The following is a 57,671-nucleotide window of genomic DNA, read 5'->3' on the forward strand; positions in this document are numbered from 1 at the left end:
CATCCCACCACGGACGAGGGCGGGACCAGCGGCGACACACAGCGTCGGGTCGGGGCTGACCCACGCCAACCACCTGCACAGCTGAGGGCGCCTCACGTTCGCTGGGTGCTCCCGATTAGTATGACGTCCTACCAATGAAGGAGGCGGCATGGACGCGATCGAACGGCTCGGGGTCATCGGCGGCGGACTGATGGGATCAGGCATCGCCGAGGTGGGGGCCCGCGCAGGCCTCGACGTCGTCACGGTCGAGGTGAGCGAGGAGGCCGCGCAGGCGGCCGCCGCGCGCGTGGAGGGCTCGCTGCGGCGCGCCGAGAAGCGCGGCAAGATCACGACGGCCGACGTCGACGTCGCCCTCGAGCGCACGACCTTCACCGCCGACCTGGAGCTGCTGGCCGACTGCGACCTCGTCGTGGAGGCGGCCAGCGAGGTCGAGCAGACCAAGCTCGACCTTTTCCGACGCGTCGGGGCGATCCTGCAGAAGGACGACGCGATCCTGACCTCCAACACGTCGTCGATCCCGATCGTCAAGCTCGGCGCGGCCTCGGGTCGGGCCGACCGCGTCATGGGGGTGCACTTCTTCAACCCCGCGCCCGTGATGAAGCTCGTGGAGCTGATCCCCTCATTGACCACCAGCCCGCAGACGCTGGACCGCATGCGCGGGTTCGCCGCGCAGACCCTGGGCAAGGAGCCGATCGAGGCCACCGACCGCGCCGGCTTCGTGGTCAACAGCCTGCTCGTGCCCTACCTGCTCTCGGCCATCCGGATGTACGAGGCCGGCTACGCCTCCGCAGCCGACATAGACCAGGGCATGGTGCTCGGCTGCGGTCACCCCATGGGACCGCTCGCCCTGAGCGACCTCATCGGCCTGGACACCATCCGCGCCATCGGCCAGTCGCTCTACCAGGAGTTCAAGGAGCCGCTGTACTCCCCGCCGCCAATCCTGGACCGCATGGTCGACGCCGGCCTCATGGGCAAGAAGAGCGGGCACGGCTTCTACCCGTACGACGCCTGACCCACGCGGGGCCTCAGGGCGTCTCGGTCACCTCGGCGGGCTTGCGCACCCACACGGCCGTGGCGATCAGCAGCAGCGAGAGCACACCGGCGATCGTGAAGGCCGTCCGCACGCCCTCGGCGACGCCCTGGGCCTCGGTCGCACCGCCGTCGACGGTTCGCGCGGCCACCACCGTCATGACGGTGACCAGCAGGGCGGTGCCGGCGGCGCCGGCAACCTGCTGGAAGGTGCCCACGACGGCGCTGCCGTGCGAGTACAGCCGCTCGGGCACCGATCCCAGGCCCGACGTCATGAGCGGGGTGAAGGTCGCCGCCAGGCCCAGGAAGATCGCCATGTTGGCGAGCACGAGCTGGGTCATCGTCGTGTCGGCGTCGATGAGGGTGAGCGACCAGATGCCCGCGCTGACCAGCAGCGTGCCGGGCAGGACCAGGACGCGAGCGCCCTTGGCGTCGTAGATCCGCCCGACGACCGGGCCGGCCAGGCCCATGAGCAGACCACCGGGCAGCGAGAGCAGGCCGGTCTTGAGCGGGCTGTAGTCCAGGACCTGCTGGGCGAAGTACGGGATCAAGATGAACGTGCCGAACAGCGTCATCATGCCCAGCACGAGCGAGACCATCGCGAGGGTGAACTGACCCGAGCCGAAGACCCGCAGGTCCAGCAGGGCACGGTCACGCTTCTGCAGGGCGACCTGCCGCAGCACGAAGGAGACCATCGCGACGCCGCCCACGATCACCGGGAGCCAGAGGGGGACGTGCGCCTCGGCGCCCGCCTGGGCGGACTCGCCCACGCTCACCAGGGCATAGACGAGTCCGCCGAAGCCGAGCAGCGCGAGGGGTACCGAGAGCAGGTCGATGCGGGCGTCGGTGGCGGCCGCGACGGAGACGACGTGCCGGGCCCCGACAAGGAGCGCGATGAGCGCGATGGGCGCCACGAGACCGAAGATCCAGCGCCAGCCGAACTGATCGAGGATGAAGCCGGACAACGTGGGCCCGAGGGCGGGGGCCACGGCGATGACGATGCTGACGTTGCCCATCATCACTCCACGACGCGACGCGGGGACGACGGTCATGATCGTGGTCATCAGCAGCGGCAGCATGATGGCCGTGCCGGAGGCCTGGACGACGCGGGCCACGAGCAGGGTCCCGAACCCGGGGGCCATGAAGGCCAGCACGGTGCCGGCCGTGAACAGCGACATCGCCATGACGTAGAGCAGCCGCGTCGGGATGCGCTGGATGAGGAATCCGGTGAGCGGGATGACGACGCCCATGGTCAGGAGGAACGCCGTCGTGAGCCACTGGCCGGTGCTCGGCGGGACGCCCAGCTCGTCCTGCAGCACGGGGATCGCGACGCTCATGACCGTCTCGTTGAGGATGACGACGAAGCTCGAGACCAGCAGCACGCCGATCACCAGCGCGTGCTCGCGGGACAGCCGGGCGGCCGGCGCCGGCGGCCGGCCGGGGGTGGGGTTCTGGTCCTGCAGAGTGACGTCGCTCACGATGTTCCTTTGTGGAAGATTGATCGCTGCAACAGTACCCGGTGACCCCCACACTTTCGGTCCGAGCGACGGGCCGGGATGCGCCAGCCCGGCGGCACGAGGCACGATAGATCCCACGCCGTGACAGACGACACACCGGAGGGCCCGTGTTCTACCCACTCACCGTTGCCGACTTCCTCGACCGGGCCGTCGCCGTCTACCCCGACCGTGTCGCCGTCGTGGACGAGCCGGACCAGCCCGCGACGTCGTGGGGCGAGATCACCTACGCCGAGATGCACCGCCGGGCCCGGGCCCAGGCCGCCGCGCTCGACGCCATGGGCGTGCCCCGCGGCGGGCGCGTCGCCGTCGTCTCGCACAACAGCGCCCGGCTGCTGACGTCGTTCTTCGGCGTCTCCTCCTGGGGTCGGGTGCTCGTCCCGGTGAACTTCCGGCTGTCGGTGCCGGAGATCCGCTACATCGTGGAGCACTCGGGCGCCGAGGTGCTCCTCGTCGACCCCGAGCTGCGTCACCTCGTCGACGAGGTCGAGTGCCGGCGCACCTTCGTCCTCGGCGAGGACGACGAGACCCTCTGGCCGGCCGGTCAGCACGACCCGGAGCCGTGGGAGGCGGACGCCGTCGAGAAGGAGGGTGCGACGGCCACGATCAACTACACCTCCGGCACGACGGCCCGGCCCAAGGGCGTGCAGATGACGCACCGCAACTTGTGGACCAACGCGACGGTGTTCGGCTGGCAGACCAGCGTGAACGACCGCGACGTCTACCTGCACACCCTCCCGATGTTCCACGCGAACGGCTGGGGGATGCCCTTCGCGGCCACGGGCATGGGGGTCGAGCACGTCGTCATCCGCAAGATCGACGGCGCCGAGATCCTGCGGCGCATCGAGCAGCACGGCGTCACGTACCTGTGCGCCGCGCCGGCCGTCGTGCAGGCGTGCCTGGAGGCCGCGCGCACGTGGGACGGGGCGATCCCGGGACGCGACCGCGTGCGCATCATCGTGGCCGGGGCACCACCGCCGACGAGCACGATCGAGCAGGTGCGGGCCGACCTGGGCTGGGAGTTCATCCAGATCTACGGCCTCACCGAGACTGCCCCGCTGCTGACGATGAGCCGGATGCGGGCCGAGTGGGACGACCTCGATCCCACCGAGCAGGCGCGTCTGCTCGGCCGTGCGGGCGCGCCCGCCGTGGGTGTCCGTGTAAAGGTCGACGACTCCGGCGAGGTGCTGGCGCAGTCCAACCACAACCTCGAGGCCTACTGGGAGAACCCCGAGGCCACCGCCGAGGCCCAGGCGGACAACTGGTTCCACACCGGTGACGGTGGACGCTACGAGGACGGCTACGTCACGATCGCCGACCGCAAGAAGGACGTCATCATCACCGGCGGCGAGAACGTCTCCTCCATCGAGGTGGAGGACGCGCTGATGTCGCACGCCGCGGTCCGCGAGGTGGCCGTCATCGGCATCCCGGACGAGAAGTGGGGCGAGATGGTCACCGCACTCGTCGTGCTGGACGACGGCACGGAGGCGACGCAGGAGGAGCTCATCGCGCACTGCCGGGAGAACCTCGCCGGCTACAAGTGTCCCAAGCGCATCGACTTCCGCGACGAGCTCACCCGCACCGCCACCGGCAAGCTGCAGAAGTTCAAGCTCCGCCAGGAGTTCTGGGGAGACCGCGACCGCCAGGTCAACTGAGGCCCCCAGCCCCTGCTCGGATCATGACCCGTGAGCGGTGAGTCAGCAGCCCTACGGCACCTCCGACCTCGTGAGCGGTGAGCCAGTGGTGGAACCGGGGGCGTATCCACCACTGACTCACCGCCTCGCGGTCAGCGCCGTCGCAGTCGCTGGCCGATCATCAGGCCGCCGGCCGACAGGGCCGCCAGTCCCACCAGGAGGGTCCACACCAGTCCGGCCGGTGCACCCGCGGCCGGCAGGTCGCGGATGACCACGCGGACCTCGTCCGCGGCGTCCTCCGTGTCACCGCCCGGGGTGGTGCCCGTGGCCGTTGCGTGGTTGTCCACGTGTCCACGCTCGCGGTCGGCCGCGGTCGGCGTGTAGGTCGCCTTCGCCGTGGCCTTCTCACCCGGAGCGAGCACACCCGCCTTCCCGGGCCACGTGTACGTCAGCTCCGACAGCCCTTCGAGACGATCGGTGATCTCGACGTCGCGCAGGGTCACCGATCCGGTGTTGGTGACGACGAAGGAGTAGCCGAGACCATCCCCCTCGATCGTCCCGGTCTTGACCAGGTCGATGCCCGAGCGCTGCGGGAGCGGCTGCTCGTGGTCGTCCTCGTCCTCCACGGGCGGGCCGTCGGGCGGCGTGCCCGTCGCACTGGCGACGTTGTCGACGCTGCCGGCGTCCACGTCGGCCTGCGTGACCGTGTAGTTCGCCGTCACGGACACCGACTCGCCCGGAGCGAGCACACCGGCCTCGCCCGGCCACGTGTAGGACAGGTCCGACAGGCCATCGAGCTCGTCGGAGACCGACACGTCGTGCAGTGTCACGTTGCCCGTGTTGGTGGCCTCGAGCTGGTAGGTGATCGTGTCACCCGCCTCCGACATGGCCCCTCGGTCGAGGGTGCCGTTCTTGACCAGCTCGATCGCCGGGCCCGGAGTGACCGGGACGGTGACGTCGTCCTCGTCGGTGACGGTCTGCTCCGTGGGCGTGGTCCCGGTCGTGGTGGCGACGTTGTCCACCCCGCCGGCATCGACGTCGGCCTGCGTCAGCGTGTAGGACGCCGTTGCCGAGACCGACTCGCCGAAGTGCAGCACGCCGGCCTCGGTCGGCCAGTCGCCGTACTCGATGTCCGACAGCCCCTCGAGCTCGTCGGCGAGCGTGACATCGGTGAGCGTGACGTTGCCGGCGTTGCTGATGGTGAAGGCGTAGTCCACCTGGTCCCCGGCACTCCCCTCGGCTCCGTCGGCCATCGCACCGGTCTTGACCAGGTCGACGGCGCCCAGCTCGGGCACCTCGATGATCTCGGTGTCCTCGTCCGTCGGTGGCTCCCCGGAGGGCGGCGTGCCCGTCGTGGTGGCCGTGTTCTCGACCCCACCGTCGTTCACGTCGGCCTGGGTGAGGGTGTAGGTCGCCGTGGCGCTCACCGTCTCACCGGGAGCGAGGACGCCGTCCTCGTCCGGCCAGGTGTAGGAGATGCCCGACAGGCCCTCGAGCCGGTCGTCGACGACGACGTCACGCAGCGTGACGTTGCCCGTGTTGGTCGCCTCGAAGACGAACTCCACGGTGTCACCGGGAACCCCGGTCGCGTCGTCAGCCAGTCCACCGGTCTTGACCAGGTCGATCGCTGCGGTCCGAGGGACGTCGACGATCTCGGTGTCCTCGTCCGTCGGCGGCTCCCCGGACGGTGGCGTGCCCGTCGTCGTGGCCGTGTTCTCGACCTGACCCGCATCGACGTCGGCCTGCTTCAGCTCGTACGTCGCCGTGGCCTTCACCGACTCACCCGGCTCCAGCACACCCGCCTCGCCCGGCCAATCGCCGAACACGACGTCGGAGAGGCCCGGCAGCGGATCGTCCACCGTGACCTCGGTCAGCGTCACGGTGCCCGTGTTGGTCACCGTGAGCTCGTACTCGACGGCGTCGCCGGCCTTCGCGTCGTCGGCGGTGCTGCCGGTCTTCACGACCTGGATCGCGGACTGCCGCGGGATCTCGACGATGTCGGTGTCCTCGTTGTCCACCGGATCACCGGTCGGAGGCGTGCCCTCGGCCGTGACCGCATTCTCCACTTGGCCCGCGTTGACGTCGGCCTGCTTCAGCTCGTAGGACGCCGTGGCCGTCACCGACTCACCCGGCTCCAGCACACCCGCCTCGCCCGGCCAATCGCCGAACACGACGTCGGAGAGGCCCGGCAGCGGGTCGTCCAACGCCACGTCCGTCAACGTCACGTTGCCCGTGTTGGTCACCGTGAACTCGTACTCGACGGCGTCTCCGGCCTTCGCGTCCGCTGCGATCGCCCCGGACTTCACGACGTCGATCGCAGCACCGTGCGTGATCTCGACGAGCTCGGTGTCCTCGTTGTCCACCGGATCACCGGTGGGCGGGTTGCCCTCGGCGGTGACCGTGTTCTCCACCTCACCGGCGTTGACGTCGGCCTGCTTCAGCTCGTAGGACGCCGTGGCCGTCACCGACTCACCCGGCTCCAGCACACCCGCCTCGCCCGGCCAGTCGCCGAACACGACGTCGGAGAGGCCCGGCAGCGGATCGTCCAACGTCACGTCGGTCAACGTCACGTTGCCCGTGTTGGTCACCGTGAAGCCGTACTCGACCACGTCACCTGCACTCCCCTCGGCGCCGTCAGCCAGTGCACCGGACTTGACCACGTCGATGGCGGGTGCGGACGGGAGATCGACGCGCTCCTCGTCGCTGTCATCGACCGGGTCGCCGGCCGGCGGCGTGCCCGTGGCGGTCACCGTGTTGTCAACGCCGGCGGCATTGACGTCGGGCTGCTTCAGCTCATAGGTCGCCGTGGCCGTCACCGACTCACCCGGCTCCAGCACACCCGTCTCCCCCGGCCAGTCGCCGAACACGACGTCGGAGAGGCCGGGCAGCGGATCGTCGAGCGAGACGTCCGTCAGCGTCACGTTGCCCGTGTTGGTCACCGAGAAGTCGTACTCGACCAGGTCACCGGCCGCGCCCGTGGCACCCTCGGCCAGACCACCGGTCTTCTCCACCTCGATGCTCGGGGTGAGCTCGGGCAGCGTCACGTCAGCAGGGTCCTCGTCACTGACCGGGTCGCCCGCGGGGGGCTGCCCCGTGGCCGTCGCGACGTTGCTGATGGTGCCGGCCGTGACGTCGGCAGCAGTGACCTCGTAGCTGGCGGTCGCCGTGACCGACTCCCCCGGCTGCAGCGTCCCGGTCGCACCCGGCCAGGCTCCGAAGGTGATGCCGGAGAGTCCGGGCTTGGGGTCGCTGAGCGTCACGTCCGTCAGCGGGAGGCTGCCGGTGTTGGTGACGGTGAAGTCGTACTCGACGGTGTCGCCCGGCAGGCCGGGGGATCCGTCGGCGAGCTGGCCGTTCTTCTCGAGGTCGAGGGACACACAGTTGGCGTTGACGATGTCGACGAGGGTCGACTGCAGACCGCCGAAGCCGGCGAGGTAGTAGTCGCTGCCCTCCGCCGTGCCGGAGACCTGGGAGATGTGGTCACGAAAGTCCGTCAGCGCACCGCCGGAGAGGTTGTCGCTCACACCGATGCCGATGATCCGTGTCCCCTCCTCCTTGAGGGCGTTGGCGCTCTGCACGGCGCGGGTGATCGTGTCGACGTTCGTCGAGCTGCCCGGCCCCGCGGCCGGGCTGCCGTACTGCGTCGGGTTGCCGTCGGTGACGAACAGGAGAGCGTCGTACGCCTCCGGAGACGCCGTGACGGCCGCGAACGCGCGGTCCCAGTTCGTCCCGCCCTGGGCGGACGCGGGCCGGACGATGCCGTCGGCCTTGGCGGCGACCGCCTCGCTGCCCGCGCTCGTGGCGAGGGACGTCAGCGGCAGGGGCTGGTTGGCCGCGGCCGAGGTGGCGGGGGCGTTGGAGGCGAACGTGTGCAGCGCGACCTGGACGGGGTACCCCGCCAGCCCGGTGGCCAACCCGCTGATCTCCTGGCGCATCTGTGCCAGCTGGTCGTCGGTCACCGAGTTCGACAGGTCCAGGCTCAGAGCCAGATTCAGCTCGCACTGCTCGGGCAGGGCGGGGTTGACGGCGGCCGGGACCGTGGACTGCACGGCACCGGCGGCGGTGATGCTGCCCATGACGGCGATGAGCGTCGCCAGGATGACGACCATGGCGCGGTGGGGCCACCCGCGTCGGCGACGATGATCGGGGGTCGACGCGAGCCGACGGGGGGATGTCACGGTGCTGCTCTCCTTGCACGGGGGAGGACGAGTCGTGCCGTGGCGCACCACGGCGGGTTCCAGCAGCGCTGGACCCAGAGGTGATCCTGGGCGTCGCAAGGCCCCCCGATCGGCGCTTCGCCAGGGACTTCACCCCGCTTTTCACCCCTGCTCCGTGACGGGGACCCGTTCCGCCAGACTGTGCTCGTGAACCGCCGACTGCCGTGGTCGTTGCTGCTCGCGAGCCTCGCCCTCAACGCGATGTACGCGGCTGTTGCCGGGGTGCTCGTCCCGGCTCAGATCGCGCTGGCCTCCCCCGACTCCAAGGAGACGCACCTGGCGATGGTGATGACCGCGTCGTCGCTCCTGACGATCGTGGTCCATCCGTGGGTCGGCGCCCTGTCCGATCGCACGCGCACCCGATGGGGCCGGCGGACCCCGTGGATCATCGCCGGCGCGGCGGGCTCGGCGGGCGCCCTGGTGGCCCTCGGCATTGCCGAGTCGGTCGTGATGATCGCTCTCGGCTGGCTCGTGGTGCAACCTCTGCTCAACGTCGTGGAAGCACCGTTGGACGCCGTGCTGGCCGATCGGGTGCCCATCGGCCAACGGCCGCGTCTCTCAGCCTTCTACGGCGGTGGGGCGGCGCTGGGACTCGCCATCGGCGCCGGCGGCGCCGGCTTCGCTGTCGCCCACCTCTGGTCCACCTACGTGGTGCTGGCCGTCGTCCTGCTGGCGACGATGGTGCTGTTCGTGGTGCTCAACCCCGAGCCCGCCACCCACGCTCCACACAGGTCACGGGCACCCCGGCTGGCATGGGCCGCCCGGGACTTCCGGCTGGTGCTCGTCGGTCGCTTCGTGCTCGTCCTCGGCCATCAGCTCGTGATGGGCTACCTCCTGTACATCGTGATGGACCGGACAGGCCGGGACGCCGAGGACGCGGGCCGTCTCGTGACGCTGATCGTCGGCGTCCACATCGCGGCGCTCGTCGTCGGGGCGGTGGTTGCCGGCCATCGAGTCCGGCAGAACCGCGTCCGATGGGTGCTCCTGTCGACTCTCGTCATCGCCCTCGGGCTCACGTTCGCCGTCGTGTGGCCCGGCCTCGGCGGGCTCGTCGCCTATGCCGCCGTCGCCGGTCTCGGCCGCGGGATGTACCTCACGGCCGACCTGGCACTCATGCTCGACGTGCTGCCCTCCAGCGGCGACCACGGGCGCGACCTCGGCGTCCTCGGGCTGGCGACGATCGTGCCGCAGAGCCTGGCTCCGGCCGTCGCGGGCCTCGTGCTCGCTGCGACGGGCAACGCCTACGGCTCGCTCTTCGTCCTCGCGATCGCAGGGGTCGGGCTCTCTGCTCTGTGCATCTCACGCGTCTCGTCTCAGGTGTCGAGCAGTCCGTGAGCCAGAGCCGTGGCGATCGCGTCCTGGTGCGAGGTCGCTCCAAGCTTGCGATAGATCGATCGCCGCTGGGACTTGATGGTGTTGACGGAGACGTGCAGTCGCCCTGCGATCTGCTGGACGCTCGACGTCGTGACGAGCTCGCGGAGCACCACCTGCTCCCGATGGGTCAAGGCCGGAAGCGCGGAGGCCGGACGACGCAGCACCGACGGCGGACGGGGGGCGCCGATGTCGGTGAAGAGCTCTCGGGCGTCGTCAGGGACGAACATCAGTGGGGAACGCACGCCGTGTGAGCTGACGATGGCCGAGGCACGGCGCGCCGACTCGGCCGCGGTCTCGTCATGACCGAGCCGATCCGCGAGCATCGTCTCCAGCGTCAGTCGAGTGAGGCGCTCGATGGGAGTACGCGCCTCGCAGCGACCGAGCAGGTGCAACGTCCGCTCATGATCCCCCGCCAGCAGTGCGACCCTCGCCGCCGTCAGGACCACGTCGGCCTGATCACGCGGCGAGGGGCGCAGGGACTTCGCCCCGACGAGATCGCCGGTCGCGGTCAGGATGAGGCACTCGGTCACGTCGAGTCGGCGCTGGGTCGTCGCCGACGCGCCGCGCCGGGCGCTCCGGCGCTGCCGGACCTCCCGGAACCGCTCCAGGCCCGCGTCACCGTCACCCTGGCCGATGTCGATGAGGGCCCGCAGATGCACCAGCAGCGGCCAGTGCTCGATGGTGTCGATGTGCGACCAGACGGCATCGATCCGCTCCCGTGACGTCACGAAGTCCGAGCGCTCCATGGCCTCGATGGCCTGGGCGATCCGCAGCATGCTGCCCGCGTAGCCGTCGACGAGCTCCTTCGGCCACGATCGTGCTTGCGCGTCGGCGATGCGGGGGCCGGCCTCGGTGAGGCGGCCCTCGAGCGCACTCACCACGGCTCGACCGCCAAGCGCCATGAGGTGCACTCCGCCCCGAGCGTGCACGCTGCCGGCTCGCTCGAAGGCTTCGGACGCCTCGTCCGTGGCGCCTGCGTAGAGCAGGCTGATCGCGATGTGGGCGTGAAGGTCGGGCTCGAGCACGCCGAGTGCCGTGCGGGCGTCGACGGGCAGCTCCGCCAGCATCCCGGCGGCCGCGCGCGCCGCTCGCAGGCCCCCGTCGCCGGTTCCGGTGATCCGTAGCCCGACGCTCTCCACCACTCTCATGAGAGCTCGGTCGGGTGAGGAGCGCCCGCCAAGGCGGGCCCCCGCGAGGGCGACGCCGACCATCTCGATCGCCTTCAGACGGTTGCGCTCGCTCGCGTTGTAGACAAGGGCGAGGGCCATGGCCAGTGCCGGGTAGCGCCGCATCTTCAGCACCGGGAGCCGATCGAGCAGAAGCAGGAGCTCGTACCCGTGGTCGGTGAGGACGGGCAGGCCGCCCTGCTTGAGAGCGGCATCGGCCAGGTCGAGCCGGTCCGCGTGGATGGCCTCCACCAGCGCCGGGAAGTGCGCGCCGTCGGACAGGAGCGCCGTGGCTGCCCGGCTGCGCATCGCTTTGCGTTCCGCGGACGAACGCGGTGAACGCAGACGGCTGGACGCGCGCCGCCTGGGGGTGATGGCGAACAGTCGCGGCTCGGCGCCACGAAGCCAGCCGCCCCAGCCCGCGCGCTCGGCCCGGTGGAGGACCGAGCCGTCGAGGCCGAGTGCGGTCACGACGTTCTCGGTCAGGTGGTCCGGAACCGCAAGATCGGTCAGCTCCTCGGGGAGCGTCGCCAGGGTGTCCCCAGCAAGTGCCTGCGCGAGCTGGGTCGGCGTCGTCGCACCACTGCGGGCCAGCGTGACCACCGAGGCCGGGTGTCCGCCGGTGAGCGCGTAGCCGGCGCGGGGGTCCGCCGCCGAGCCGAACGCCGCAAAGCAGTCGGCGACCTCCTCCTCACTGAAGGTGGGCGAGAGGAGCTCCGCCGACCAGGCCTCCGGCACCACCGACGGCGCCCGCACGGCCAAGCGGATGCGTAGGCGCGGGATCGTGGCCAGCGCCACGTCGAGCTGCTTCCACGACTCGGTGCTGAGTCCGTCTGCGTCGTCGACCAGGAGGAGGCTGCCGGCGACGGGATCGACCGGCTCGCCCTCGTCGAACCACACGGCGTCGCTCTGCCTCTGCGCCCACTCCGCGAGCAGGGTCGTCTTGCCGGAGCCGTCGGGACCGACCACCGCGACCACCGCCGCCGATCCGGACAGCACCTGCTCGCACCGACGCCGCACGACGCGATGGGAGTCGGGGCGCGCCATGGCCTCAGGCTAGACAGTCCCGCGGTGCACGCCCTCCCCGCCATCCGGCGGGCGGTGTCCCAGTGGTGGAATCGGCCCTGAATCCACCACTGGCTCACCGCCACACGGGGCGTAGGGCGAGCAGGTCACCGCCCGCCGGGCTAGAACGACTCAGTCACCGCTCGGGGGACCGAGGGGTCCGAAGGGGCCCGCCTCGGGGGCCGGCTCCCAGTGGACGGCGTCCGCCCGCCAGCGGGCGACGTCGTCCTGGGTCATCGCGTTCAGGACGATGGGGAGACCGTCCTCCCCGGCCACCGGCCAGCGGTGCGGGTGCAGGCCGACGTAGGCCACGATCTCCTCCGGGCTCGTGCCGTCCTCCAGGACGATGCGTTCGGGCTCCAGCTCGACCAGGTCGTAGCCCGTGCCACGACCCTCCACCTGGTCGAGCACGGCGACGTCCTGCTCGGTGCACATCGAGACGAAGTACTCGTCCTGATGACCGTCAGCGTCGACGAGCGTCGCCACCACCTGGCCGTCGCCGCGGGTTCCGTGGCTCCAGACCGCCGCCAGCCCGTCGGCGGTGCAGTGCAGGTTCAGCAGCGGGGCACCCTGGCGCACCACCTTGGCGGGGCAGCGGTTCGACCCGAAGCTCAGGACCGCCGTCCGGCCGGCCAGGGGCGGACGGCCCCGCACACCCAGCCAGGCGTCCAGGCACTCCGTGCGCGGACCGCTGCGCACGACCCACCCCGACGGTGCCTGCGCATCGGGCTCGACCCGGTGCACGACCGCGTCGTCGTCCACCACGTAGGAGTGGTGCGGCCACGTCCCGGGGTAGGGGTCCTCGGGCCAGTCCGACGCCGGCCGGGACTCCCCGTCCCCACCTGCGCCGCTCACACCGGGCCCCCGGGCGGGTCTCCCTCGAGATCAGGAAGATCGCGGATGACGGCGCGCACGAAGACGACGGCCTGTCGCACCGCCTCGTCCACCGTGGACGGGTCGTCACGCAGGACGGTCTCGAGAGCGAGCTCGTTGATGCCGCCGAGGATGCCGAGCCCGCTGACGTCGTCGAGGAGCTTGGCCGGGCGGTCGTCGCGAGCCGTGCCCATGACGTGCTGCATCTTGCGGACGTAGCCCCAGGCCGCGTCCCGACGCGCCTTCAGACCTTCGTCGCCGACCGTGAGGACGTCGAGCAGGTGCGCCCGGGCGATGTGCGGCTGCGTGACGAACATCCGGAAGTAGATCTCCACCCCGACGACCGTGGCCTCCTGAGAGGAGCTCGCGCGGGCGGCCTCGCGGCTGATCTCGTCCGCGACCGTCGCGTGGAAGCGGCGGTGGTGCTCCAGGAGGCACTCGCCCTTGCTGTCGAAGTTCTCATAGAAGGTCCGCTTGGACACACCGGCCGCGGCCACGATGTCTGCGACCGTCGTCGCGGCGTAGCCCCGCTCCCGGATGGACTTCTCCAGCCCGCCCAGCAGCTGCGTCATGCGCTCCGCGGACGACATCGCGACCCTGCTCATGCGGTCCTCCCTTCTGCTGGCCGACCGGCTGCTGCGATGGTCCCGAAACCTTGGTACCATCTCGTACCGACCTAGGGGGTCGAGCCGCTCCGGGGGCGGCTCGACCCTTTGTGTCGTCACCACGGCGGTCTTCGCTGGACGGCGTCACCCTACCGAGACAGCGGTGACACCGCCGATGATCCGGTGGACCGAAGGACTCGGGGAGCACGAGACCAGGTGCGGCCGAGGGACGAGACCCGGACGGCGCGTCGATCCGCGGACGCTGGTTAGAGCGGCTCCAGCCCGGTGATCCGCCATGAGCCGTCGACCCGCTCGGCCTCCACCGCGAGCTGCGCAGCCGAGACGCTGGCCTCGTCGTCGTCGGCCCGCTGGCTCGACTGGTCCAGGAAGACGAGCAGCTCGGCGGAGTCCGCATCCAGAGTCTTCACCGCGACGGCCTGGACCTGCGCGGTGAGCACCAGCTCCTGGTCCGGAGCCCGCTCCTGCAGCGAGGCGAAGAGCGTGTCGTACTCCTCACGGGCGTCGCCGGCGAGCAGGGTGTCGGCAGCCCCCTCGGTGGCCTCGGGGTTGGTGAAGTCATAGGTCAGCACGGTGGTCAGGGCCTGGGAGACCTCGGACTGGACGGTCGTCGTGGCCGTGGAGTCCACGACGGCGAGGTTCTCGGCCGCCGCCGAGCTCCGCACGTCCCACGCCAGCCACCAACCGACCAGGCCGACCGCGACGAGGACGGCCGCGAGCACGAGCACCACAGCAGAGCGCATCGATGTCTTCACAGGTTCACCGCCACTTGTTGCAGGGACTGCAGCTTCCACTCACCGTCGACCAGCACCAGGTCGGCGGAGAAGCGGTTCCGCTTCACCGACGATGGCGAGTCCTCCTCGGCGTCGTCGACGACTGCGACCTCCACCGAGGCGAGCACCGTGGCGGTGTCGTCATCGAGGTCCAGCACGGCAGCGTCGACCACGCTGCCGGTGGAGATCTTCTCCTGCTCGGCGAGCAGCTGCCGCTCGTCGGCACCGACCGAGGCCAGCTGGTCGGCGAGCGTGCCGGTCGTGACGGACTGCCAGGCCTCGATGCCGGCATCGACGTCACGATAGTCCAGGGTGTTCATCACCTCGATCGCCTGCCGGCCCTCCACCAGCACGACGTCGCGCTCCTCGGCGAGCGCCAGGGCGGCGTCGGCGTCGGCGAGCCACCACGCCACCATCCCGGAGACCGCGACGACTGCGGCGGCCAGCAGCAGGACGAGCGAACGGCGACGTCCCTTCGCCGGTGCTGCGGCGGCGTCCGCCGGAGGATCCGAGGGCGGCCGAGCGTCTGCGACGACGGCGTCGTCCTGGTTCTTGACCTCGCCCCCGGACTGATCGTCGCTCCCCGGCGCGTCACTGGTCGCCACGTCTTGGCCCTCCCCCGTCGTCGGATGCTGCGTGTCGGTGCTCATCATCACTCACGACCGAGCAGGTCGGCCAGATCGTCGACAGGCGTGATGCTGGCCGCCGCCGGTCCCGATCCGTCGGTGCGCCGCGGCAGCGACTGCGGGCCACGGACGTTGGAGCCCGACGAAGGCGACGCCGTGCAGCCGGCGGAGGTGTTGAACGGCGTGGACTGCGACTCGTCCAGGCCCTCCTGCCGGTCCGTCCCGCCGTACCCCGCCACGCAGGGCAGCGGATCGAAGAAGGACGTGACCAGGCCGAGGTCGATCTCACCTGAGTTGGTGACGCTCCAGCCGACGCTGAGCGCCTCGGGTGCGTTGATCAGCGCGTCCTCCACGCCGGCGGAGTTCACGCCGAAGACCTGTGCAGTGGAGATCAGGTTGGCGAACAGGCTCCCGAGCGGACGACCGACCTGCGCGAACAGCCGGTCCATCTCCCGGGCGGCGGCCGGGGAGACCTCGATGAGGCGGCGCAGGTCGCCGTCGGAGGACTCCAGCGTGTCGGCCAGGATCGAGAGGTCGCCGCTGAAGGAGCGGATGCTGTCGCCGGCCTCCTGCTGCGTGGTCAGCACCGTGTCGGAGCTCTCGATGAGGGCTGACGTCACGAGGAAGTTCTCATCGGCGGTCTCCACGAACTCCTGCGAGGTGTCGACGAGCTGCCCGAGCCCGTCCCCGAGGCCGAGGGAGAGCTCATAGACCTCATCGATGACGGTGGTCAGTGAGTCCTCCGGGACGGACTCGGCGAAGTCGCGACCCGACCGCAGGACCTCCTCCACCTTGGGCGGCATCCCGGCTCCCCCGATGGAGACCCGGTCACCGTCGGCCAGCACCGTTCGCTCGGCGTCCCACCCGCCCCGCAGGTCGATGTACTGCTCGCCGATGGCGGACCGGTTGGCCACCGACGCACTCACCGAGGCGGGCAGCTCGGGCGCGTCGCCGTCGATGCGCAGCGTCGCCTCGGTGCCTTCCCCGGAGACCTCCAGGCTCTCGATCCGACCGACGGGGACCCCCCGATAGGTGACCTCGCCGTTGCTGAAGGTGCCGCCGGCGTCGGCCATCGCGACCTGCACGCGGTAGTCCGTGCTGAACGGGTTGATGCCGACGTACGTGGCGCCGAGGTAGCTGGTGCCGACGAGGGCGGCGATCACGAAGATCACGACCTGGATCTTGATGCGACGGGTGAGCATCACTCATCCCCTTCCTCGGTCGGCGGCGTGGCCGGCGGCGGGCTGCCCGGCGGCGGGCTCTGGGTCGGGCCGGGCGTCTGTCCGGGGACCATCGACGGCGGCTCGCCCGGTCCCGGGGTCGGCACGGTGACCGACGGACCGGGGGTGCCGGGTGAGGGTGACGTCGTCGGTGGCAGGAGCGGCGGGGACTCAGGTCCGCTGCGACTCTGCGCACCCGCGCCCGGTTCCACCGGATCGGCCCCGGGAGGCTGGAGCCAGTCGCAGCCGTCATTCTCATCCGTACAGCCAGCCAGGGTGGTGAAGTTCGTCTCGACGAAGACGTTGAGGTAGTCGCCCTTGATGGCACCGAGCACGGAGTCCGGGAACGGGTAGGTCAGCAGGATCTGCAGGGACTCCGGCAGCGCCTCGCCGGAGGCGGCGAGCCGGTCCAGGATCGGGCTCAGCAGCTGCAGGTCGGCCACGATGTCCTCCTGGGCGGCGTCCAAGGTCTCCACCGAGACCGTCGACAGCCGGTCCAACGACTCCAGCATCTCCACGAGCTGCTCGCGCTGGTCCACGAACACCTGCATGCCGGGGCTCAGCCCGTCGAGCGCGTTGACGATCTTCTGCTCGTCGGCCTCGAGCGTCTCGCCCAGCTCGGCCAGGCCGTCGATCGCGCCGGTGATGTCCTCCTTGCGCTCGTCCAGGCTGGAGACGAAGGTCTCCATCTCGGTCAGGAACGCCTTGACCTCCTCCGGCCGGTCGGTGGAGACGTCCTGCAGCTCGCGGGAGATCTCCTGGAACTGGCCGACGCCGCCGCCGTTGAGCACGAGCGAGAGCGAGCCGAGCACCTGCTCCACCTGGGCGGCCTGCGACGTCTCCGCCAGGCCGAGCTGGTCGCCGTCCTGCACGGCGGGGCCGGCCTGCGCGTCCTCGGGACGCACGATGGCGACGTACTTCTCGCCCAGCAGACTGGTCTGCTGCAGCCGGGCGGTGGTGCCGGCCGGCATCGCCAGGTCGCCGCGCATGACCAGCTCGACGCGGGCGCTGGTCCCGTCCTCGCCGAGGGTGATGTCCGAGACCCGGCCGACGTCGACGTTGTCGGCCTTGACGCTGGACTGCGGGACGAGGTCAAGCACGTCCTCGAAGTCCGCCGTGATCGTCATCGGGTCCGAGCCGACGTCGGCGCCGCCGGGCAGCGTCGTGTCGTACACGGCGCCGCCGAGCGCTCCACAGCCACCGAGGGTGAGCGCGGTGGCGGCCAGCGCGACCCCGGCGGCACGGCCTCGCGTCCTCATCGGCCCTCCTCCTCATCGGCGTCCGTCGATCCGACGGACGGCAGCAGCAGCGGTGCCCCACCGGCCGGTGCTCTGCGGCTCAGACCGTCGTCGGCGTAGACCGTCAGGTCGTTGAGGTTGCCGCGGCCGCTGAGCACCTGCTGCTCGGGGTCGTAGGCGCGCAGGAAGTTCTGCAGCGCGAGCGGGATCAACCGCACCGTCTCCTCCAGGGAGGCCCGTTGGTTGCTCAGCACGCGGGTGGGTCCGATCAGGTTCTCCACACTGGTCTGCAGGTTGCCGCGGTTGTCGCCGATGAAGTCGTCCAGCACCGCCAGCGCGGAGCCGAGCTCGTCCACGGCCGCGGCGAGGTCCTCACGGTCGTCGGCGAGGTAGCCGGTGACGGCAGCGAACTGCCGGTTCACGTCGGCGACGGAGTCGTCGTTGGCCACGAGCATGTCGTTGAACTCGCTGAAGTTGGCGATCGTCGCGAACAGATCGTCGTCGGAGTCGGCCAGGGTGGCCGTGGCCTCGCCGAACTCGGTGAACATCTGGTTGAGCCCGGCGCCCTGGCCGTCGAGGTTCTCCGCGGCGACGTCGAGCAGCTCACCGAGCGCACCTTCGGCGTTGGCGCCGTTGGGTCCGAGCTGCTGCCCGATGTCGGTGAGCGACTCATACATCGCGTCGATCTCCACGGGAACGGCCGTGCGATCGGCCTGCAGCACGGTGCCGGACTCCAGCGTGGGTCCTCCGCGGTCCGGCTCGGTGAGCTGGACGAACCGGTCGCTGACCAGGGTGGGGGCCACGACGACGGCGGCGGAGTCCGCGCCCACCTCCTGCCCGCGGTCCAGGCGCATCGAGACGCGGACGTGGTCGCCGTCGGGCTCGACTGCGGTCACGGTGCCGACGGGCACACCCAGCACCTGCACGTCGGAGCCGGTGTACAGGCCGACGGTCGAGTCGAAGAGTGCCTCCAGCTCGGTGCCGGCACGTTGCGTGAGCTGCCAGGTGATGCCGCCGGCCACGAGGGCCACGACGGCGACGACACCGGCGATCTTGACGGGCGTGTTCATCGGGCTCCTCCCGGGTCGCAGTTGCGTTCGACGCCACTGTCCAGCTCGGGCCGCTCGAAGCCCTGGCTCTCGTCGAACAGGCCGCACACGTAGGAGTCGATCCACTGGCCGTTGCCCAGCGCGGAGGTGACGTTGCGGTAGTACGGGCCGAGCAGGGACAGGGTCTCCTCGAGGTTGTCCTGGTTGCGTTGCAGGATCTCGGAGACCTCGTCGAGGCGGGCGAGCGCCGGCCGCAGGTCGTCCTCGTTGTCGCTGACGAGGCCACGCAGCTGCACACCCAGCCGGGCGGTGCCCTGCAGCATCGCCTGGACGGTCTCGCGCCGGGCCTCCAGCTCCTCCAGCAGCGAGCTGCCCTGCGTGATGATGCCCTCGAACTCATCGTTGCGGTCCGCCAGCGTGCCGCTGACGTCCGACGTCGCCTCCAGCAGACCGGCCAGCTCCTCATCGCGCGTGGAGATGGTGCGCGAGAGCGACGTCAGCCCGTCGACCATCTCCTGCACGTCCTCCGGGGTGTCCTCGAAGGCGTCGGTGAGCACCTCGAAGCTCTCCTCCATCTGGTCGGTGTCGATCTCCTCCACCGTGGTGGTGAGGTCGGAGAAGGCGGCGTTGACGTCGTAGGGGACGGTCGTGCGCGAGACGGGGATGGCGGCTTCCAGCTCGCCGCGCCCCTGCGGCTCCAGGGAGAGGAACTTCTGCCCGAGCAGCGTCTTGACCTTCACGGCGGCCCGGGTCTGGTCACCCAGGCGGACGTCCTTGGCCCGGAAGTCGACCTGGACGACGTCACCCTCCAGCGAGATGTCGGTGACCTCGCCGACCTTCACACCGGCGACCCGCACCTCGTTGCCCGGCTTGAGTCCACCGGACTCGGCGAGCTGGGCGGTGTGCTTGGCGCCCCCACCGATGATGGGCAGGGCATTGGCGTTGAACGTCAGCCCGAAGAGGACGGCGAGGCCGACCAGGCCGATGACCGCGATCACGACCTTGTTGCGCTCGGCGAACGCGACCGGATACTTCGACATCAGGTGCACCTCGTTGCGGGGTTGTCGGCTCCGCGGTCGCCCAGGTAGCCCTCGGGCAGCGGGATGCTTCCGTCGATGGAGCACAGGTAGAAGTTGAACCACGAGCCGTAGGACGCCAGCCGACCGAGCCGGTCGAGCTTGACCGGCATCGTCTCGAACAGGTCGTCGAGGACGTCCTCGCTGTCACTGAGGTTCTGCGAGAGGTCGCCGAGGGAGGTGATCGAGCTCTTCAGCGGGGCCCGTCCCTCCTCCAGCAGCGAGGAGACGCTCGTGGTGAGGCGACCGAGACCGTCCAGGGTGCTGCCGATGGTCTCGCGGTCCTCGGCGAGCCCGGTGACGAGCGCGTCCAGGGTGATCAGCGTCGTGTCGAGCTGGTCGGAGCGGTCGTTGACCGTCTGCAGGACTCCCGACAGGCTCTCGATCAGCTCACCGATGACCTGGTCCTTGTCGGCCAGGGTCGAGGTGAGGCTCGCGGTGCTGGAGATGAGGCTCTCCACCGTGGCGCCCTCGCCCTGGAAGACCGCGATCATCTGCGCGCTGAGGTTGTTGACGTCCTCGGGGTCGAGGAACTTCAGCAGCGGCTGGAACCCGTTGAACAGCATCGTGAGGTCCAGTGCCGGACGAGTCTCATCCAGGCTGAACGTCGCGCCCGGCTCCAGCTGCGGGCCGGGATCGTCGGCCGGCTCCAGAGAGATGTAGCGCTGCCCGACGAGGTTGCGGAACCGCAGCTCGGCAGTGGCGCCCTCGTGCATCGGCGTGGACTCGGTGACGCTGAACTCGACCTCGGCGACGCTGGGGGCACCTCCCTGCACGGAGCCCTGCGGAGTGCTTGGGGGATCGTCGGCGACGGAGATGTCCTGGATGGTGCCCACCTTGACGCCGGCCATCCGGACGTCGTCACCGAGGTTGAGGCTGGTGGCGTCGCTGAACATGGCGGTGTAGGTGTTGGCCGAGCCGGACACGTCGTTGCGGATGACCGAGGCGAGCAGCGCAGTGGCGAGGATCGTGACGGTGGCGAACACGAGGCTCTTGGCGATCAGGCCCCTCATCGCAGCGTCACCTCCGCCCCGCGCAGCGTCGGCCCGACGAGCAGGCTGCTCCACGCGGGGTAGTCCTCGGCGGCCATCGCGTGGGTGGGCGCCTCCAGCTCGGCGATGAGCTGGTTCTCCGCCGGTGAGTTGGCATCACCGAGGTCGGACTCCACACCGGCCACCTGCTGCTGCAGGCGCGGCGACGGTGGGGGCTCGATGGCCTCGGGCTCGGAGGAGCCAGGGGCGGACGCTGCTGTCGACTGAGTCCCGGTCTGCCCGGTGACGTAGGGGCAGCGCGGTCCGCCATCGGTGGCGAAGCGCGGCCGGTCACGACCGGGCACGTACTTCCCGCGCGACTCGGTGACCTGCAGGCTCACGTGGATGCCCGGCTCGTCGGTGCCCGCGCCGAGGACCCGGTCCATCTCGGGGATGAAGTCCCGGGCCGCCCGGAACAGGCACGGGAACTGGTTGGCGTACGGCCGGGCCGCGGCCAAGGCGGCCCGGCTCTCATCGGCCAGCACGATGATGGTCTGCTGGTTCTCGGACACGAATCCCTCGGTGGTGTCGGCGGCGCCAGTGACCCGGGCGTAGGTCTCGGCGAGCTGGCTGCGCTGGTCCACGAGCGTCGCCGAGGTCGTGGTCAACGTGTCGAGGGCATCCAGCAGGTCTGGGGCGGCATCTGCGTAGATCTCCGCGACGTCACCGAGCTTGGCCAGGTCCTCGGTCATCTGCGGAACCTCCGGGTTGAGCTTCTCCAGGTAGTCCCCGGTGTCGACGAGCGTGTCGCCGATCTGCTCGCCCTGCCCGCGCAGCGCCGTGGACAGCTCGCCCAACGTGGCGGACAGCTTCTCCGGCTGGATGGACTGCAGCAGCGGCAGCAGCTCGTCGAAGAGCTCCTCCAGCTCGACGGCCTCGTCCGAGACGTCCTGACTGATCTGGTCGCCACCGGAGAGCCCGCTGCCGTCGGAGACCGCCGGCGTCACGAGCGAGACGTAGCGCTCACCGAACAGCGTCTTGGGCAGCAGCCTGGCCGTGGTGGAGGCCGAGAGCGTCTCGGCCGTCTCCGGCTGCAGTGCCAGCGTGAGCGTCGCGCCCCCGGGCGCCGGGTCGATCTCGGAGACCTCGCCCACGGGCACGCCGTTGAGCTTGACGTCCGAGCCGGTCTGCAGGGCGTTGCCGATCGTGCCGGTGCTCAGCCGCACGTCGACGCTGGCGACGAAGGCCTTCTGGTAGACGAGGACGGCCACGAGCACGAGAGCGGCGACGACGGCGAGATAGCCGAGGCCGAGCGTCACGTCCAGACCGCGGGAGTGCCGCCTCATCCGGCGATCCTGACGGTGGTGGTGCTGCCCCACAACGCCAGCGACATGACCAGGTCGAGGATTGCGACCGTGACGATGCTGCGGCGCACCGCGGCGCCGACCGCCCGGCCCACGCCGGCGGGTCCGCCCGTGGCGGCATAGCCCAACCGGCAGTGGATCAGGATGATCAGCACGGCGAAGACCATCACCTTCAGGAACGACAGCAGGATGTCGATCGGTGGCAGGAACAGGTTGAAGTAGTGGTCGTACGTGCCCGCCGACTGCCCGTGGAAGTACACCGTCACGGCTCGAGATCCGGCGTAGGAGGACAACAGGCCGATGACGTACAGCGGGATGATGGCGACGAACCCGGCGATGACGCGCGTGGTGACGAGGTAGTTGACGCTCGGCACCGCCATGACCGTGAGGGCGTCCACCTCCTCGTTGATCTGCATCGCACCGAGCTGGGCCGTGAAGCCGGCGCCGACGGTGGCCGAGAGCGCGAGCGCCGCCACGAGTGGCGCGATCTCGCGGGTGTTGAAGTAGGCGGAGATGAAGCCGTTGAGCGTCGCGGTGCCGATCTGGTCCAGTGCGGCGTAGCCCTGCATGCCCACGACGGTGCCGACGAACAGCGTCATGCCGAGCATCACGCCGATGGTGCCGCCGATCACGGCGAGCGCCCCGGTGCCGAAGCTGACCTCCGAGAGCAGCCGGACGATGTCGCGGGGGTAGTTCTTGAGCGTCGTCGGGATGGCGCCGAGGACCTGGCCGTAGAAGCGCAGCTCTGCACCGAGGTCGGCGATGGCGTCGACGGGCCGGTCGTACCAGCGGCGCTCACGCACCGGCGGCACGTACTCTCCACGGGCCTTGCCCGCGGAGCTCTGGCCGGGCTCGAGGTCGGACGCGGTCATGTCAGGCTCCCTTGCCGGGCACCAGCTGCAGGTACAGCGTGGTGATGACGAAGTTGACGAAGAACAGCAGCAGGAACGTCACGACGACCGACTGGTTGACCGAGTCGCCGACGCCCTTTGGCCCCGGCGCGGTGTTGAGACCGCGGTGGCAGGCGATGATCCCGGCGAGGAAGCCGAACACGACGGCCTTGAGCTCGCCCACCCACAGGTCGGCGATCTGTGCCAGCGCGGTGAAGCTCGCCAGGTAGGCACCCGGGGTGCCGCCCTGGACGACGACGTTGAAGAAGTAGCCACCCACGACGCCGACCACCGAGACGAGCCCGTTGAGCAGCACGGCGGCCCCGATGCACGCCAGCACCCGGGGCACGACGAGCCGTTGGATGGGCGAGACGCCCATGACGCGCATGGCGTCGATCTCGTCCTTGATGGTGCGCGAGCCGAGGTCCGCGCAGATGGCGGCACCTCCCGCTCCGGCCACGACGAGCGTGGTGACGATGGGCGCGGCCTGCTGCACCACCGCCAGCACGCTGGCGGCGCCGGTGAAGGACTGCGCGCCCACCTGAACGGTGAGGGTGCCCAGCTGCAGCGCGATGACGGCGCCGAACGGGATGGCCACCAGCAGGGCGGGCAGCCAGGAGACGCTGACGACGAACCAGAACTGCTCGAGCGTCTCGCGAGCCGCGAAGGGACGGCGGAACGTGGCCCGCGTGGTGTCCAGCGAGAGCGCGAAGACGTCGCCGGTGGAGCCCAGGGCCCGGGTGGCCGGGCCGGGGCGGCGTACGGGAGGGGCAGGCTCACGGTCGTCGTCGTCGGCGACGTAGAGGGGCGCCGCCCCGGAGGACACCCGCTCACGGTGCCGCGCGGAGGACGGTCGGACGTTGCCGTTGCGCGGGGCGAGCTGGTGCGGCAGCACCTCGATCGGCCGGGCACCGGCATGGCGGGCCATGACGCCCACGCCGCCCCCGGCGGGGGGCTCGGAGTAGTCGACCGGGTCCATCGTCCGGTGGTCGGTCTCCTCGCTCATGCCGATAGGTCCCTCGGGGTCGCCACTCATGAACTGGCTGACGACGGGGTGGTCGGTGAGCAGGAACTCCTCGCGGGGGCCGAACATCACCAGCTCGCGGCGGTAGAGCATGCCGAGGTTGTCCGGCAGGGTGCGGGCGAGCTCGATGTTATGGGTGACCACGAGCATCGTGGCGTCGGTGGCGGTGTTCACGTCCACCAGCAGCTGGGCGAGGTTGGAGGTGCGCACCGGGTCCAGGCCGGAGTCGGGCTCGTCGATGAGGATGATCTCGGGGTCGGTGACCAGGGAGCGTGCCAGGCCGGCGCGCTTCTTCATGCCGCCGGAGATCTCGCCGGGCAGCTTGTGCTCGGTGCCGAGCAGGCCGACCATGTCCAGCTTCTCCATGACGATGTCGCGGATCTCGGTCTCGCTGTTCCTGGTGTGCTCGCGCAGCGGGAAGGCGACGTTGTCGTAGACGTTCATCGAGCCGAAGAGGGCACCGTCCTGGAACAGCACACCGAACTTCTTGCGCAGCTCGAGGCGCTGGGACTCCTTGGCGGCGACCATGTCGACGCCGTCGATGAGGATCTGCCCGTGCTCGGGTTCGATGATCCCCATCAATGACTTCAGGAAGACGGACTTGCCGGTGCCTGAGGGGCCCAGCAGGGCGGTGATCTCCCCCGGTGGCAGGGCGAGCGAGACGTCGTGCCAGATGTTCTGCCGGCCGAAGGACTTGCTCAGGCCGTGAACCTCGACGCTGCCGCCCATGCGATTCTCCCGATCCTCGGTACTGACCGCCTGCTGCGGCCGAAGCTGTCGGCGCCGGTCCGCCCCCTCGGTGGGCCGGCGCCTGCAGTGAAGGTAGGTGTGGGCCAGGTCACGAGGAACTGCCCGGTACCGATGGGCGGCCTACTTAATCAAAACGTAACCTTCGTTTGTCAGGCCCGACACAACTTTCTCTCCGAAGCGGCAGTCCCGGCCTGAAGACGCTTGCCGAGGCCCACGGGGTTGTGGCTCAATCACTGTGTCGCCCCCTCATCGACGTGCTGTGCCCGGCTGGCCGGACGCAGCAGGAGGGGAGCACCATGTCGATCGCCGAGCTCGAGCACCACCCGGCGCCGCCCGCCCGTCACGTGGCGCGGGGCACCGTCTCACTCAGCGTGTCGCTCAGCGGACTCGAGGGACTGCGGAACCGGATCGACCGAGCGATCGTCGCGTCTGTCGGCGGCAGGGCCGAGGATCACCTGCTCAGCACCGTCATCCACGAGGCGGTCACCGTCTTCGTGCAGCACGGCACCCGACCGCGAGCCGCAGCGGCGACGATCGCTGCGCGGCTCGAGCAGATCGGCGAGCGTCAGGCCCAGGCCGGCTTCACCCCCGACGACCTCGCCGCTTGCTTCGTCCTCGCCCGCACCGAGGCCCAGCGGGGACTGTGCAGCGCCTTGTCCGACGCGGTCACCGCCGACCAGCTGACCAGCCTGCGTGAAGACCTGATGGCGTTCCTGCACCACCTGTCCGAGCACGCGCGGCGCGGGCTCGAACGTCGCCGACGACTGCTGGCCCTTCCACCCCAGTATCGCGACGACATGCTCCACGCCGCCCTGTTCGAGGCCTCCTCCAGGACGACCCTGGAGGCTTTGGCCCCGACCGTCGGCCTCGACCCGCGAGCACAGGTGGTCGCCATCGTCTCGTGCTCCGTCGAGCTCCCGCTGGCCCTGCGCGCCCATCCCGAGACGATCACGAACCGGTCGGCACTCGAGGCGCTGGTGCCGGCCGAGTGGACCGTCCAGCGAGTGGTCGGGATGCTCCGAGGACAAGCCGTCATCGGCCCGATGGCCGCACTGAGCGAGGCCGGCGAGGTCGTCGCCCTGACCCGGCGAGCAGCAGACGCCCTGCGCGAGCAACGGGCCCAGGACCCCAGGCCTCTGGTGCCCTGCGTCGATCTGTTGGGAGAGCTTCTCGTCGGGGCCGATCCGTTGCTCGGTGACCTGCTGGCGGCCAAGCACCTGCCGCCCCTGCAGGCGATGCCGACGCAGCGTCGGGTCAGCCTCGGGGAGTTCCTGCTGCACTGGCTGGAGCGTGGCCTGCCGACCAACCAGCTCGCGCGCGACCTGGGCATCCCGCCACAGACGGCCCACAGCCGGATGAAGAACGTGCGCTCGATCTACGGTTCACTGCTGGAGGACCCGCGCCACCGCCTGGAGCTGATCGCCGCCCTCCGCGCAGCCATCCCCCGTTGGCAAGCAGAGCTGGGCTGAGGATCGACCCGGAGCGACCGTCAACAGGGGCCCTCGACCACTCCCGCGCGATAACACGACGAGTTATCATTACGCCATGACCGCTGGCTATGCCGAGTTCCTCACGAGACGACGCGTCATTCTCGAGCTCTCACAGCGCGAGCTGGCCCGCCGCTCAGGCGTGAAGCAGCCCCTCATCGCTGCCATCGAGTCCGGCGCGCGCCAGCCATCGGCGGCCGCCCGTCGAGCACTGGACGATGCCGTGGCGCTGCGCCCGTCGGTTGCGCTGGCGGCGTGTCGGGACGAGGTGCGCACCCTCTTCCGCACTGCTGGCCTGCCCGAGCCGGAGGTCTTCGGCTCCGTTGCCCGCGGTGACGACACCACCGGGTCGGATCTCGACCTGCTGGTGGAGTTCACCGAGCACCACGACATCGTCGACCTGCTCGAGCTGGAGGATGCCCTCGCGAACCTGCTCACGGTCAGGGTGGACCTCGTGGACGACCGAACCGTCGGCACCGTCGCCGAACAGGCCCGGTCCGAAGCCAGAGCGCTGTGAGCGACACGGAGCCCGGACTGGACGTTCGAGTGCAGCGGAGGTTGGGGGACCTGGCCGACTTCGGTGCCGACGCTGCCTACACCGTGAGCCTCGGCATCGATGCCTATCTGGCGGACAGCCCCCATGGCCGCGTGCTCCGCAACAACGGGCGGCACATCCTGGTCCAGGTCGCCACCGTGGCGGAGAAGCTCCCGGACGACTTCACGGCCGCACACCACCAGATCGACTGGGTGGCCATCGGACGCATGCGCAACCTCATCGCCCATCACTACGACAAGGTCGACGACCAGCTGGTGTTCTCCGCGTTGCAGCGCCGCATCCCGGATCTGCTGAACCGGCTCGGGCTCGCGGACTGACGTCCAGCGATCGATCGACCTGGAATCGCGACGGTCGGTTGCGGCATCATCAGCAGACCACTGATCGCGGAGGTCACTTCGGCGTCGCCCAGCTCCGACGCGTGCACGTACCGGACCTGCCCGAACCGCTCTCGCAACCTGCCGTCACCGTGACGGCTCTGCAGCAGTCACACGATGATCGAAGCGTCGACGGTCATGACGTCGCGACGTGGACGAGCTTTCGCAAGTGGCTCGACAACGACAAGGTCCGGGAAGCCGCCCGCGCTCCAGGATCTCGACGTCGTCGGCGGGGACGTCGCGGAGTTGGATGATCTCGGTACTCACAGCAGACGCCGTGGACCGTTCTCTCGCGCGCCATCGCGTGCCTCGGCCAGCACCTCCCTCAGCACCGGCTCGGGGGCCGCTGGTGTTGACAACTTCCTCTACGGCCCCAGCAGCGCTGCCGGCACGACTGCAACACCATCTCGGCGACGATAGGCATCAGCTCCAGTCGTGATCACGACCATGTCGACAAGGTTCGGTCCGAGCTGCTCCTTGAGCCACAGCAGTTGGCGCACGTCGTGATCATTGACGGTGTGCGCGAGCTTGACTTCACAAGCCACGACACTGCTGTCGCCGCGAGAGACGATCAGATCGACTTCACGATCGCCCGACTGGCGCCGAAGGTGTCCGACCCTTGCTTCGTTGACTTGCGCATACGACTGCAGGCTTGCTGCTACGAGTGACTCGAACAGTCGTCCCAGGAGGGCGCCATCGCCTTGCCGGACCCTGCGGGCGTCAGACCCCGCTGCCAGTGACTCGGAGGTCGCGCCAAGTAGTCGCGCCGCAAGTGCCGGATCGGCGAGCTGGTGCTTGGGGGCGGCGTTGAGTCGGGCGATGGGATTGCGGGTCGGAAGCCAAGCCGGCACCGGGTCGACGATCCACATCTTCTCGAGCGTTTCGCGGTAGGGCTGCGTGGTGCTTCGGGCCGGCTTGTCGCCGTGGCCACTCGTTGCAGCGTCGCGAATGGTCTCGTACGAGGCCGTCGTGGCAGTGGCGGCCGCGTACGCAGTCATCCAGTGCCTCAGGGTTGCTCGATTGCGCACTTGGCGCCCCATCTCGGAAAAGTCGCGGTCAACGATGCTGTCCAGATAGGAATCAAGTTGAGCATTGCGGGCGCGGACGCCCAGTGCGCGGATGCCAGGGAAACCTGATGCCATGATCTCGTCGATGTAGGCCCGCAATGTGCGTGTCGTGTGTCCTGCGATCTCGCGCTGCCCGCTCAGCAGTTCTCCGAGGCTGACTGTCGGCTGGTCGAACTGCCGTTCGACGAGTGAAAGTGGCCGCATCCGCAGGCGAACGATTCTGCCTGCGCCCGAGTGTGTCGGTGGTGTGATCGGTGCTGCCGAGCCGGTGAGCAGGAAGCTTCCCGGCTGGGCACCGTCATCGACCGCTCGGCGCACTCGATCCCACGACTCGGGGTACTTCTGCCACTCATCGATCAGGATCGGTGGTTTGCCCTCCGTCAGATAGTCCGGTTGAGCGTGTACGAGCTCTCTGTCCTGCGCGTGATCCAACCGGAACGACGTTCGGGCTCTCCTCAGCGCGGTCGCCGTCTTGCCGACGGCCTTTGGTCCGTCGAGAGCTATCGCCGCGATACCGGTCATCAACTCGTCCAGTTCGACGTCGACATGCCGACCGAGGTAGGTACGCTTCAAGTCTTCCGTGCCACTCATGGACTTAGACTACTGTTCACAGATCGTCTGCGCTACTGTTTACAGACCGGTTGCGCTACTGTTTACAGTCGCGCAAGTGTGGTCCTGTGGTGGCCGCCAACGCGGACACGGCGTCGGTGGGCGAGACGTGCCTTCTGGCCAGTCAGATCCCGGCCGCGACAAGATCCAGAATCCAGAACCACGGCAGCCTGTCCCGGCTCAGGATGTGCCACGAATACGCCGACGGGCCCCGCTCCCCGGGCGGGGGGAGCGGGGCCGCGGTCAGGCGTCCTCGTCGCGGGTCAGGTCGACTCTCGTCGGCCCATCCGCATCGAGACCATTCCCGCCAGCAGGAACATCAGCCCGAGCGGGATCATCAGCCACAGCGAGGCCGGTGCTCCCGCGTTGGGCAGCGCGCCGCCCAGGCCCAGGCCGGGCGCATCGCCCGGTCCGCCGATCCCACCGATGCCGCCGGGAGCCACGATGGTCACGGCCTGCCAGCCGATGATGTCGCCGGACTCGTCGTAGACCGTGAGCTGATGCTCACCGAGCTCCACGTCCTCCGGGATCTCCACCCTGATGGTGCCGTCCTCCGTCACCGTGTAGGTGCCGAGCTCGCGCGGGTCGGAGAACAACCACACCGAGACCTCCTGGCCGGCGTAGTCCTCGCTCATCGTGACGGTGATCGTGTCACCCGGTGAGAAGGTGTCCGGCGCGCTGATGCCGCCCTCGGCGTCATCCGACCCGCCCGGGCCAGCCGGAGTGACTGCGTCCGTCGGATCGGACTCCGAGACCACGGGCTCCTCGTCACCGCGCACGGCGGTGGACTCGAAGGTGATCTCCTTGCCCACCAGGTCCGCAGTCAGCTCCAGCTCGGTGCCGTCCGCGCCCTCGATCGGCTCGCCGTCGGCCAGCCACCGGTTGGTGACCTCGACGTCCTCGGTGGCGGAGAACTCCGCCGGCGTGCCGGTGAGCGTCTCCCCGACCTGCGAGTCGCCGCTGATGGTCGGCCTCTCGTCCGCCGTCAACGGTGCCAGCTCGACCGGTCCCACCGGGGCCGAGACGTCCGACGCGGTGTCGTCGCCACGGGTGGCGATCGACTCGAAGGTGATCTCCTGTCCCACCTGGTCGGCGGTCAGCTCCAACGAGCTGCCGGTCTCACCACTGATCGGCTCTCCGCCGGCCAGCCACCGGTTGGCGATCTCGACACCCTCGTCGTCGTTGAACGTCGCCGGCGTGCCGGTCAGCGTCTCACCGACCTGCGGAGTGCCCTCGATCGTCGGGGCGTCCGTGGCAGCCAGCACCACGAGCACGGGTCCGACGGTGTTGGACGTCGAGGGCAGGGACTCGTCACCACGGGTGGCGACGGACTTGAACTGGATGTTCTGCCCGACGTGATCGTCGGTCAGCACCAGCTCCGTGCCGTCCGCCTCGACCTCCTCGTCGCCGATCACCCAGAAGTTGGTGACGGTGACGTCCTCGGTGGGTGAGAAGGTCGCCGGCGTGCCGGTGAGGGTCTCCCCCACCCGCGGCGTGCCGGTGAGCTCGGCGTCAGTGTCGATCTCCAGATCCTCCGGAGCATCGGTGATCGGGCCGACCGCGATGGACTCGGCACTGTCACTCGTCTCGTCCAGCGACCTGCTGGCGGTCTGCACGACCCTGACCTCCTGGTCGCGCAGCTCCTCGGTCAGCTCCAGGGTCTCCTCGGTGGCGCCCTCGATCGGGGTGAAGTCCTCACCGTCGCCGGCCACCCACTGGAAGGTGATCTCGGCCCGGTCGTCGGACACGTCGGCCGGGGTGGCCGTGAGCGTCTCGCCGATGAACGGCTGTCCGGTGATCGTCGGCTGACCGATGATCGTCAGATCGATGGGCACGACCGGGCCGATCTCGTTGGACCGGTCCGACGTCGCCTCGGCGCCGTCGATGGCACGCGTGGCCGAGGTGGCGTACGTGATCGTCGCACCCTCCTGCTCGACGCCCACCGTCAGCGTCGTGCCGGTCTCACCCTCGATCAGCTCGTCGTCGGCGTACCACTGGTGCTCCAGCGTGACGCCCTCGTCGTCGGTGAAGGTGGCCGGCGTGGCGGTGAGGTCCTCACCCACCTGACCGTCACCCTCGATCGTCGGCTGATCCACGACGGCGAGCTCCACCGGGGCCTCGCGGACGGGGCCCAGCGGATCGGACTCGGCCGATTCTGTGACACCAGCGCACGTGGACGTCTGGACGACCTTGACGAACTGACCCTCGTAGTCCTCCGTCAGCGGCAGCGCGCCAGAGGTCGCGCCCTCGATGGGCGCGAAGTCGTCGCCCTCACCCACGAACCACTGCAGCGTGGTGGTCGGACGGCATCCTGGCGTCGGGGCAGTGATCACGGTCAGGGACTCACCGATGTACGGACGCGGGTCACCGGCATAGCCGGGTTGCCCGTCAATCACCGGAGCCGCCTCCACCGGCTCAGTCGGGTCGGAGATGGATTCCACATCGTCCTGACCCTCCTTGGACGCGATGGTCACGAACACGATCGCCTCGCCCACGTCGCCAGCGACCGGCGTGTAGGTGGTCTCCGTGCCGAGCACCTCGGTCTCGCCCTCGTGGCGCCACTCGTAGGTCGTCGAGTCAGGATCGCCCGTAAAGGTCGCCGGCGTCCCGGTGAGCGTCTCGCCCACCTGTGGGGTGCCTTCGATGGTCGATCGCTCGTCCTCCTCAAGCCCGGGTGGATCGTCGCTCTCCACGACGATGGCGCCGAAGGTATCGTTGCCACCGGTGAGGCGCAGCACGTCCATACCGTCCAGCGCGACGGGCGGCTGGAGGTTCTCCGGGACGATCCCCGTGCTGCTGACCCTCCACGTCACGACGTCGCCGGTGGTGGTGAGGGCCGCAGCATATTCACCTGACCGCGCGATCTGCAGGACCTCACCGTCCACCTCGTCCGCGGGGAAACCGGCGTCCTCCTCACTGGAGTCGGCTCGCAAGGTGAGGACCCGTCCGCTCTGCGTGAGCGCGGTGCCGTACCTACCGCTGCTGACCCGCTGCTGGGTGGCGATGTCGACCACGGGGTCGGCGGCGTCGGCGGGGACCACGGTCGCCCACGTGGCAAAGTTGACAAACGCCACACTGCCGTCGTCAAGCAGTGCGTAGTCGTAGAAGTTGGTGGAGGACCCGGCCGTCCCCCCGAGCTGCGTGACGCCGGTGAGCGGCGTGCCGTCTTCGGACTCGATGGGCGTCGGGCCGATGGAGTCGATGCGGGTCACCTCCCCACTGTCGAGGAGGACCAGCAGGTTGGATCCGTTGCTCGCACCGACGGCCTGCACGGCGTTGCCACCGAGATCGGCGGGGGTCAAGACCCCATCAGGAAAGAGTCCCCGACTGCCTCCGGCCCACTTGTGCAGGTGACCATCCGTGGTGACGGCCCACGCCATCGCAACCTGGGAGACGCCGGCGTCGATCACCGTGGTGGAGCTGACTGCCGCCGGAATGTCGGCGATCGCGGCGGGGGTGCCGGGCAGTGCCTCCAGAGTGCCGTCGGCCCGGATGGCGAGCTGGACGTCTTGGGCGCCCAGATGGCTGCCGAACCCAGCCCAGGGGCCGTCCTCGGCCGGGTAGCCGGCCGGATCGGAGCCCCAGATCTCGATCCCACCGGCCTCGGCCTGGGCGGGCATGTCGGTGTCGTCGTGCTCGTCTGCCATGCCGGGCGCCAGGGTCAGCGCCCCCACGATGAGGGCCATGCCGCCCACCGCTCCGGTGATGGTTCGCCACTTGACCATGAAGTCCTCCGTGTCTCTGCGCTGCGTCTCGTGCGCTGGGTGTCTCGTGCGGCACCATCTGGTGCGCTGCGGCCGGGCACGTCTGCACACGGCGTGGAGAGGAGGCTACGTAATCTGGGTCACGTCCGGTTGAAAATGAGGCGTTGTGCCGTCCAGATCAGACGATCATCCCATTTCGGGTCCGGGGAGCCGACGATGCTTGACCCCTCCTGTGACCTGAGGCACATTCCGATCCATGGACCGCGACCCCCAGCCACGCCGCCTCGGACGCGCCACCAGCCGCCTGGCCGCAGCCGCCGTGCTGCTGCTCTCCTTCGGCGTGCTGCAGTCCAGCGCGGAGACCGGCATCCCCGAGCACCCGAACTTTCCAGGTCAGGGTCTGCCGGACCACCGGGCGGCAGGCGTCGGCGGACAGTACGTCGCACCTCAGGTCCGCGGGAACAACTACGTGTCTGCCGCAAAACAGTGGGTTAGTGTTCCCACCATTCCGACCGCCGCCTACCTCAGGAACACGCGGGAGACCGCTGAACAGTTCGACCCCACGTGCCTGCGCCTGGATGGGCAGTCCAATCGGAAGTCATGGCAAGCGAACGTCGTCCTGCTGAACTCCGCCGCTGACCCGGAGGCACCCAACCGATTCGGAGCCACTCGGGACTTTGACGTCCGGACGGTGGCCTTCGGCGCCATCCCCGTCGAAGCCACCATCGCGCTGGAGCAGCCCAGAGACTCCGCAGGTGTCGTGGTCCCCGCGGACTTCGAGATCACCTCTGGCGAGTATTGCCCTGGGTATGGGCCGTTCCCCACACGGCCGCCGGGCGGGCCTACAGGCAACACTTTCGCCAACGCCGCCACCATCGACGGGGAGGTCCGCACCAGCGTGAGGTCATTGCACATCGACGGCGTCCCGGTCGAAGTAAGCGATTCGTGCGGAGCCGAAGGGGCACAGCTCGAGGTCACCAGCACGCCATACATCCGATGGGATCCGTCGATCACTCCGGAAGAACAGCCAACCCGGCCCAACTTCACGACGACTCCGTACTACAACCCAGCCGTCGGTGGACGACTCTTCGGCACCGTGGACATCCCCGCTTTCAGCGGCTGTCTCACCGCAACGGGGGACGACCTCTCCCCCTTGCTCACCTCCGCCGTGTCCGGACCAGGCAACCCGCTCGAGATGAGGAGCGAGGGCCTCGAGGGCAGTGAGAACTTCGTCCAATGTCCGTGGTCCGGCAACTGCCCCGAACGGATCCCTGACATTCCCGTCCCGACCACTCCACCAGCCACGGAGGACTGACATGTTGCGCCTGACCCGACGCACCAGCATCGCACCCATGCTCGCAGCAGCCTTCGTGCTGGCCCTGGCGCCGGCGGCCGTGGCGGCGCACACCACCATCACCGTCGGAGGCGCAGCCACACCCGACGGGCCCGTGCCGATCACCGCGGCCAACACGAGCACCGTGACCTTCGAGTCGAACTTCGGTGTCGAGACCAACTGCGACACCATGTCCACCGAGGGCGAGATCCTGCGCGGCGCCCCGGTCACGATCGGGGCCCGCATCGGCGAGATCACCAACCTCTCGAGCGTCAACTGCACGAAGTCGTCCCTCAATTTGCCCGTCGTCTTTCACAGCCAGCCCGGCGACATCGTCGTTCGCGCTCATCCGGCGAGCCCCGGGGACCCGATCCCGGTCACCATCGAGAACATCGCCTGGAAGCTGCACTCGACCGGCGGGCAACCCTGGGCCTGCGAGATCTTCCTCGACGGGTCCGTCGACGCCACCCTCACCCCGGCCACCGGCGGCGTCGACGCCGAGCTCTCACTCGCCAGCAGCGGCCAGGACCTCGACCTCACCACCGGCGACGGGTTCGGCAACCGGCAGACCACTCCGGGATCGCAGTCGTGCGGCGGCTGGTGGTACGAGCCCGGGGACGTCGCCGGACCGCTCGGTGGCGACTTCGACGTCAGCACCAATGGCGCGGGGGCGATCTCCCACGGCTGACACCCATGGTTTTCCCACCCGAGGGAGGGCGGGAGCGTCGTACGAATCGTTCGTGCGACACAGCACAGAGAGGAAACACCATGCACACCATCAAGAGAACGACCGCTGTCGCCGCCGGCGCCGGCCTGATGCTGCTGGCGGGGACGGGGACGGCGTTCGCCAACCACACCAACGTCACCGTCGGCGGCAGCGACAGCCCAGCCGGGCCGGTGGACGTCACCGGCACCAACACCAGCACGATCTCGTTCGAGACCAACTTCGGCGTCGAGCTGAACTGTGACAGCTCCGACATCACGGGCAACGTGCTGCGGGGCGCCTCGGTGGCCGTCGGCACCAAGGTCGGCGAGATCACCAACCTGGAGTTCACCGACTGCACGGCCACCAGCCTCGACCTGCCGGTGGTCGTCACGATGAGCGCGGGCGACTTCGTCGTCAGCGGGCACCCCGCCAACGCCGGGGACCCGGTGCCGGTGACCATCGACAACGTGGCCGCCCACGTGTACTCCACCGGTTCACAGCCGTGGGCGTGTGAGATGTATGCCGACGGGTCGGTGGACGCCACCATCAATCCGGGCTCGACGTCCGGCCCTGACGGCGAGGTGTCCCTGGCCTCCAGCGGCGACGACCTCGACATCACCACGGGCGACGGGTTCGGCAACCGCCAGACCACGCCCGGCTCGCCGTCCTGCGGTGGCCAGGTGGAGACCGGAGACCTCGCCGGACCGCTGGGAGGTGACTTCGACCTCGACACCGACGGTGAGGGAGCGATCAGCCACGGCTGACCCCTGCCGCTGACCCCCAATACGTCGTGGGCCGAGCGCATGCAGCGCGCTCGGCCCACGACCCTCACCACCGTAGCCACACCACCCCCAACCGAAAGGCCACTTCCATGAAGACCCTCACCACACGCCGGCGCGCGCGCTGGGGCACCAGCCTCGCGGCCCTCGGCTCCGCACTCGCCATGACGTTCGCGGCCGCCCCGGCGAACGCCGCGACGATCGACGTCGACTACGACGTCAACGGCAATACCACCATCGCGTCCACCGGCTCCAACATCACGCTGGGCCCGGCCGTCCTGAACTCCTTCGTCGAGGCCGACGGGCAGTTCACCGGCAGCATGGCGCTGCCCGGCACCCGCACCGAGTTCGAGGTGGCGGGATTCATCCCTGTGACGGCGGACGTGAACTTCGAGCCCACGGGTCCGACCACCGGCACGCTCACGCGGGCGGGCCGGCAGAACGTGCTCGAGTCCACCTCGGGCTACTACGTGCGGCTGAGCAACATCAAGGCGAGCATCTTCCCGCTGTTCGCCGGGTCGCAGTGCCGCACGGCCGAGCCGGTGAGCATCGACGCTGACACCCCCGAGGGCGAGTTCTTCGACATCGCCACCGGTGGACGCCTGGTCGGTGAGTACAGCCTCGGAGACTTCGAGAACTGTGGCCTCAACACCTGGCTGATCAACCTGCTCGTCCCCGGTGACGGCAACACGATCGAGCTGGACCTCACCGACGGTCGCATCGCCGACTGACGACACCAACCCCCAGCTCGGCCCCGCGCAACCAGCGCGGGGCCGAACTGCGTCGCGCGGGATGCTGGGCCTTGCAGCCACCCAGCATCCCGCAAGGCCAAACTAGTTGGCCAGAAGCGTCCCGTCCCGACAATTGCCCAATATTCTGGGCTGACTTTGTTGTGTCCGCAAGGACAGGCTCAGGTGCGTGCCCGATCACTCCCCTCCCCACGATTGGGAGGAGAGTTCGCACGAGCTGGGGCAACGCCTGCTGCACCGGCGCGAGGCTCTCGGCTTGAGCCAGGAGAGGCTCGCGTCCCTCGCCGGCATCAGCCGCAACCAGATCTACAACATCGAGAAGAGCCACAACTCCCCGAGCATGGACACCCTGTGGTCGATCGCGGCGGTTCTGGAGATCTCGGCGTCGGAGCTGATCAACGACCTCGGCCGCTCCTGACATTCCTCCGTTGATCGGAGCGGCGCTCTCCGTTCGGTCCGATGGGTCGGGCTCGACCCACCTGCCGCACAGTGTCCGAGGGGACCCCTAGCGTGATCCGTACGCACCTGACCGGTGCCCTTCGTACCCAATGCCCAACATGTTGGGCTGACTTTGTTGTGCCCCAGCACAAGGCTCGGACGCATGACGACGGCCGACCCGCGGGATCGCTTGCGCGATGTCTCGGCCGCGCTCGGCCAGCGCGTCAGGTCCCGCCGCGTGAGCCTCGGCCTCACCCAGGAGGAGCTGGCGCACCGCAGCGGACTCAGCCGCAACCAGGTGCAGAACTTGGAGAACAACCGCAACAACGCCCGTGACGCCGATGGCCGCACGGGCCCGGCCAACCCTCGCTTCGACACCCTGTGGTCCGTGTCCGAGGCCCTGGAAGTCACCGTCTCCGACCTCCTGCAGGGCCTCGACGACTCAGAGTGACGCTGACGCTCCCGCGCGCAAGACGCCGGGTTCGCGGGCACCAGCCCCGAACCAGTCGGAAAGACCAGGGCTTGCCCCGCGACACTCTCAACCCTGCCGCCACGGGTCACGTCATACGGACGTACGACCCCGCGCCGAACTCGCACATGGCCGCCCCGAACACCGCACCATGGCCGGTGGGTCCTTTTTTGAGGACGTGACCCCACCCATCGGCATACTGTGAGGCAGGGCACATTGGTGAGCCGGGGAGACCATGAGCGACCTTCCGACGAACGACGGATGCAGGACGCCGTGAGCGCGCTGCGCGACGAGCTCGGCCCGTCGACGTCGACGGCCCACCTGGTCCGGACGTTCCGGCCCCGGCTCCCCGCCCTCGTGCAGGCCATCACCGCCAAGATCCAGTCCGACGTCACCGCCTACGCCGGCCGCTCCACCGGCCGTCGGCGCAAGCTCATCGACATGGCGGTGGCAGGGGCCATCGAGCACTTCCTCGAGCTCGTCCAGGACCCCAACGCCTCGAGCCGGCGCGTCGATGAGCTGTTTCGCCGGATGGGGCACGGCGAGGCCACGGACGGTCGTACTCTCGACGCCATGCAGACCTCACTGCACATCGCCACCAAGGACGCCTGGCGCGAGATCGGCACCGTGGCCGTGCAGCACGGCATCGACGCACAGGCACTGGGGATGCTCGGGAACCTGCTGTTCGACTACATCGACCACCTCTCCACCCAGGCCGCCGAAGGCCACGCCGGCGGACGCGACGCCGTGCAGCGCGACCGCGGCTCGGCCCGCTCCCAGCTGCTGGAGGAGCTGCTCGCCGGAGCACCGCCCCGCGAGCTCCAGTCGCGCGCGGCCACCGCCGTCTGGCCCCTGCCCCGCCAGCTGGTGATCATGACCGTTCTCGGCGCCGACGAGACCGACCTCCCCGTTCTCGATGACCTGCCGGCGACCTGCCTGACCCGTACGTCCAGCGTCCCGGCCGTCGTGATCTGTCCCGCCGAGGCCGCGCCCGGCGTCATCGATGCCGTGACCCGGCGGAACCCGGACGCACGATGCGGCATCAGCTGGGCCGTGCGCCCGGACCAGGCGCCCGATGCGTCGCGCTGGGCCGAACGAGTCCTGCTGCTGGCCGACGCGGGCGTGGTGCCTGACCAGCCGGTTCTGCACTGCACCGAGCACCGGACCCAGCTGTGGCTGCACTCCGAGCCCGCCCTGCGGCAACGGCTGTGCCAGGACCTCCTGAGCCCACTGCTGGCCGAGACCCCCAACTCCCGCGAGATCCTCTCCGAGACACTGTTGTGCTGGCTGGAGACGCGCGAGAGCGCACCCGCCATCGCCGCGACGCTCGGCGTCCACCCGCAGACCATCCGCTACCGCTGGAAGCGCATCAACGAGATCTTCGGCGAGACCCTGCACGAACCGGAGTTCATCGTCCAGATCACCATGGTGCTCAAGGCCAGCGTCCCGCTCTGGAAGTCCGGTGATCAGAGCGACTTCGAGCGCTACCGCGGCGAAGATCCGCCGTGAGCGACGCGCCAGCCTCCCCCACCCCCACGCTGCCCGTCCTGTCGATGGTGCGGGTGCTGGGCGCCACCGCCGTCACGGTGGCGCTCACCGTCATGACGCTCGTGCCCGGCTGGCGCGTCCCCCACTGGGAGTGGGTTGCTCTCTCGGTGGTCATCGCCCTGGCGGCCTGCGCGGCGTGGGCCTGCACCCGGCGGCGCAGCTCCTGGCCCGTGGAGGCATGGTCGGCGTTCACGCTCGTCGCCGTCGTCGCGTGGTGCGTGGCCGGAGTCGTCGGTGAGACGACGTCAGCGCCGTTCACTCCCGCCGCGGTGACCGCGCTCGGCCTCCTGGCGGCGGGCGAGGCAGAGCGTCGCAGTGGCGTGAACACCCGAGTGCCGGCGTGGTGGCCCGCTGTCACCATCGGCAGCTGCGCCGTGGCCGCAGCGGCCTGGACCATCGCCGGCGACACGACCAGCGGGGTCACGACGGGCCTCGCTGCCCTCGTGGCGACTGCGCCCGGCACCGCCCGGCTCGCGGCTCCCCTGGCGTTGCTTCGTTCTCGCCCCAGGACGCGAGGACTCGACCTCGACGTCGGCTCGCTGGCCCCGGGCATCGCCGCCCGCCTGGACACCGTGGTGCTGCAGCAGCACGGCACCGTGACCACCGGTGATCTGCGTGTGCTGCAGGTGCAGCCCGTCGAGCCCGACCACGACCGCAACCTTCGCTGGTTCGCCGGCGCGCTGGCGCACGCCCACAACGACAGGGTCTGGCACGCGGTCGCCCGCCTGTCCGCCCGGGGCCGCCTCTCCGGCGTCGAGAACGTCCCCGGTCGAGGCATTCGCGGCTCCGTCGACCGCCACCCGGTGCGCCTCGGCTCCCCGGACTGGATCGGCCTGCCCGTCATCGAGGATCTCTGGACTCCCGTGGCCGTGGAGGTCGACGGTCGCCCGCTCGGCACTCTCGTGCTGGCGGAGGACACCCGCGAGCACGCGGCCGCCTCCGTGGCACGGCTGCGCGCTCTCGGCATCGACGTGGTGCTCGTCAGCGACGACACGCGCCCGCGCGCCGAGGCCGTGGCGCGAGCCGCTGGCCTGGAGGAGGTCCTCCTGACCGACGAGGGTGACACGGTCCGCTCCGTCGTCGACCAGCTCCGCCACGAGGGCCAGGTGGTGGCCGTCGTGTCCGACATCGCCCCGGATGCCGATCTCCGCATCGGCCCTCAGGCCGTCGGGCCAGCAGGCATCGTCACCGCCGACAACGACGTCCGTCGCGTCGTGGCCGCCATCCGCGCCGCCCGGGGTGTGGCCACAGCGACCACGCGGGCACAGAGGGTCGCCGTCGTCGCCGCGCTGATCGGGGTGTCCGTGGTGGGTGCCGGGCTCGCCGGCCCGCTCCTTGCCTGCGCCTGGGCGATCATCGCCGCACTGGCCGTGGGCGTCGCCGCCGCACCCGCCGGGACAGATCAGACGGACGTCCGAGAACAGCCCACCGACACTGACGGAGCGCCTCCGCGCGCCTAGGCTCCTCAGGGGAGAGGTGGCGCCCCTGTTCGCCGCTCCTCCCCTTCGCGGGCGCGCTCCCACTCCCCCCTGCGCCCCGCCGGCGCTGGCCCAGCCTCGGGGCCGGGCCAGCGCCTCCACCGCCCCTCCCGCGGGCCCGCCATGGATCCATCCGCCGACGGGCCAGGAGCACTCGCTCCCACCCCCCCGCCACCATCACCCACTGGCGGCCAGCGGGTCACGGCGCAACTCCGCCCTGCTCACGTGACCAGTCGCCCTCCTGAGGTCCGAGAGACGTACCCGTTCGAGACGTCGAACTGACCGGGAGTGTCAGTGCTGCCCGGCATGGTGAAGACGTGACGTGATCGGCGATCGCTCCGGACAGCGTCACCGACGGTAAGACAGGGAGGTGTGCGGCGCGTGGAGAGGTTGCTCGATGTTGTGACCACGCCCTACCGATGGGGCCACGGTCGGATGGCGGAGAGCGGGTCCGCCCTGGAGGTCGCCCTGACGACATGGGTGCTGGGGACTGTGCTCATCATCGTCGGCCTGGGAGTGCTCGCGCTCACCGTCTTCCTCTGCTGCGACGCGGCCTCGCGGTTCATCGACCACACCTTCAGCCGCGCGGCGCAGGGCGCGGGCACAGACCGCCTGCGCACCCTCGCCACCCAGCACGCCACGTGGACGCGAGGAGTCACGATGATCCGTCGGCTCACCAGGATCTTCACTCCATGGCAGTCTCGCGCTGGTGAACCGGGACTGTGTGAGGCTGAACGACCTGGCGCACGGCGCTGGCGCCACGTCGCACAGCTGCTCGCTGGTGCGGCATCCGTGCCCCGCGCGGCCACCGGCCTCGTCCGAGTCGTCCTCTCTTCTCTCGGCCTGCTCAGCGTGGCGGCCACCTGGTGGGTCCTGGGAGCGCCGGGCGCTCACTGGGTACTCGATCGCCGTCCCCACTGGATCGACGTCGACGTGGGTGCATGGCTCGGCTGGACTGCCGCCATCGTGTCGATCAGCGGCTTCGTGCTCGTGCGGCTCACCTCCCGACGGCGCCGGGCGCTGGCCGAGTGGCGTCGCCAGGAGACCATGCGGACCACCGACCACCTGCAGCAGCGTCAGACGGCTACCCTCGCCGCCGTCACCGCCACCCACAAGGCACTCGACATCGCTCTGTGGCGCTGGCGCGTGCGGCTGAACCGTCGCCGCCACGACATCGACGAGCAGATCCGCGTCCTCACCACGGAGCTGCACGAGGAGCTGGGACTCTCCCGACCGCGCTCCAGCTGGTGGCCCCGGGCCAGTGACAGCACCTTCGGCGCTGAACACCAGCGGCAGCAGGATGCCACGATCGTCGAGGCCACAGAGACACTGACGCAACTCCACCGACTGTGCGAGTGCGACGGACTCACGGCAGAGCGGTTCCGTCGCTGGACAGGGCGCAGGGTGAAGCGCAGCGCCGGACAGGTCGACGCCCGTTTCGACACCGCATCCGTGACGGGCGCTCTCACCGCCGGGCCGTCTGAGCCCACGGCCTGGCTCACTCCGCTGCGGTACTTCATCGACGCCACCTCCCCACCCGACGAGGTGCTCGCCCGCGCAGAGCAGGCATGGACGCAGGAGCGGGACGAGCTGCTCAGCGATGCCGCCGGCCACGCCAACCGGACTTTGTGGAGAGGCTGGTGCGGGTGGGCCGACCTCGATCACAACACGCGGGTGATCGAGCAGGAACTGAGACGATCAGCATCATGGGCCGACTCGCCGACCGCCTCCTCGCGCCGTGATCCGCGCATGTTCACCCGCACGAGCACCACGCTGTCTACACGGGGACCGGACGGGGTGATGCGGCAGAAGGAAGCGTCAAGTGCCTGCTCAAGGTAGCGTATATGTCCTGCCGAGGGTAGCGTACATTCATGACGTACGTTGCTCGGACAGTAGACATCGAGTTGGACGATCTCCTCGACCTCGCACCGGCCATTGCGCTCGACGGACCCAAGGGCGTCGGCAAGACCGCCACGGCGTCGCGGCGTGCGACCGCGAGCTGGCAGCTGGACGACCCGGCACAGCGCTCGCTGCTCGAGGCCGACCCGGAGTTCCGCGACGCCCCCGCCGGGACGCTCCTGCTCGACGAGTGGCAGCGACTGCCGGAGACCTGGGACTCGGTGCGGCGTCGGGTCGACGAAGGAGCCCCACCCGGACGCTTTCTGCTCACCGGCAGCGCCAGCCCCGGCCCGGGGGTGGACACCCACAGCGGAGCCGGGCGCATCCTCTCGCTGCGCATGCGGCCCCTTGCCCTGCACGAACGCGAGCTGGCCACACCGACGGTCAGCCTGCAGGCCCTGCTCGCCGGCACTGCAGGAATGATCGACGGCAGCACCTCGCTGACAGCGGGGGACTACCTGCGTGCCATCGAGAGGAGCGGCTTCCCCGGGATTCACGGACAGCCCGATCGCCTCCGACGTGGCCTGCTCGATGCCTACCTTCAGCGAGTCATCGATCGCGACCTGCCGGACCTCGGCTTCGCCGTGCGTCGACCGGAGACCCTGCGCCGCTGGCTCGCCGCCTACGCCGCCGCCACCTCCACCACCACGTCCTACTCACGCATCCTCGACGCCACCACGTCCGGCGACGGCTCGCAGCCGGCCAAGACCACCACCATCACCTACCGCGACCAGCTCTCCCGGCTCTGGCTGCTCGACCCAGTGCCCGGCTGGAGCCCGAGCCGCAACCCCATCGCAAGGCTGCAGCAGGCGCCCAAGCACCAGCTGGCCGACCCGGCCCTGGCGGCCCGCCTCCTCAACCTGTCCGCACCGGCGCTGGCCAGCGCGTCCGGCGCCGCCATGGCCGGGCCACTGTTCGAGTCACTCGCCGCCCTCGGCGTCCGCGTCGCCGCGCAGGCCGCCGAGGCACGCGTCGGGCACCTCCGCACCCGCAACGGGGACCACGAGGTCGACCTCGTGGTCGAAGGACCCGACGGACAGGTGCTCGGCATCGAGGTGAAGCTCGCCGCGTCCGTCCACGACGGCGATGTCCGCCACCTGCTGTGGCTCCGCGACCAGCTCCCGGACCAGGTCGTGGATCTACTGGTCCTCACCACCGGCCGTCAGGCCTACCGGCGTCGCGACGGGGTAGTCGTCGTCCCCCTTGCACTGCTCGGCGCCTGACCACACCACACGGACGATCCGAGCGCCAGGCGTCGCCGTGGACTGCGCGCCGATGCTGACTTCGTCATCGAAGCCGGTCTGCCCGAGCCGGCGGTGTTCGACTCAGCGGCTCGGGGCGACGACAACCCCGGCTCCGACCTGGACTACCGCAGCGTCATGTCGGACCCGAGTGAGGCTTCACCCACGAGCTCGCAGGCATGCGGACGCCAGGTGGTGCGCCGCGGCATGATCACACTTCTCCTTCACTCATGCTGCCCAGCCCGCTGCTGAGTTCATGCTCGAAGCGATGCGCCATCCATCTCGATTCCGATGACCTGAGCGACACGATCCATGTCGAGGTCCCAGGAAAGCAGCGCTGTTCCGCAACGAAACGCAACGGCCACGATCGCGCAGTCGACCAAGCCACGAGGTGTGACCCCGGCTTGTCGACACCGACGGTAGATCCGCGCGGCGGCGTCGAAATCGGCCACCGGATCAAAGGGAACGAGCTCGAAGCGCAGCAGCAAGCGCCGCAGATCGTTCTCCCGCGCGTCGCTGCGTGCCCCGGCCAGCACCTCCATCAGCACCGGCTCAGTGACCATCAGCGGCCCGGCGGTGTCAATCAGCTCGGCAAGGCGTTGGTCCGCTGCGCTGCCCGTGGCGCTGTCGTACTCGACCCAAGCCGAGGTGTCGGCCAGGATCACGCCGCGCCACGGGGAGCGGCATCGAACGGGACCTCATCCATCGCACCGGCGCCCCGCATCGCCAGCGCCTGCTCGCGCGTCATCGGCTGCCCAGCGAGATGTCGCAACGCCAGGTCAACGGCCTCGGTCTTGGTGTGGATCCCATAGCGGTCCATGATCGTTCGAAGGAAGCTGTCCTCGATCTCGATGTTGGTTCGCACTTTCGACATACACCTATCGTACACGTAGCGTGTATATCATGCGCCTCGCCCGGTCAGGAGTGAATCCGGTGCTGGATGATCCGCTACTCCATCGGCCGCATGCGTCACCTCATCGCCCATCACGACGAAAAGGTCGATGACCGACTGGTGTTCGCGGCACGACAGCGTCGCGATCCCGACCTACTGCAGAGGATCGGTCTCGACGACTGACGTAGGGGCCCGCGATGCTCTACTCCCTACCCGCCCAGGTGAGGAACTCCTCGGCGGTCAGGACGGGCTTGTCGTACTGGCGGGCCTTGCGGGCCTTGCCCGACTGAGTGCCGGCCTCGGCGACGACAAGCACGTCACAGCGGGTCTTGGTCACCGTCTTCACGGGAGCGAGCCCGCTCCTCGCCGCGATCGCCTCCATCTCCTCCCGCTCGAGCAGCCGTCCCGCCGGGGAGAGCGCCGTGCCGGTGAAGCAGACTCGCGCCCCGGGCACGAACACCTCCTCGACGCTCACGCTCCCGGCCGCCATCGCAGCCAGAACGTCATCGACGAACCGCTCGCCCACGTAGGACTCCACCCGACGCAACCGCTCCACCAGCTCCGGCGACAGGCGGGACGCCTTGGTGGCGACGTTCGCCAGGCGTGACGTCACGGCCCGCGCCACCAGGGGCGACGGATGCTCGCCCGGCCTCACGCGCGTGCCGTCCAGCAGGAGCGCGCCGACGGCGTCACCGGCCGTGACGAGCGCCGCGAGGGTGGGCAGCCGGTCCGTGGAGGGAACGAGAAGGTCGCGGTCGCGACCCAGCAGGACGCTGGGCTCCTGCAGACCCTCGGCCGCCTCGAACGGGGTGCCCACGCCGAGATCCTGCGCCTCCCGCAGCCGCTCGAAGGCCGCCAACGCCGACCTCGCCCGCACCACCGCACGCGACGAGGCCAGTCCGGCCCTCTCCTCGACGTCGAGCAGCCGGGTCGGGACGTCGATGCCGAGCGGCATCGGCACCACCACACGCAACCGCTTGAGCTCGAAGTCGACCGTCCCGAGCAGCTCGTCCACCCCGACCCCGACCGGCGTCCAGCCCTCCAGCAGCGGCGCGAGCACCGCCCACGCCTCCGGCAGCGTCGGAGCCAGCAGGACGTCGTCGGCGCCGATGCCGTAGGCCGAGCGAGCGTCGGCGAGGTCGCGCTCGGGGTTCACGAGCGTGCTCACCGACGAGCCGTCGTCGAAGGCCACGGCGATCTCCACCGGTCGCGGCCGGGAGAACGTGCCTTCGTCGCCCACGTGGGAGACGCCCAGCGCACAGTGCCGTGCCGGTGCGGTGCCGAGCGTGGCCGCGTGCAGGAACCGCAGGACCCGCCGGTCCGTGCGCAGGTGCCGCGGCTCCACCGGGCGCTTGAGCACCAGCCCGTCCATCGACGTCGCCCGGCTCAGCGCCACGTATACCTGCCCGGTGGCAAAGACCCCGCCGGTGAGGTCGACGACGAGCCGGTCCAGCGTCTGACCCTGGCTCTTGTGGATGGTGATCGCCCACGCCAGCTTGAACGGCAGCTGCCGGTAGGTGCCCACCACCTCGCGTCGCAGCGTGCCGCCGTCGGCCACCGGCCGGGTGACCTCCCACAGGTGCGGACCCACCTCGACGACACCACCGCCCGCCAGCTCGACCGTGACGAGCGGCTCGCCCTCGTCGACCTCGACGTCGAGGATGCGCCCGAGCGTGCCGTTCACCCACCGCTCGGCTCCGTCGTTGGTGAGCATCATGACCTGCGCGCCGGGCTTGAAACGCAGCGTGGCGTCGGTGGGCGGGTCGAAGCCGGAGACGTCGCCGCTGTGCGTCGCCTCGTGCACCGTCGTCTCACCGGGCAGCGCGTCGAGCCGTTGGCGGTTGCGGGCGGTGACGATGGTGTTGGACGGCGCGAGGGTCAGCCACAGCTCGTCGGTCGGCGGCTCGAAGTCCGGGTCGACGCGGCTGTTCAGCTCGGCCATGGACTCGGCGAGCAGGACGCCGTCGCGCACCGCGTTGAGCAGGTGCGTCAGCCGCGCGTCGCCGAGCTGGCGGAAGACGGTCGTGAGCGCGACCGTCGCGAAGTGCCCCTCACCAGCTGGCACAGTGTCGAAGCTGTGCGCGGAGAAGAAGTAGGGCGTCGCGTAGTGGGTGGCGAAGAACTCCGCAGCACCGTCCTCCACGACCGGTGGCAGCTGGAGCAGGTCACCGACGAGCACCACCTGCACGCCACCGAACGGCTCACCGGGCCGAGGCCCGTAGCGACGCAGCGCCGCCTCCACCATGTCCAGGACGTCGGCGCGCACCATCGACGCCTCGTCGACGACGAGCGTCTGCAGGCCCTTGATGCTGCGCGTGAACCGACCCGGCCGGTAGTCCCCGTCGCGCACGTCCTGCAGCGTCGTCGTGGCGCGGAAGCCGAACAACCGGTGGATCGTGTAGCCGTCGACGTTGAGCGCCGCGATGCCCGTCGGCGCTGCCACCACCACCCGCCGTTCGGTGGAGGCCATGAAGTGCCTGATCAGCGTGGACTTGCCGGTCCCCGCCTTGCCGGTGAGGAAGAGGTGCTGCCCGGCGTCGAGGACGTCCAGGGCGCGACCGAACTCCTCGGTGATCTGGATCGTCGGCATCGGGTCCTCGGGGTCGGTGCGCTGCGGCGGCATGGCTGCGGGGGGACGTCCGACGATCCCATCACGCCGCGGGGCCACCGGGCCCGGCATGCGACATTCGCTCGACCGGGGCATGGACTCTGCTCACAATCGCTGCTATGATCGATTGTATGACCGGACGAGACGCTCTCCTCGATCGCGTGGCCAGCGCCGCGCGGACGGAGAACGTCTCCGCGGCTCGAACCTCGGCGGCGATGCTCGAGGTCGTCGAGGCACGGCGCAGTGACGTCGTGGCCGCCGGCGGGAGCCCCGCTGCGGCCGAGGATGCCGCGCAGCTCGCCATGGACGAGCTCGCCCTGACTCTGCAGACGTCGGTCTCCGCGGTCCAGTCGCGCGTGCACGTCGCCGCCACCGTCCAGCACCAGTTGCCCTTGCGTGGACGCAGCCCTCCGCGAGGGTCGGCTCTGCGCCTACCGGGTCCGTCTCATCGCCGGCGCCGCGTGGCGGCTGCACGAGGACACCTCGGTCTCTTCGCTCGACGAGCACGTCGTCGCGTATGCCGAGACCCACACCCCCACCCAGCTGCGTCAGTGGTTGCGCCGCCGGATCCTGCGGCTGGAGCCGGAGCACGCCGCCCGACGCCGGGCCGAGGCCCGGGAGCAGCGGGGCATCTGGTTCAGTCACGGCGACGACGCCATGGCCATGATGCACGCGCTCATTCCCGCCGCCGAGGCCCTGCTGCTGGAACGGGAGCTGACCATCGCGGCCAAGCTCGCCCGCACCGGGCGAGCCGGCGAGACCGATGGACGCACCCTCGACCAAGCGCGCGCGGACGTGCTGGTCGACCGGCTCCTCGGCCGCGACGGCATGGTCCCCGTGGGCCGCGGCGCCTTTCACATCGGCGTGACCGTCCCGGCCGATACCCTCCTGGGCCTCGGTCACGAGCCCGGCGCCAGCGTCGACGGCCGACTCGCACTCGATCCCGCGCTCGTCCGTGAGCTCGCCACCATGACGGACACGCTCTTCAGCCGTCTGGTCACCGATCCGCTCGGCGGGGTCCTGGACACCACGGAGCTCGGCCGGTTCCCCTCCGCCCGGCTCGAGCGGGCGCTCGTCCTCATCGACGGCGTGTGCGCCTTCCCCACCTGCAACGCTCCTGCTGCCAGCTGCGACACCGACCACGTCGTCCCCCACTCCCGCGGTGGTCCCACCACCGGCCGCAACCTGGTCCACCTGTGCCGACGACATCACGGCTTCAAGACCAGGGGACAGCTCCGCACTGCGTTCGACGCCGGCGGCGGCCACCACTGGCAGCTTCCCGACGGGCCCTCGATGCGCTCACGCACGCACCTTCCCCGGTACCACCGCACCGCGACGAGGACTACGCGCGCCTTCGCGTCGCACCGTCCGACCGTCGAGGTCGACCTCGCCTGGTGAGTGGTCCCGCGGACCCTCAGACGACGCCGAGGGCGAGCATGGCGTCGGCGACCTGCGTGAAGCCGGCGATGTTGGCTCCGTCCGCGTAGTTGCCGGGCAGGTCGTACTCGTCGGCGGTCGTCAGGCACAGGGAGTGGATGTCGCGCATGATGCGCTCGAGTCGCTCCTCGGTCTCCTCGAAGGTCCACGACGCGCGCGAGGCGTTCTGCTGCATCTCCAGCGCACTCGTGGCCACCCCGCCGGCGTTGGCCGCCTTGCCGGGGCCGTACCGCACGCCGGCCTCCTGCAGCAGGTCGACCGCCTCGGGCGTCGTGGGCATGTTGGCGCCCTCCGCCACGACGCGGCACCCTGCCTTGGCCAGGCGGGTGGCAGCGTCGGCGTCGAGCTCGTTCTGCGTGGCGCACGGCAGAGCAACGTCGCACGAGACGTCCCAGATCGAGCCGTCCCTGCCCAGCTCGGCGCCGTCACGACGCTCGGCGTAGTCGGCGATGCGTCCCCGCTCCACCTCCTTGACCTCCCGCAGCAGCGCGAGGTCGATGCCCTGCTCGTCGACGACGTAGCCGGAGGAGTCCGAGCAGGCCACGACCGTGCCGCCGAGCTGGTGCACCTTCTCGATCGCGTGGATCGCCACGTTGCCCGACCCGGAGACGACCACGCGCGTGCCGTCGAAGGAGGCGCCGTCGGCCGTGAGCATCTCCTGCACGAAGAAGGCCAGGCCGTACCCGGTGGCCTCGGTACGCACCTGCGAGCCGCCCCAGCCCAGGCCCTTGCCGGTCAGCACCCCGGACTCGTAGCGGTTGGTGATGCGCTTGTACTGGCCGAAGAGGTAGCCGATCTCGCGGCCCCCGACGCCGGTGTCACCGGCGGGGACGTCGGTGTACTCGCCGATGTGGCGGTAGAGCTCGGTCATGAAGGACTGGCAGAAGCGCATGACCTCGCCGTCGGAGCAGCCCTTGGGGTCGAAGTCGCTGCCGCCCTTGCCGCCGCCGATGGGCAGGCCGGTCAGCGCGTTCTTGAAGGTCTGCTCGAAGCCCAGGAACTTGACGATGCCGAGGTAGACGCTCGGGTGGAACCGCAGCCCGCCCTTGAACGGACCGAGTGCGGAGTTGAACTCCACCCGGAAGCCGCGGTTGATCCGGACCTCACCGGCGTCGTCGACCCACGGCACCCGGAAGATGATCTGCCGCTCGGGCTCGCAGATCCGTCGGATGATGGACGCCTCCGCGTACTCGGGATGCCGGCGCACCACCAGCGCGAGGCTGTCGAAGACCTCCCGCACCGCCTGGTGGAACTCATCCTCACCCGCGTTGCGCTCCACGACGTCGTCGAACAGGTCCTGCAGCATCGCGTCCACCATCCGTTGCTCCCGTCACCTCGACCCCGAACGGCCAACCTAACGCCGGTGCACACATCGTCGGTGGCGGCCCGACCACCGGAGCAAGGCTCGCACCGATGTACTCGAAAGAGTACGATAGATCCGTGCCCGCACCCTCCCTGCTCGCCAGCCTGCTCCTGCAGAGCGGGCTCTCCAAGTCCGCCCTGTGCCGGGCGGCGGGTCTCAGTCGCGCCCTGCTCGATGACTACCTCAAGGGGCGCAAGCAGCCCTCCGTGGCGCAGCTGGACCGCATCGCCGAAGCGGCCGGACGTCGCCTGGAGATCAGCACCACACCCCTGCCCACCCCGGTACCGTCGGCCTTCGTCGAGGTGCTCGAGCTGGGCGAGCTCTTTCCGCCTCAGCCGCGCGACCCGCTGCCCGACCTCCGCCACGTCTGGAAGGGGATGGCGCGTGTCTGACAGGCTGACCAGCAGTCTGCTCTCCAAGCTGCGCGACCTGCACGTCCACCTGGACGACGCCGGGTTCGAGCACGCCGTCGGCGGGGGCATCGCGCTGGCCTTCCACGCTGCTCCCCGGTTCACCAACGACATCGACCTCAACGTCGCCGCCGACCCCACTCGCATCGATGCGCTCCTGGCCGCGCTGCCCGAGCAGGTCGTCGTGCATCCCGGCGCCGGCGCCGAGCTCCGGCGCACCGAGCAGGTGCGACTGTTCTGGCCCGACCGGGGACAGGCGACGCAGGACGGGACCCCGATCGACCTCTTCCTTCCTGCCCACCCGACCTTCCACCACCAGCTCAACGCGCGAGCCGAGCGGGTCACCCTCGGCGGGGTCGAGCTCGCCATCGTGACGGCGACCGACCTCACGATCCTCAAGGCGCTCTTCGACCGGGCCAAGGACTGGGTCGACATCGAGGCCATGCTGCAGCGCGGCACGGTCGACGTGGACGAGGTGCAGGCGTGGCTGGCCGAGCTGCTCGGGGCCGACGACAGCCGCATCGACAGGCTCCGGCGGTTGGCCGAGGACGCCTCGAGGTGAGCGGGCTCAGCGGCGGGGGCGACGCCAGAGGGTCAGGTGGCTCTGTGCCGCCAGGACCGGAAGGTTCTGCACCGTGCCCAGCGCCTGGTGGGCGGTGGCCAGCTCGGCCTGCAGCTCAGCGACCCGCTGCTGCAGTGCCGCGACCTGGGTCTCCAGCTCGATGACGCGCCGGACGCCCTCCAGACCGAGGCCCTCCGCGGTCAGCCGGGCGACGGTGCGCAGCAGCTCGACGTCGCGCAGGGAGTAGCGGCGCCCGCCACCACCGGTGCGGCCGGCCGCGACGATGCCGAGGCGGTCGTAGGTCCGCAGCGTCTGCGGGTGCAGTCCGGACAGCTCGGCGGCCACGCTGATCACGAACACCTTGGCCTCCGGCCCCGGAGGCGTGAACTCCACGGGCACGTCAGCTCACCGCCCCGAAGAGCCCCGCGCGGGGATCGATGCCACCGCGCGCCTCGCGCAGCGCCTCGACGGCCGCCCTCTGGGCGTCGCTCAGCTCGGTCGGCACCTGGACGTCGACGGTGACGAGCAGGTCGCCACGGCCACCGGTCTTGGTGGTGCCGCCCTTGGCCTTGACCCGAAAGGTCCGACCACTCGGAGTACCGGCCGGGATCTTGAGCCGGACCGGTGCACCGTCCAGCGTCGGCACCTGGATCTGGGCACCGATCGCCGCCTCGTCGAAGGCCACCGGCACCGTGATCGTGAGGTGGTCGCCCTTGCGACCGAACAGCGAGTGCGCCTCGACGTGCACGACCAGGTAGAGGTCGCCGTCGGGGGCACCCCCACTGCCGCCTCCACCCTTGCCCTTGAGCCTGATCCGTTGGCCGTCCTTGACGCCCGGCGGCACCCGTACCTGCAGCGTCCGGCTCGACGGGGACCGGCCTGAGCCCCGGCACGTCTCGCACGGGTGCTCCACGACGAGGCCTCGGCCGCGACACTTGTCGCACGGCTCGGTCATGGCGAACACGCCTCCGGAGGCGCCCGTCTGCATGCCGCTGCCCTGGCACTTGGTGCACACCTGCGGCACCGTGCCCGGCTTGGCGCCGGTGCCGTGGCACGTCACGCAGGCCTCGTCGCTGGTCATCCGCAGCGGCAGGGTGGCGCCGTCCACCGACTGCTGGAAGGTGATCGTGGCCTCGGTCTCCAGGTCGTCACCGCGACGCCCCGCCGACTGACGGCCGCGGGCACGACCCCGAGCGCCCCCGCCACCGAAGATGCCGCCCAGCAGGTCGCCGAGGTCGAAGTCGACCCCGGGGCCGCCGGGCTGGCCGGGCGCGCCGCCACCGGGCTGGCCCCCACCGAAGCCGCCACCCTTGAACTGGCCGAACAGCGTGCGCTGCTCGTCGTACTCCTTGCGCTTGTCGGCGTTGGAGAGCACGGCGTAGGCCTCCGAGACCTCCTTGAAGCGGTCCTCGGCGGCCTTGTTGCCCGGGTTGGAGTCGGGGTGGTTGTCACGGGCGAGCGTGCGATAGGCCTTCTTGATGTCGGCCGCCGACGCGGTCTTGGCCACGCCGAGCGTCGCGTAGAAGTCCTTCGTGGACCAGTCGCTCGCGCTCATCGCTCTCACCCCTTCCTGTGGCGGTTCGGTTCATCGGTGTCGACCACCGTGTGGTGCTACTCCTCTGCTGGCTGCTCGTCCGCCTGCTCCGGGTCGGTGCTGGCGGGGGCCAGGACGCCCACCTGGGCGTCGCGGATGACCTCCTCGCCAACGCGGTAGCCGGTGCGGATGACCGTGCCGACCGTCGTCGCATCGATGTCGGGCGACTCGCCCACCTGGAAGAGCGCCTCGTGCAGCCGTGGGTCGAACACGTCGCCCTCGGCGCCGAAGGACTCCAGGCCCTGGGCGGCAACCGTCTGGCGCAGCGCGTCGGCGACGGCCTTGAAGCCCCCCTCGAGCTCGCCGTGCTGCTCGGCCCGACCGATGTCGTCGAGCACGGTCAGCAACGACTTGAGCACCGACGACGCGCCCTGGGCGCGGGAGACGGCCCGGTCACGCTCCACGCGCTTGCGGTAGTTCTGGTACTCCGCGTGGACCCGCTGCAGGTCGGCCGTGCGCTCCAGGAGCTGCTGCTCCAACGACGGCTCACCGCCGTCTGCGTCGGCAGCCTCGCCCTCGACCATCGGCTCACTCACCGGCTGGTCGGCCGGCGGGCCGGCAGCCTCGGCGGACTCCTCCGCCTCGGCTGCTGGCTTGTCCTGAGTAGCCTCCCGAGGCTCGCTCTCTCCTGGCGAGGAGGAACGGGGAGGCGTATCGAAGGGGCCCGCCGTCACTTCTTCTCCTCGTCGGAGTCGTCGGACTCCTCGTCGACGATCTCGGCGTCGACGACGTCGTCGTCGCTGCCGCCGGCGTCCTCACCGGGCGCGGCACCCGCGTCGCCGGCGGCCTCCTGCTCCGCGGCGGCCGCGGCGTACATCGCCTCGCCCATCTTGGAGCTGGACTCACCGAGCTTGGCGACGGCCGCCTCGATGGCCTCGTTGTCCTCGCCCTCGAGCGCGGACTTGAGCGCGTCGACGTCGCCCTGCACCTCGGCCTTGACGTCGTCGCCCACCTTGTCGCCGTTCTCGCCGATGAACTTCTCGGTGGTGTGGACGAGGGCCTCGGCCTGGTTGCGTGTCTCGACGGACTCGCGACGCTTGCGGTCCTCCTCGGCGTACTTCTCGGCGTCCTTGACCATCGTGTCGATGTCGTCCTTGGACAGGGCCGAGCCGCCGGTGATCGTCATCGACTGCTCCTTGCCGGTGCCACGATCCTTGGCAGAGACGTTGACGATGCCGTTGGCGTCGATGTCGAAGGTGACCTCGATCTGCGGCACACCGCGCGGCGCGGGCGGCAGCCCGGTGAGCTCGAACGTGGCCAGCAGCTGGTTGCCCGAGGCCATCTCCCGCTCGCCCTGGTAGACCTGGATCGCCACGGACGGCTGGTTGTCGTCGGCCGTGGTGAAGACCTCCGAGCGCTTGGTCGGGATGGTCGTGTTGCGCTCGATGAGCTTGGTCATCACGCCGCCCTTGGTCTCGATGCCCAGGCTCAGCGGGGTGACGTCGAGCAGGAGCACGTCCTTGACCTCGCCCTTGAGGACGCCGGCCTGCAGGCTCGCGCCGATCGCGACGACCTCGTCGGGGTTGACGCCCTTGTTGGGGTCCTTGCCGCCGGTGAGCTGCTTGACCAGCTCGGTGACGGCGGGCATGCGGGTGGAGCCGCCGACCATGACCACGTGGTCGATCGCGTCGACGCTGACACCGGCGTCCTTGATGACGTTGTGGAACGGCGCCTTGGTGCGCTCCAGCAGGTCGGCCGTGATCTTCTCGAACTCGCTGCGCGACAGGGTCTCGTCGAGGAAGACGGGACTGCCGTCCTGCACCGTGATGTAGGGCAGGTTGATGCTGGTGCTCGAGGAGCTGGAGAGCTCGATCTTGGCGCGCTCGGCGGCCTCGCGGATGCGCGGCATCGCCATCTTGTCCTTCGTCAGGTCGACGCCGGTCTTGGACTTGAACGTCGAGACGATCCAGCTGACGACGGCCTCGTCCCAGTCGTCACCACCGAGGTGGTTGTCACCGCTGGTGGCCTTGACCTCGATGACGCCCTCGCCGATCTCCAGCAGGGACACGTCGAACGTGCCGCCGCCGAGGTCGAAGACGAGGATGGTCTGGTCCTCGCCCTTGTCCAGGCCGTACGCCAGGGCAGCCGCTGTGGGCTCGTTGATGATGCGGCTGACGTTCATGCCGGCGATCTCGCCGGCCTCCTTGGTGGCCTGGCGCTGGTGGTCGTTGAAGTAGGCCGGCACGGTGATGACCGCGTCGGTGACCGACTCACCGAGGTAGGCCTCGGCGTCGCGCTTGAGCTTCTGCAGCACGAAGGCGCTGATCTGCTGGGGGTTGAACGTCTTGCCGTCGATCTCGGTGCTCCAGTCGGTGCCCATGTGGCGCTTGACGGAACGGATCGTGCGGTCGACGTTGGTGACGCCCTGGCGCTTGGCGACCTCGCCGGCCAGGACCTCGCCGTCCTTGGCGAACGCGACGACCGACGGGGTCGTGCGGGCGCCCTCGGCGTTGGCGATGACGGTGGGCTCTCCGCCCTCCAGGACGGCGACGACGGAGTTCGTCGTGCCGAGGTCGATTCCGACGGCACGTGCCATGGTGATTCCTCCTGTGGTGGGGTGCATCTGTCAGGTCGCTGAAGTCATTGCCACGAGTGCGTCAACTGACTTGAGTCTGAACATATCAACCTTGCAAAGCGTCTCAGTATTCCGGCCCCCGAGAGGCCGTCTGCGCGGACTGGCCCTACGGTTGCGCCATGAGATCAATGACCCTGCGCATCGCGGCCGCTGCCGCTGCCACCATGCTCCTCGTCGCCTGTGGTGGCGGGGATTCTGATTCGGAGTCCGACTCCGGCTCGGGCTCCACCGACACCGCCTCCTCCGCCGAGGCCGCCTCCGGCGAGGAGGTCAGCACCGAGGACTTCAGCTTCACCGCACCCGAGGGCTGGGAGGACGCCGCCGAGAGCGTGCCCGAGACCATCCCCGTGGACGTCGCCTACGCCGAGGTCCCCGAGGAGGGCAGCACGTTCGCCACCAACGTCAACGTCGTGGAGGAGCCGAGCGCGTTCGAGGGCAACTCCGATGAGTACGCCGATGCCAACATCCAGGCACTGGAGGGCGCCGGGTACGCCAGCATCAGCAAGGAGGGAACCTTCGAGGTCGCCGACAGCGAGTTCGTCGTGGTCACCGCGCAGGCCGAGCAGTCCGGCACCACGCAGCTGACCAACCAGTACTACACCGTCAACGACGACCGGGCGTGGGTCGTGACCTTCTCCTTCGGCGAGGACGCCACCGAGAACGAGCGCACCGAGCTGGCCGAGAGCGTCATGCAGACGTGGGCCTGGGCCTGAGCCTGCAGGTCACCCAGGACGGACCCGGCTCGCACGAGCCGGGTCCGTCCTGTCTGCTTAGGCGTCGATCGAGCTCATGTCGCCGTATCGCTCGCCGGCGACAGCTCCCCGCGGCACGGCGGCCTCGAGCTCGGCCACGTCGGCCGGCGTGAGCACGACGTCGCGCGCTGCCACGTTCTCCTGCAGGTAGGTCGTGCGCTTGGTGCCCGGGATGGGCACCACCGCGACGTCGCCACCGGAGCGCGCGAGCACCCACGCCAGCGCCAGCTGGCCCGGCGTGCACCCGAGTCGATCGGCGATCGCGCCGACCCGGGCCACGAGCGCCAGGTTGGACTCCAGCGCCTCGCCACGGAAGCGGGGGAAGTAGGCCGTCGAGCGGGAGTCATCCTCGGCCAGGTCGGTCTCGCTCGCGATGGCACCGGTCAGCAGGCCGCGGCCCAGCGGGGAGTAGGGCACGAGGCCGATGCCGAGCTCGGCCAGCACCGGCCAGACCTCGTCCTCCAGGTCGCGGGTGAAGAGCGAGTACTCCGTCTGCAGTGCGGTGATCGGGTGCACGGCGTGGGCCCGACGGATGGTCTGCGCCGACGCCTCCGAGAGTCCGAGGTGGCGGACCTTCCCGGCCTCGACGAGCTCCTTCATCGCCCCGACGGTCTCCTCGATGGGCACGGTGAAGTCGACGCGGTGCTGGTAGTAGAGGTCGATGACGTCGACCCCGAGCCGCTGCAGGGAGGCGTCGCAGGCGGAGCGGACGTAGTCGGGCCGTCCGTTGACCCCCAGCCGGGTGCCGTCGGGGAGCCGCTCGTTGCCGAACTTGGTGGCGAGCTGCACCTCTTCGCGCGGGACCGCGCTGGAGGAGATGGCAGCGCCCACGAGCAGCTCGTTCGTGAAGGGGCCGTACATGTCGGCGGTGTCGAGGAAGGTGACCCCGAGCTCGAGCGCCCGGTGGATGGTGCGGGTGGCCTCGGCCTCGTCGCGGGTGCCGTAGAACTCCGACATGCCCATGCAGCCCAGGCCCATGGTCGAGACGGTGAGCGGGGCGACGGTGCCCAGCGTGGTGGTGTGGTTCGTCATGACCTCGAGTCAACACCCCCGGACCCAGCCGGCGCCCAGGGTCAGGCTCGCCGAGAGCGCATCCCGCTGCGCTGCGTCAGAGCCGGGTCGGCGGCCAGCTCGCGGTAGCGGCCGGACTCCACCGGGACCAGGGCGACGCGGCCCTCGGCGTCGGCGTGCACGCCCCAGCCGTAGCGCTTGACCAGCGGGGAGGATCGCAGGCAGGGCTGACCCTTGCTGAAGAACTCCTCGCGCGTGAGGCCCTTGGGCTCACCCTGGCTCGCGAACACGACGTCGTCGGACGTGTGCTCATAGGGAGCGTGACGCAGCATCTCGAGCTGGCGCTGGGCGAGCGTGGCGGGCTCGCGCTCCGGCGGTGCCTGCGCCGTCGTGGCGGGGCAGTCGGGCGCGACGGAGATGAAGGTGTCGACGTAGTCGGTGGTGTGCATCGTGGCCTCCTGCATTGCCGCCCGCGGCATCGCTACCAGTCGACCTCTGCCGCCGGCACGACTGCGGCGGCACGCCCGGGGGCGGACTGGAACTGCCAGTACAGGTTGGTGTGCGCGATGACGTCCTCCGGCGGCGGCGCACCGTAGGCGCTGTGGTCGTCGGCGGTGTGCGCATCGCTCACGAGGGTGGTGTCGTAGCCGCGGGTGAAGGCGCCGTGGATCGTGGAGCGCACGCACGCGTCGGTCTGCGCACCGGTGACGACGACGTGCCCGACACCGAGCCCGGCGAGGACGTCCTCGAGCCCGGTGGCCTCGAAGGCGTCGCCGTGGTCCTTGTGCACCAGCGGTTCACCGTCGTTCGGACCGAGCTCCGGCACGATCTGCCACCCGTCGGTGCCCGCTGCGCTCTCGCCGGTGTCGCTGAGGGAGTCCTGCACCCACACGACGGGCACACCGGCCGTGCGCGCCGAGTCCACCAGGCCGGCGATCCGGCCCACGACCGCGTCACGGTCGTGGGCCGTGGCCACCACGTCGTTCTGCACGTCGACGACGAGCAGCGCCGACCCCGTTCGTCCGTCCATCGTCGCCATGATCCACCTCGTTCCCGGCGCGACGGCCGCGCCCCACCCGCATCATGCCCCCGTGCACCGACAGACTCGCTCAGCCCGGACACCGGGAGGGGTCGCGACCGATGAGCCCGTGCTCAGACGGTGTCATCGCTCAGCAGAGCGTCGAGCTTCGCGTAGCCGTCGTTGACGCCGACGTCCATGCCGCTGCTCAGCATCCCGTCGCGAGCCTCGAAGCTGCCCACGAGGCTCGTGACGTGCAGCCGCGTGCGCCCGTCGCCGAGGTCCTCGAAGGTCATGGTCTCGAGCGAGACGCCCTCGGGCATGCCCTCCCACGTGAAGGTCTGGACGAGTCGCTCGTCCGACACCTCGTGGAAGCAGCCGTGGAAGCCCTGCCCCTCGTGCTCGTAGCGCCAGCTGCCGCCGGTGCGCGCGTCCCAGTGGTCGATCGTCGTGACGTACCCGTCCGGCCCGATCCAGCGGACGAACAGCTCCGGGTCCGTGTGCGCCCGGACCAGCTGGGCCGGCGTGGCGGCGAA

Annotated in this window: 49 protein-coding genes (1 of these 49 cut by a window edge); 20 read left to right on the forward strand and 29 right to left on the reverse strand. The window is 69.9% G+C overall.

The window, feature by feature from the left end:
- Positions 1 to 157: 157 nt before the first annotated feature.
- Positions 158 to 1,012: a 3-hydroxybutyryl-CoA dehydrogenase gene (locus tag ACHAAC_RS07945; RefSeq protein ID WP_435715967.1), complete on the forward strand. Its 855-nt coding sequence runs from the start codon at positions 158 to 160 to the stop codon at positions 1,010 to 1,012.
- 13 nt (positions 1,013 to 1,025) lie between these two features.
- Here the strand turns inward: ACHAAC_RS07945 and ACHAAC_RS07950 are convergent, their stop codons facing one another.
- The gene (locus ACHAAC_RS07950) at positions 1,026 to 2,507 is read right to left on the reverse strand and encodes a DHA2 family efflux MFS transporter permease subunit (protein ID WP_435715588.1); all 1,482 of its coding nucleotides are present in this window, start codon (positions 2,505 to 2,507) and stop codon (positions 1,026 to 1,028) included.
- 146 nt (positions 2,508 to 2,653) lie between these two features.
- Here ACHAAC_RS07950 and ACHAAC_RS07955 point away from each other — a divergent pair, with 146 nt between their 5' ends.
- A complete protein-coding gene (locus tag ACHAAC_RS07955) occupies positions 2,654 to 4,198 on the forward strand; it encodes an AMP-binding protein (RefSeq protein WP_435715589.1) in 1,545 nt (514 codons plus the stop codon).
- A gap of 131 nt (positions 4,199 to 4,329) precedes the next feature.
- Here ACHAAC_RS07955 and ACHAAC_RS07960 read toward each other — a convergent pair whose 3' ends face one another.
- On the reverse strand, positions 4,330 to 8,355 hold the full coding sequence (locus ACHAAC_RS07960) for a DUF7507 domain-containing protein (RefSeq protein WP_435715590.1): 4,026 nt from the start codon (positions 8,353 to 8,355) through the stop codon (positions 4,330 to 4,332).
- A gap of 186 nt (positions 8,356 to 8,541) precedes the next feature.
- On the opposite strand from ACHAAC_RS07960, the gene ACHAAC_RS07965 reads away from it, so the two are divergent.
- Complete coding sequence (locus tag ACHAAC_RS07965; protein ID WP_435715591.1) at positions 8,542 to 9,729, forward strand: MFS transporter; 1,188 nt, start codon at positions 8,542 to 8,544, stop codon at positions 9,727 to 9,729.
- On the opposite strand, the gene ACHAAC_RS07970 is transcribed toward ACHAAC_RS07965, so the two are convergent.
- The 13 genes from ACHAAC_RS07970 to ACHAAC_RS08030 form a co-directional block, all read right to left on the reverse strand.
- Positions 9,708 to 11,981: a LuxR C-terminal-related transcriptional regulator gene (locus ACHAAC_RS07970; RefSeq protein ID WP_435715592.1), complete on the reverse strand. Its 2,274-nt coding sequence runs from the start codon at positions 11,979 to 11,981 to the stop codon at positions 9,708 to 9,710. The two genes, ACHAAC_RS07965 and ACHAAC_RS07970, sit on opposite strands and share 22 nt — an antisense overlap.
- A gap of 150 nt (positions 11,982 to 12,131) precedes the next feature.
- Positions 12,132 to 12,854: a hypothetical protein gene (locus ACHAAC_RS07975; protein ID WP_435715593.1), complete on the reverse strand. Its 723-nt coding sequence runs from the start codon at positions 12,852 to 12,854 to the stop codon at positions 12,132 to 12,134.
- On the reverse strand, positions 12,851 to 13,477 hold the full coding sequence (locus ACHAAC_RS07980) for a TetR/AcrR family transcriptional regulator (protein ID WP_435715594.1): 627 nt from the start codon (positions 13,475 to 13,477) through the stop codon (positions 12,851 to 12,853). The genes ACHAAC_RS07975 and ACHAAC_RS07980 overlap by 4 nt, the downstream gene beginning before the upstream one ends.
- A 266-nt stretch (positions 13,478 to 13,743) precedes the next feature.
- Positions 13,744 to 14,238 carry a hypothetical protein gene (locus ACHAAC_RS07985; RefSeq protein WP_435715595.1) on the reverse strand — a complete coding sequence of 165 codons (495 nt, stop codon included), beginning with the start codon at positions 14,236 to 14,238 and terminating at the stop codon, positions 13,744 to 13,746.
- Between the two features lie 8 nt (positions 14,239 to 14,246).
- A complete protein-coding gene (locus ACHAAC_RS07990) occupies positions 14,247 to 14,873 on the reverse strand; it encodes a hypothetical protein (RefSeq protein ID WP_435715596.1) in 627 nt (208 codons plus the stop codon).
- Positions 14,874 to 14,920: 47 nt separating this feature from the next.
- Positions 14,921 to 16,096 (reverse strand): MlaD family protein, encoded by a 1,176-nt coding sequence (locus ACHAAC_RS07995; RefSeq protein ID WP_435715969.1) that lies wholly within the window; start codon positions 16,094 to 16,096, stop codon positions 14,921 to 14,923.
- Positions 16,096 to 17,373 carry an MCE family protein gene (locus ACHAAC_RS08000; protein WP_435715597.1) on the reverse strand — a complete coding sequence of 426 codons (1,278 nt, stop codon included), beginning with the start codon at positions 17,371 to 17,373 and terminating at the stop codon, positions 16,096 to 16,098. Before ACHAAC_RS08000 ends, ACHAAC_RS07995 begins: the two co-directional genes overlap by 1 nt.
- Positions 17,370 to 18,422 (reverse strand): MCE family protein, encoded by a 1,053-nt coding sequence (locus ACHAAC_RS08005; protein ID WP_435715598.1) that lies wholly within the window; start codon positions 18,420 to 18,422, stop codon positions 17,370 to 17,372. Before ACHAAC_RS08005 ends, ACHAAC_RS08000 begins: the two co-directional genes overlap by 4 nt.
- Complete coding sequence (locus ACHAAC_RS08010; RefSeq protein ID WP_435715599.1) at positions 18,419 to 19,441, reverse strand: MCE family protein; 1,023 nt, start codon at positions 19,439 to 19,441, stop codon at positions 18,419 to 18,421. The genes ACHAAC_RS08005 and ACHAAC_RS08010 overlap by 4 nt, the downstream gene beginning before the upstream one ends.
- Positions 19,441 to 20,490 carry an MCE family protein gene (locus tag ACHAAC_RS08015; protein ID WP_435715600.1) on the reverse strand — a complete coding sequence of 350 codons (1,050 nt, stop codon included), beginning with the start codon at positions 20,488 to 20,490 and terminating at the stop codon, positions 19,441 to 19,443. Before ACHAAC_RS08015 ends, ACHAAC_RS08010 begins: the two co-directional genes overlap by 1 nt.
- Positions 20,487 to 21,794, reverse strand: a complete 1,308-nt coding sequence (locus ACHAAC_RS08020; protein WP_435715601.1) for an MCE family protein — start codon at positions 21,792 to 21,794, stop codon at positions 20,487 to 20,489. Before ACHAAC_RS08020 ends, ACHAAC_RS08015 begins: the two co-directional genes overlap by 4 nt.
- Entirely contained in the window at positions 21,791 to 22,684 is an 894-nt protein-coding gene (locus tag ACHAAC_RS08025) for an MlaE family ABC transporter permease (RefSeq protein ID WP_435715602.1), read from the reverse strand. The genes ACHAAC_RS08020 and ACHAAC_RS08025 overlap by 4 nt, the downstream gene beginning before the upstream one ends.
- A 1-nt stretch (position 22,685) precedes the next feature.
- Positions 22,686 to 24,455: an ABC transporter permease gene (locus ACHAAC_RS08030; RefSeq protein ID WP_435715603.1), complete on the reverse strand. Its 1,770-nt coding sequence runs from the start codon at positions 24,453 to 24,455 to the stop codon at positions 22,686 to 22,688.
- Between the two features lie 317 nt (positions 24,456 to 24,772).
- Here ACHAAC_RS08030 and ACHAAC_RS08035 point away from each other — a divergent pair, with 317 nt between their 5' ends.
- The 3 genes from ACHAAC_RS08035 (at position 24,773) to ACHAAC_RS08045 (ending at position 26,836) form a co-directional block, all read left to right on the forward strand.
- On the forward strand, positions 24,773 to 25,945 hold the full coding sequence (locus ACHAAC_RS08035) for a helix-turn-helix domain-containing protein (protein WP_435715604.1): 1,173 nt from the start codon (positions 24,773 to 24,775) through the stop codon (positions 25,943 to 25,945).
- Between the two features lie 76 nt (positions 25,946 to 26,021).
- Complete coding sequence (locus tag ACHAAC_RS08040; RefSeq protein WP_435715605.1) at positions 26,022 to 26,480, forward strand: nucleotidyltransferase domain-containing protein; 459 nt, start codon at positions 26,022 to 26,024, stop codon at positions 26,478 to 26,480.
- The gene (locus ACHAAC_RS08045; RefSeq protein WP_435715606.1) at positions 26,477 to 26,836 is read left to right on the forward strand and encodes a HepT-like ribonuclease domain-containing protein; all 360 of its coding nucleotides are present in this window, start codon (positions 26,477 to 26,479) and stop codon (positions 26,834 to 26,836) included. The genes ACHAAC_RS08040 and ACHAAC_RS08045 overlap by 4 nt, the downstream gene beginning before the upstream one ends.
- A 422-nt stretch (positions 26,837 to 27,258) precedes the next feature.
- On the opposite strand, the gene ACHAAC_RS08050 is transcribed toward ACHAAC_RS08045, so the two are convergent.
- The gene (locus tag ACHAAC_RS08050; protein ID WP_435715607.1) at positions 27,259 to 28,551 is read right to left on the reverse strand and encodes an ATP-binding protein; all 1,293 of its coding nucleotides are present in this window, start codon (positions 28,549 to 28,551) and stop codon (positions 27,259 to 27,261) included.
- Positions 28,552 to 28,832: 281 nt separating this feature from the next.
- Positions 28,833 to 32,294 (reverse strand): hypothetical protein, encoded by a 3,462-nt coding sequence (locus ACHAAC_RS08055; RefSeq protein ID WP_435715608.1) that lies wholly within the window; start codon positions 32,292 to 32,294, stop codon positions 28,833 to 28,835.
- 235 nt (positions 32,295 to 32,529) lie between these two features.
- Between ACHAAC_RS08055 and ACHAAC_RS08060 the strand changes: the two genes are divergently transcribed.
- The 10 genes from ACHAAC_RS08060 (at position 32,530) to ACHAAC_RS08105 (ending at position 42,895) form a co-directional block, all read left to right on the forward strand.
- Positions 32,530 to 33,588 carry a hypothetical protein gene (locus ACHAAC_RS08060; protein WP_435715609.1) on the forward strand — a complete coding sequence of 353 codons (1,059 nt, stop codon included), beginning with the start codon at positions 32,530 to 32,532 and terminating at the stop codon, positions 33,586 to 33,588.
- Between the two features lies 1 nt (position 33,589).
- Positions 33,590 to 34,294 (forward strand): hypothetical protein, encoded by a 705-nt coding sequence (locus ACHAAC_RS08065; protein ID WP_435715610.1) that lies wholly within the window; start codon positions 33,590 to 33,592, stop codon positions 34,292 to 34,294.
- 80 nt (positions 34,295 to 34,374) lie between these two features.
- A complete protein-coding gene (locus tag ACHAAC_RS08070; RefSeq protein WP_435715611.1) occupies positions 34,375 to 35,076 on the forward strand; it encodes a hypothetical protein in 702 nt (233 codons plus the stop codon).
- A 107-nt stretch (positions 35,077 to 35,183) separates the two neighbouring features.
- Complete coding sequence (locus tag ACHAAC_RS08075) at positions 35,184 to 35,822, forward strand: hypothetical protein (protein WP_435715612.1); 639 nt, start codon at positions 35,184 to 35,186, stop codon at positions 35,820 to 35,822.
- A gap of 187 nt (positions 35,823 to 36,009) precedes the next feature.
- Complete coding sequence (locus ACHAAC_RS08080; protein ID WP_435715613.1) at positions 36,010 to 36,258, forward strand: helix-turn-helix domain-containing protein; 249 nt, start codon at positions 36,010 to 36,012, stop codon at positions 36,256 to 36,258.
- 183 nt (positions 36,259 to 36,441) lie between these two features.
- Positions 36,442 to 36,729 carry a helix-turn-helix domain-containing protein gene (locus ACHAAC_RS08085; RefSeq protein ID WP_435715614.1) on the forward strand — a complete coding sequence of 96 codons (288 nt, stop codon included), beginning with the start codon at positions 36,442 to 36,444 and terminating at the stop codon, positions 36,727 to 36,729.
- A 279-nt stretch (positions 36,730 to 37,008) separates the two neighbouring features.
- Positions 37,009 to 38,256, forward strand: a complete 1,248-nt coding sequence (locus ACHAAC_RS08090) for a PucR family transcriptional regulator (RefSeq protein ID WP_435715615.1) — start codon at positions 37,009 to 37,011, stop codon at positions 38,254 to 38,256.
- A complete protein-coding gene (locus ACHAAC_RS08095; protein WP_435715616.1) occupies positions 38,253 to 39,755 on the forward strand; it encodes an HAD family hydrolase in 1,503 nt (500 codons plus the stop codon). Before ACHAAC_RS08090 ends, ACHAAC_RS08095 begins: the two co-directional genes overlap by 4 nt.
- 420 nt (positions 39,756 to 40,175) lie before the next feature.
- Positions 40,176 to 41,612 carry a hypothetical protein gene (locus tag ACHAAC_RS08100; RefSeq protein ID WP_435715617.1) on the forward strand — a complete coding sequence of 479 codons (1,437 nt, stop codon included), beginning with the start codon at positions 40,176 to 40,178 and terminating at the stop codon, positions 41,610 to 41,612.
- Positions 41,613 to 41,644: 32 nt separating this feature from the next.
- The gene (locus ACHAAC_RS08105) at positions 41,645 to 42,895 is read left to right on the forward strand and encodes an ATP-binding protein (protein ID WP_435715618.1); all 1,251 of its coding nucleotides are present in this window, start codon (positions 41,645 to 41,647) and stop codon (positions 42,893 to 42,895) included.
- Positions 42,896 to 43,167: 272 nt separating this feature from the next.
- Here the strand turns inward: ACHAAC_RS08105 and vapC are convergent, their stop codons facing one another.
- From vapC to ACHAAC_RS08120, 3 genes are all read right to left on the reverse strand, one after another.
- Positions 43,168 to 43,578, reverse strand: coding sequence for a type II toxin-antitoxin system VapC family toxin (vapC, locus tag ACHAAC_RS08110; RefSeq protein ID WP_435715619.1), 411 nt, complete (start codon positions 43,576 to 43,578; stop codon positions 43,168 to 43,170).
- On the reverse strand, positions 43,575 to 43,787 hold the full coding sequence (locus tag ACHAAC_RS08115; protein WP_435715620.1) for a type II toxin-antitoxin system VapB family antitoxin: 213 nt from the start codon (positions 43,785 to 43,787) through the stop codon (positions 43,575 to 43,577). Before ACHAAC_RS08115 ends, vapC begins: the two co-directional genes overlap by 4 nt.
- Positions 43,788 to 44,007: 220 nt before the next feature.
- Complete coding sequence (locus ACHAAC_RS08120) at positions 44,008 to 46,428, reverse strand: AAA family ATPase (protein ID WP_435715621.1); 2,421 nt, start codon at positions 46,426 to 46,428, stop codon at positions 44,008 to 44,010.
- A 381-nt stretch (positions 46,429 to 46,809) separates the two neighbouring features.
- Here ACHAAC_RS08120 and ACHAAC_RS08125 point away from each other — a divergent pair, with 381 nt between their 5' ends.
- Complete coding sequence (locus tag ACHAAC_RS08125) at positions 46,810 to 47,811, forward strand: DUF222 domain-containing protein (RefSeq protein WP_435715622.1); 1,002 nt, start codon at positions 46,810 to 46,812, stop codon at positions 47,809 to 47,811.
- A 16-nt stretch (positions 47,812 to 47,827) separates the two neighbouring features.
- On the opposite strand, the gene gdhA is transcribed toward ACHAAC_RS08125, so the two are convergent.
- Complete coding sequence (gene gdhA / locus ACHAAC_RS08130) at positions 47,828 to 49,165, reverse strand: NADP-specific glutamate dehydrogenase (RefSeq protein WP_435715970.1); 1,338 nt, start codon at positions 49,163 to 49,165, stop codon at positions 47,828 to 47,830.
- 125 nt (positions 49,166 to 49,290) lie between these two features.
- Here gdhA and ACHAAC_RS08135 point away from each other — a divergent pair, with 125 nt between their 5' ends.
- Positions 49,291 to 49,605, forward strand: a complete 315-nt coding sequence (locus tag ACHAAC_RS08135; RefSeq protein ID WP_435715623.1) for a helix-turn-helix domain-containing protein — start codon at positions 49,291 to 49,293, stop codon at positions 49,603 to 49,605.
- The gene (locus ACHAAC_RS08140; protein WP_435715624.1) at positions 49,598 to 50,185 is read left to right on the forward strand and encodes a nucleotidyl transferase AbiEii/AbiGii toxin family protein; all 588 of its coding nucleotides are present in this window, start codon (positions 49,598 to 49,600) and stop codon (positions 50,183 to 50,185) included. The genes ACHAAC_RS08135 and ACHAAC_RS08140 overlap by 8 nt, the downstream gene beginning before the upstream one ends.
- 6 nt (positions 50,186 to 50,191) lie before the next feature.
- Here ACHAAC_RS08140 and ACHAAC_RS08145 read toward each other — a convergent pair whose 3' ends face one another.
- From ACHAAC_RS08145 to dnaK, 4 genes are all read right to left on the reverse strand, one after another.
- A complete protein-coding gene (locus ACHAAC_RS08145; RefSeq protein WP_435715625.1) occupies positions 50,192 to 50,584 on the reverse strand; it encodes a heat shock protein transcriptional repressor HspR in 393 nt (130 codons plus the stop codon).
- A gap of 1 nt (position 50,585) precedes the next feature.
- Complete coding sequence (gene dnaJ, locus ACHAAC_RS08150) at positions 50,586 to 51,740, reverse strand: molecular chaperone DnaJ (protein WP_435715626.1); 1,155 nt, start codon at positions 51,738 to 51,740, stop codon at positions 50,586 to 50,588.
- A gap of 56 nt (positions 51,741 to 51,796) precedes the next feature.
- Entirely contained in the window at positions 51,797 to 52,315 is a 519-nt protein-coding gene (gene grpE / locus ACHAAC_RS08155) for a nucleotide exchange factor GrpE (RefSeq protein ID WP_435715627.1), read from the reverse strand.
- 134 nt (positions 52,316 to 52,449) lie between these two features.
- The gene (gene dnaK, locus ACHAAC_RS08160) at positions 52,450 to 54,315 is read right to left on the reverse strand and encodes a molecular chaperone DnaK (protein WP_435715628.1); all 1,866 of its coding nucleotides are present in this window, start codon (positions 54,313 to 54,315) and stop codon (positions 52,450 to 52,452) included.
- Between the two features lie 158 nt (positions 54,316 to 54,473).
- On the opposite strand from dnaK, the gene ACHAAC_RS08165 reads away from it, so the two are divergent.
- The gene (locus ACHAAC_RS08165; RefSeq protein WP_435715629.1) at positions 54,474 to 55,067 is read left to right on the forward strand and encodes a hypothetical protein; all 594 of its coding nucleotides are present in this window, start codon (positions 54,474 to 54,476) and stop codon (positions 55,065 to 55,067) included.
- 57 nt (positions 55,068 to 55,124) lie between these two features.
- Here ACHAAC_RS08165 and ACHAAC_RS08170 read toward each other — a convergent pair whose 3' ends face one another.
- The 4 genes from ACHAAC_RS08170 to ACHAAC_RS08185 all read right to left on the reverse strand — a co-directional run.
- Positions 55,125 to 56,138 (reverse strand): aldo/keto reductase, encoded by a 1,014-nt coding sequence (locus ACHAAC_RS08170; RefSeq protein ID WP_435715630.1) that lies wholly within the window; start codon positions 56,136 to 56,138, stop codon positions 55,125 to 55,127.
- A 41-nt stretch (positions 56,139 to 56,179) separates the two neighbouring features.
- Complete coding sequence (locus ACHAAC_RS08175) at positions 56,180 to 56,566, reverse strand: DUF6157 family protein (protein ID WP_435715631.1); 387 nt, start codon at positions 56,564 to 56,566, stop codon at positions 56,180 to 56,182.
- 32 nt (positions 56,567 to 56,598) lie between these two features.
- Positions 56,599 to 57,147, reverse strand: coding sequence for a cysteine hydrolase family protein (locus tag ACHAAC_RS08180; RefSeq protein ID WP_435715632.1), 549 nt, complete (start codon positions 57,145 to 57,147; stop codon positions 56,599 to 56,601).
- A gap of 122 nt (positions 57,148 to 57,269) precedes the next feature.
- On the reverse strand, positions 57,270 to 57,671 hold the 3' portion of the coding sequence (locus ACHAAC_RS08185) for an SRPBCC family protein (RefSeq protein ID WP_435715633.1). Its footprint extends 84 nt past the window's final position; 402 of the gene's 486 nt are visible here — the last part of the coding sequence; its start codon lies off the right edge, out of view; its stop codon occupies positions 57,270 to 57,272.

It is taken from the genome of Aeromicrobium sp. CF4.19 (genome assembly GCF_051262555.1).
Classification (GTDB): domain Bacteria; phylum Actinomycetota; class Actinomycetes; order Propionibacteriales; family Nocardioidaceae; genus Aeromicrobium.

Bases quoted from the DNA above. Each gene is read 5' to 3' on its own strand.
- ACHAAC_RS08025 (WP_435715602.1), bottom strand. From the start codon at position 22,684: ATGACCGCGTCCGACCTCGAGCCCGGCCAGAGCTCCGCGGGCAAGGCC.
- dnaK (WP_435715628.1), bottom strand. From the start codon at position 54,315: ATGGCACGTGCCGTCGGAATCGACCTCGGCACGACGAACTCCGTCGTC.
- ACHAAC_RS08055 (WP_435715608.1), bottom strand. From the start codon at position 32,294: ATGGTCAAGTGGCGAACCATCACCGGAGCGGTGGGCGGCATGGCCCTC.
- ACHAAC_RS08090 (WP_435715615.1), top strand. From the start codon at position 37,009: ATGCAGGACGCCGTGAGCGCGCTGCGCGACGAGCTCGGCCCGTCGACG.
- ACHAAC_RS08050 (WP_435715607.1), bottom strand. From the start codon at position 28,551: ATGAGTGGCACGGAAGACTTGAAGCGTACCTACCTCGGTCGGCATGTC.
- ACHAAC_RS07970 (WP_435715592.1), bottom strand. From the start codon at position 11,981: ATGGCGCGCCCCGACTCCCATCGCGTCGTGCGGCGTCGGTGCGAGCAG.
- ACHAAC_RS07980 (WP_435715594.1), bottom strand. From the start codon at position 13,477: ATGAGCAGGGTCGCGATGTCGTCCGCGGAGCGCATGACGCAGCTGCTG.
- ACHAAC_RS08105 (WP_435715618.1), top strand. From the start codon at position 41,645: ATGACGTACGTTGCTCGGACAGTAGACATCGAGTTGGACGATCTCCTC.
- ACHAAC_RS08070 (WP_435715611.1), top strand. From the start codon at position 34,375: ATGCACACCATCAAGAGAACGACCGCTGTCGCCGCCGGCGCCGGCCTG.
- ACHAAC_RS08085 (WP_435715614.1), top strand. From the start codon at position 36,442: ATGACGACGGCCGACCCGCGGGATCGCTTGCGCGATGTCTCGGCCGCG.
- ACHAAC_RS08000 (WP_435715597.1), bottom strand. From the start codon at position 17,373: ATGAGGACGCGAGGCCGTGCCGCCGGGGTCGCGCTGGCCGCCACCGCG.
- ACHAAC_RS08120 (WP_435715621.1), bottom strand. From the start codon at position 46,428: ATGCCGCCGCAGCGCACCGACCCCGAGGACCCGATGCCGACGATCCAG.
- ACHAAC_RS08030 (WP_435715603.1), bottom strand. From the start codon at position 24,455: ATGGGCGGCAGCGTCGAGGTTCACGGCCTGAGCAAGTCCTTCGGCCGG.
- ACHAAC_RS08180 (WP_435715632.1), bottom strand. From the start codon at position 57,147: ATGGACGGACGAACGGGGTCGGCGCTGCTCGTCGTCGACGTGCAGAAC.
- ACHAAC_RS08015 (WP_435715600.1), bottom strand. From the start codon at position 20,490: ATGAGGGGCCTGATCGCCAAGAGCCTCGTGTTCGCCACCGTCACGATC.
- ACHAAC_RS08065 (WP_435715610.1), top strand. From the start codon at position 33,590: ATGTTGCGCCTGACCCGACGCACCAGCATCGCACCCATGCTCGCAGCA.
- ACHAAC_RS08170 (WP_435715630.1), bottom strand. From the start codon at position 56,138: ATGACGAACCACACCACCACGCTGGGCACCGTCGCCCCGCTCACCGTC.
- dnaJ (WP_435715626.1), bottom strand. From the start codon at position 51,740: ATGAGCGCGAGCGACTGGTCCACGAAGGACTTCTACGCGACGCTCGGC.
- ACHAAC_RS08175 (WP_435715631.1), bottom strand. From the start codon at position 56,566: ATGCACACCACCGACTACGTCGACACCTTCATCTCCGTCGCGCCCGAC.
- ACHAAC_RS08020 (WP_435715601.1), bottom strand. From the start codon at position 21,794: ATGAGGCGGCACTCCCGCGGTCTGGACGTGACGCTCGGCCTCGGCTAT.
- ACHAAC_RS08075 (WP_435715612.1), top strand. From the start codon at position 35,184: ATGAAGACCCTCACCACACGCCGGCGCGCGCGCTGGGGCACCAGCCTC.
- ACHAAC_RS08035 (WP_435715604.1), top strand. From the start codon at position 24,773: ATGTCGATCGCCGAGCTCGAGCACCACCCGGCGCCGCCCGCCCGTCAC.
- ACHAAC_RS07995 (WP_435715969.1), bottom strand. From the start codon at position 16,096: ATGCTCACCCGTCGCATCAAGATCCAGGTCGTGATCTTCGTGATCGCC.
- ACHAAC_RS08005 (WP_435715598.1), bottom strand. From the start codon at position 18,422: ATGAACACGCCCGTCAAGATCGCCGGTGTCGTCGCCGTCGTGGCCCTC.
- ACHAAC_RS08010 (WP_435715599.1), bottom strand. From the start codon at position 19,441: ATGTCGAAGTATCCGGTCGCGTTCGCCGAGCGCAACAAGGTCGTGATC.
- ACHAAC_RS08165 (WP_435715629.1), top strand. From the start codon at position 54,474: ATGAGATCAATGACCCTGCGCATCGCGGCCGCTGCCGCTGCCACCATG.
- ACHAAC_RS07985 (WP_435715595.1), bottom strand. From the start codon at position 14,238: ATGCGCTCTGCTGTGGTGCTCGTGCTCGCGGCCGTCCTCGTCGCGGTC.
- ACHAAC_RS08115 (WP_435715620.1), bottom strand. From the start codon at position 43,787: ATGTCGAAAGTGCGAACCAACATCGAGATCGAGGACAGCTTCCTTCGA.
- ACHAAC_RS08060 (WP_435715609.1), top strand. From the start codon at position 32,530: ATGGACCGCGACCCCCAGCCACGCCGCCTCGGACGCGCCACCAGCCGC.
- ACHAAC_RS08040 (WP_435715605.1), top strand. From the start codon at position 26,022: ATGACCGCTGGCTATGCCGAGTTCCTCACGAGACGACGCGTCATTCTC.